This window comes from Vreelandella boliviensis LC1 (assembly GCF_000236035.1).
In the GTDB taxonomy this organism is placed as follows: Bacteria; Pseudomonadota; Gammaproteobacteria; order Pseudomonadales; family Halomonadaceae; genus Vreelandella; species Vreelandella boliviensis.
This window is the reverse complement of record NZ_JH393259.1, coordinates 198752-256422: the sequence shown is the minus strand read 5'-3', so window position 1 is coordinate 256422 and position 57671 is coordinate 198752. Positions and strand designations below refer to the sequence as shown.

The following is a 57671-nucleotide window of genomic DNA, read 5'->3' as shown; positions in this document are numbered from 1 at the left end:
GAACAGACGCCTCTCTTTTTGGCAGGCGCGCCAGCGGCCCTTCTCCCGTTACCCTATGCGATTGAGCGTGTGGATCCGGAACAGCTGGCGGTTAGCCTTAACGGTTAGGGACTCTAGGCTCTAGATAAGCCAAATAGCGTCGCGACGGTATCGCTGCTCTGGGCCGCGACCTGCTCCACTGTTTGCCCACGCAGGCTGGCCACAACGTTACATACCTCTGCTACTCGACAAGGCTCATTACGCATCCCCTGATAGCCGCTAAGCGGCATATCAGGGCTATCGGTTTCAAGCACAAAAGCATCGTCAGGCAGTGCCTTAACGGTTTGCCGTAACCGCTTGGCGCGCTCATAGGTGACTGCACCGCCCACCCCAAGCTTGAACCCCAGATCGAGAAACTTCGTCGCTTGCTCAATTGAGCCTGAAAAGGCGTGTATCAGTCCTGCCTTTGGAAGCGCAATCTGACTAAGGCGCTTAGCGACCTTATCGCTGGCGTGGACGCAGTGCACCACTACCGGCAGCGAATGCTGTTTAGCTAGTTTCAACTGGGCATCAAAGTAGTGCCACTGCGCTTCAAGTGTGTCGGTAAAGCGGCCATCAATACCACACTCGCCCACTGCTACTAACTCTGAGTGCTCGCCGAGCAAATGATCAAGCGAGTCAATATCCGACGCTTGGTGCTCATCTACAAAGTAAGGATGCAAGCCCAAGCATACTGACGTATCCGCCCGCTCGCCCAGCGCCAGCACTTGCGGCCAACGAGAACGAGTCGTGCCCGGCACCACAAAGCGTACCACGCCCACTGCCTTAGCGGAGTCAAACACCTCAGTCCGATCATGATCGAACTGGGCAAAATCGAGATGGCAGTGGGCGTCAATTAGCATGTGAACGACTAGTGTTCGCGGGTAGGCTGGAAGCGAATGTCTGGCCAGCGTTCCTGGGTCATCTGCAGATTAACCCGGGTAGGCGCGATATAGGTGAGGTAACCACCGCCATCGATAGCCAGATTGGTGCTGGCCTTACGCTTAAACTCTTCGAGCTTTTTAGCATCTTCACAGTAGACCCAGCGGGCGGTCTGTACATTAACGCCTTCGTACAAGCAGTCGACCTTGTACTCCTCTTTCAGGCGATGGGCGACCACATCGAACTGCAGCGTACCCACGGCGCCTAGAATCAGGTCGTTGTTATCCATCGGCATAAAGACCTGAGTAGCCCCTTCTTCTGAAAGCTGCTGCAAGCCCTTTTGTAGCGCTTTCATCTTTAGTGGATCTTTAAGCCGCACGCGCTTAAATAGTTCGGGAGCGAAGTGGGGTATGCCGGTAAAGCGCATATCCTCACCTACGGTAAAGGTATCGCCGATCTGAATCGTTCCGTGATTGTGTAGACCGATAATGTCGCCAGGCCAAGCTTCTTCCACTTGAGAGCGATCAGAGGCCATAAAGGTCAGGGCATCGGCAATTTTAACGTCCTTGCCTATACGCACATGGCGCATCTTCATGTTCTTTTCGTACTTGCCTGAACAGACCCGCAAAAACGCGATGCGATCACGGTGGTTGGGATCCATATTGGCCTGGATTTTAAATACGAAGCCGGTGAAGCGATCATCCTCGGAAGTGACTACCCGAGTATCGGTTTCGTGGGCCTGGGGCGGTGGCGCGTACTCGACGAAGCCATCCATCATCTCGCGCACCCCAAAGTTACCCATGGCGGTACCGAAATAGACCGGCGAAAGCTCACCCCGGCGATAAGCATCCAGATCAAACTCATGGGACGCCCCACGCACCAGCTCTACTTCCATGCGCAGCTCTTCGGCCTGCTCCTCACCAAGCACGGCATCCACTTCGGGACTATCCAAGCCTTCAATGCGCTTATCATCGGGGATTCGGCTGCCCTGCCCCTGGGTGTAAAGATGAACCACGTCGTTATAGAGGTGATAAACGCCCTTAAAGTGGCGACCCATGCCAATCGGCCAGGTCATCGGCGCACACTGAATATTCAGTACCGTTTCGACTTCATCCATCACCTCAATCGGGTCACGGATATCGCGATCCATTTTGTTAATAAAGGTGAGAATCGGCGTAGTACGCAGACGACACACTTCCATCAATTTAATGGTGCGATCCTCAACGCCTTTAGCGCCATCGATTACCATCAATGCAGAATCAACCGCTGTGAGCGTTCGGTAGGTATCTTCAGAGAAGTCTTCGTGACCCGGGGTATCCAGCAGGTTAACAATACGGCCACCGTAGGGAAACTGCATCACCGAGGTCGTTACCGAGATACCCCGCTCCTGCTCCATTTTCATCCAGTCCGAGGTAGCGTGGCGATCATTGCGCTTGCTTTTGACCGAGCCCGCCATCTGGATGGCATTGCCAAACAGCAGCATCTTTTCGGTGATCGTGGTTTTACCAGCATCGGGGTGCGAGATAATAGCGAAGGTCCTGCGAAGCTCCGCTTCACGGGCTAATTGAGTCTCTTTCATTGTGCCTCTTCAAATATTAGTACTCAGCGCAGCACTCTATCGACTGACCACCGCGCGTTGAGCAATGTCTATTGCATCAATTGTAACGCTTGGAAGCAGCTGTTGTCGCGGGTGGCGTCAAACGTGACGCTCTTGAAGACGTCCTTGAAAAGGTCACAAAAAAACGCTGACTAGGTCAGCGTTTTATCGTACTAAACGGCACAAGTCCGATGCTAGTCACTAAATACTGGGCTCTAGGCGTAGGTATTAACCTGCGTACCTACACTGCCCTCTTTGGCTAAATCTGGCTGAGCGCCAGTGTCAGCAGAGGCCATGATTTCGGTCACTTGTTGTGCCTGAGTATCTAGCGCTTCTTTAAACACCTGCATTTGAGCCTGTTCAGGAGTTTGCGCTTGATTCATATAAAGCGACGCACTCACTGAACTGCTGATGCCTACATCCATATATCCACCTCATGGTGTGCAAATGTGCTTATAAACTAGCAAAGCATTAGGTTACGCGCAAAGATATCGTTCCTATTTGCGATGCTAGTATCTACTGTTATCGGCTTAAATCGCCTAATCATTAATGTATATAGTGCTAGCTAGAACCTGTCAGCACGAAATGGTGCCATATCAATTGACGTTGGCTGCCCTTCCATCATATCCGCGAGCAACTGCCCTGTCGCAGGCCCTAACGTAAAGCCCTGATGACCATGACCAAAGGCAAGCCATAGCCCAGGATGCCTTGGTGCTGGCCCAATCACCGGCTTCATATCGGGCAAGCAGGGCCGCGCGCCTTTCCAAGGGGCTTCATCTCGGCGCTCGCCTAGCGGGAATACGCTGCGCGCGACTTTCTCAGCTGCTGCTAATTGATTAACGTCCGCAGGCGCATCCAAGCGATCCAACTCAGCACCAGTGGTCAAGCGAACGCCAGCGTTCATCGGCGCCAGCAGGTAGCCGACCTCTGCATCCATGACCCAGAAATGTAGCTTGGCTGGCGTTTTAGGTGCGTAGTGCATGTGGTAGCCACGCTTAACAAAAGTAGGAAAGTGATAGCCCAGCTCTTTTAACCAGCTTCCCGCCCAGGGGCCTAGCGCCACCACGACGTCATCTACTTCTAATGTTTCAGATTCTAACGTTTCAGAGGCGGTATTAACCTGCCAGCGCTCTCCCACCTGCTTAACTGACTGAATGTCCGCCTGCAAAATGCGCCCGCCATCATTACTAAACGCTTGAGCGTAAGCCGCGACCAACCCGCCTGGGTCAGCAACGGTCCAAGGGTCAAGCCAGTGAATCGCACCGATAATAGTGTCACTCAGAGAAGGCTCTTTCTCCGCAAGTGCCGCCCTATCCAGTTGCTCAAACTGTACGCCATAAAGGCGTTGTGCTTCTTCGGCTTCTTTTACCCGTGCGGCAAGTTTTTCAGGAGTGCGATAAAGCTCAAGCCACCCCTGACGGCGCACCAAGTGATTGGCGTCTGCAGCATCAATCATCGGGCCATGGGTTTTGAGCGAAAGCTGAATCAGTGAGGCGTACTCCGGCACAATTTTCTGGTAAGCCTTCGGCGCTGAATTCATCCAATAGCGCAATAGCGGGGAGGCGGCATTGACCATACCTGCCGGCCGATAACGAATATCCACCCGACGATTAGGTAAGACGCTGAGCAGCGTTTTGACGTCACGGGGAAAAGGGTACGGCCTTACCGCTTCACGCTGAATGATTCCCGCATTGCCAAACGAAGTTTCGCGGCCAGGTTGAAGGCGATCCACCAGGGTGACCTCATGTCCTCGCTGGCGAAGATGCCAGGCGATGCTGACGCCGACCATGCCTGCTCCCAACACTACCGTTTGACGCGCCATTTTGATGCACTCCCTTTCGCCGATTAATAACCACTATTGAAGAACGATAACTATTTGAAAAATATCACCAATTCATACGCATTTATATAGAGAAAAACACTCTTTTAATTAAAATAATCAGCAATTAATGCTGCTATGAGCGTTAAAAAGGATGACTCCACTATTAGCGGCATAACAATTGCTTAGTTTCTATTAGGAAACCTTAATGGCATTCGATTAGCCCCGATGCAACGGTCTCTCCTCCTTCTGCGCAAAACAAACAAAGCACCAAAAAGAAGCGCACTTGCACCAAAAGCTGCTGAGGAACACACCATGCCTGCCACGCTAGATTTGCATAGCTCGCTGCTCGACACACTCTGGGTACTGTGGGCCGCTGTCTTGGTATTTGTGATGCAAGCTGGCTTTCTCTGCCTGGAAGCTGGCACTACGCGCACCAAGAACGCTATCAACGTCGCTATGAAAAACGTAGCGGACTTTGCCATTGCCGTCAGTGTTTTTTGGTTAGTCGGTTTTGGCATCATGTTTGGCGACTCTCACCACGGCTTAATCGGCACGACGCTGTTTGGTTGGCAGTTAGAAGCTTCCAGTAGCTGGGTGATTACCATTTTTATTTTCCAGGCAATGTTTTGCGCCACCGCCGCTACCATTGTGTCGGGGGCGGTGGCAGAACGTATGCCCTTTTTAGCCTATACCTGGACGGCCCTCTGGATAGCCTTGCTTATCTACCCGGTATTTGGCCACTGGACATGGGGTGGGCTTTTGGGTGGCTCGGAAGGCTGGCTAGGGTCGCTTGGGTTTGTCGATTTTGCCGGCTCAACGGTCGTGCATAGTGTGGGCGGCTGGGTAGCGCTGGCAGCGGTACTCTGTATCGGCCCACGCAGCGGGCGCTTCAATCATGGCAAACCACCTACCGCCTTCCCTTCGGGCAACCTCCCCCTCGCTATGCTAGGCGCGCTGTTTATGATCCTAGGCTGGTTTGGCTTTAACGGCGGCAGCACCCTGGCCGTTACCGCACAAATACCCGGCATAATAGCCAATACTGTTTTGGGCGCCGTCGGCGGGATCCTTTCGGGCATGCTGATGGGGCTGCGTACGCGGCGCTACGCCGACGTGATGTACGCAATTAATGGCGCCATTGCGGGCTTGGTCGCCGTAACCGCCAGCGCTCATGTGATCTCTTTATCGGCAGCCTTTGGACTGGGTGCGGTTAGCGGCGTACTGATGGTGCTGACCAGCGAATGGCTGCTAAGTAAGCATATTGATGATGCAGTCAGTGCCATACCCTCGCACCTCGTCGCGGGCATATGGGGGACGCTAGCACTACCCTGGGTCGCAGACTTAACGCTGTTGGATAGCGGCCTGTCTAGATCCGCTCAGTTTGGTGTCCAGTTGATGGGCGTAGTGGTGTGCGGCATTTGGAGCTTTGGCAGCGCCTGGCTGCTGTTCCGCATCACCCGGCGTTTCCTACCCATTCGTGTCTCCCCTCAAGCAGAAAAGATCGGCCTCAACCTCGCCGAGCATGGCGCCAATAATGAGCTGAACCAACTGCTTGAGCATATGCGCCAGCACGAACAACAAGGCGATATGCGCCAGCGAATTGACGCCGATCCGTTTACCGAAGTAGGTGAAATAGCAGCAAGCTATAATCGCGTAACTACCGCTCTTGAACGCGCTGTTGGGCATACCCGCGTGATGCTTCGCAACCTGCGCGATGGGGTGATTACCTGGCAGGCAGACGGTACCCTGACAAGCCTTAACCCCGGGGCAGAGCAACTCTTCGAAGTAGAAGCCTTACAGTTTATTGGGCAACCTGTTTCACAGCTATTGCCGGGGCATACCCTTACTCCTGGGGCGCGCCACGAAATTAAACGCCGTTGCGCAGATATGCAGGTGCGCTACCTGGAAATACAAGTCAGCGAGGGGGCCACAGGCTCCGTGTCAGAGCGCTCGGGTATGGTGCGTGACATTACCGAACGCAAACAGCTCCAGGAGCAGCTGAACCGTGAACGCGACCTTGCCCGCACCACACTGGCATCCATCGGTGATGGCGTTATTACCTGTGACGCCAGTGGTAACGTGACGTTTATCAATGCGGAAGCTAAGCGCCTGACCGGATGGACACTCGAAGAGGCCATTAATAAGCCCATCTACGCGGTGTATCAATTACTTGAGGAAGCCAGCGGGGAACCGCTTAGCAACCCAGCCCGTCAAGTGCTCACCCAGCTAACCCCAGTACACTCCACCGAGCACTGCCTGCTGGCTAATCGAGATCACACGCACACTCCCATCCAACACAGCGCTTCACCAATACGGTCGCGCAGCGGCATTACCTTAGGAGCAGTGGTCGTTTTTCAGGATGTCAGCCTCACTCGCCAGCTTACCGAACAGCTCAACTATCAGGTCAGCCACGACAACCTAACTGACCTGCTCAACCGCCGCGCCTTCGAATCCGCGCTCAGTGCGCTACTCAATCGAGACGATGGCCACCACGTGCTGTGCTACCTGGATCTTGATCAGTTCAAAATCGTCAATGACACTTGCGGCCATCTTGCGGGAGACGAACTACTGCGCCAATTAGCGTTAAAATTGAAAGACCATGTGCGCAGCAGCGATATCGCCGCCCGCCTGGGTGGCGATGAGTTCGCTTTGTTGCTACCTGATTGCGGTATAGAGCGTGCATTGACGATTGCCGAAGCGTTGCGCTGCGATATCGAACAGTACCGTTTTGTTTGGCAGGGGCATAACTTTGGCATCGGCGTGAGCATTGGCTTGGTTGAACTCAATGCCGCTCATCCCATGCAACTGAGCCAGGCTCTCCACGCCTCCGACGCGGCGTGCTACGCCGCGAAAGAGGCAGGCCGCAATCGCATTCACCACTATCAGCCTGACGATCATTCATTACTGGAGAAACACGGCGAGTTGCAGTGGGTTCAACGCTTGCAATATGGTTTAGATAACGACACCTTCCGTCTTTTCGCCCAACCAATTACAGCCGTTTGTGCCGCTGGCCCTGGCTACCGCGAAATTCTGCTCCGACTTGAAGAGCATGGCCAGGTCATCACGCCAGGTAGTTTTCTACCCGCCGCCGAGCGTTATCACTTTATGGAACGCATTGACCGCTGGGTAATTCGTAACACCCTAGCCTGGCTAGGGGATCAAAACCGCCACGCGACATTGCCGTCTCATAGCTTGTGGGGGATCAATCTTTCGGGAGCGTCGCTTTCCGATGCTGATTTTTGTCACGATCTTATTACTCAAGTCGCCATGGCTGGCCTGCCCCACGGCACGCTGTGCTTTGAAATCACCGAGAGCACCGCCATTGCCCAACTCTCACACGTGAGTGAATTAATTGTTACCCTGAAAGATTACGGCTGCCGCTTTGCACTGGATGACTTTGGCACCGGCCTATCCTCTTTTAGTTATCTGAAGCAGTTGCCCGTCGATTATTTAAAAATAGACGGCAACTTTATCCGCAATGTGGATATGGACCCGATTGACCGGGCTATGGTTGAGGCGATTCATGCCGTTGGCAAAGCGCTAGGGATTGAGACCATTGCTGAATTTGTGGAAACGCAAGCAACGTTGGACACGCTTTACCACATGGGTATTGACTACGCTCAGGGGAATTTACTTGGCAGGCCTGAACCGCTCACCCATATGGCGGGCCACCGCATTAAGGTGATGCCGCGTTAGATAGAGCATGGGGAGCCTAAAAGCCAGAAACGCAAAAGATCCCTGCTAAGGGCATAATTTCAAAAAAGAATTTAGTAGCTATACAAATTAGATAAAGAACAGAAGGGAAGGGAAGGGAAGGGAAAATATGCTGGGGTAATGGGGTGGATGATGGGACTTGAACCCACGACCACCGGAGTCACAATCCGGGGCTCTACCACTGAGCTACACCCACCACAACCTAAAACTGGAAACGCAGCTATTGTCACTTACGCAAACATTGTCACTGGGGTGGATGATGGGATTTGAACCCACGACCACCGGAGTCACAATCCGGGGCTCTACCCCTGAGCTACACCCACCATAGACAATCTTACGTAGAAACCATTTGCTTGAAGATATGTGCTTGAAGATATGATTCTGACAGGTTGATACCACTGAATTAGGTGGCACGCCCAGCAGGAATCGAACCCGCAACCTACGGCTTAGAAGGCCGTTGCTCTATCCGGTTGAGCTATGGGCGCACATTTAGCATTCATGAGAAATGAATACTGATGAGCACTAGACCACAACTGCAGCTTGGAAAAGCAAACTACTACCTTTCTTGCTAAGTGAATGGTCGGGATGGAGGGATTCGAACCCCCGACATCCTGCTCCCAAAGCAGGCGCGCTACCAGGCTGCGCTACATCCCGACTTTAATCACTTTAGACGCTACCGTGCTGCCCGTCTCAAGCGAGGCATATATTACTATTTTTAATTTTAAAGTCAACCATTAAAGTGATTGTTAATGAAGACGCTTTGCCTGGATGCTCCAGCGTGCGAAAATTACCATCTCTAAAGCGCTGTTGCGTGAGCTCTTTAGCGCCTAGGCCATTTTTAACATCCACAGGGATTCCATTACATGACCGCCCAACTAATCGATGGCAAAGCCATCGCTGCTACTGTCCGCCAACAGGTTGCTGAAAAGATCGCCGCACGCCGTCAAGCAGGCGGGCGGGCACCGGGACTAGCCGTGGTTGTGGTCGGGAACGATCCCGCCTCTCAAGTGTATGTCAGTAATAAGCACCGCGCCTGCGAACAGGCGGGTATTCTCTCCTTTCAGCACGCCCTGCCCGCCACTACCTCGCAGCATGAGCTGGAAGCGCTAGTTGACCAGCTCAATAGCGACCCTGCCGTTGATGGCATCTTGGTTCAATTGCCGCTGCCTAATCATTTGGATGCCGAGCCTATTTTAGAGCGTATTCGTCCGGACAAGGATGTCGATGGCTTCCACCCCTACAACATTGGCCGCTTAGCGCAGCGTATGCCCTCCCTGCGCCCCTGCACGCCAAAAGGCATCATGACCCTACTGGCGCAGAGCGACATTGCACTGCGCGGCTTAGATGCCACCGTGGTGGGCGCCTCTAATATAGTAGGCCGCCCAATGGCGCTCGAGCTGATGCTTGCGGGCTGCACCACCACCGTATGTCACCGTTTTACCCAAAATCTTGAAGATCACGTTAGCCGTGCCGATATTTTAATAGTGGCTGTCGGCAAGCCGGGTATCGTCAAAGGAGAATGGATTAAGCCGGGCGCTATCGTGATCGACGTGGGTATCAATCGCCAGGAGGATGGCACGTTAAAAGGCGATCTTGATTTTGCTGCCGCTGCCGAACGCGCTAGCTTTATTACCCCCGTACCCGGTGGCGTTGGGCCAATGACCGTCGCAACACTGCTGGAAAATACATTGGAAGCCGCTGAGCAACACGACTTAGCACTCGATCACGCCTGAGTTAATCATCACCCTTTTTATTTAGGAGCATGGCGCAGTGAAGCGTATTGGTATTATTGGCGCAATGGCGCAGGAAGTGAGCACGTTGGTGGGCCAGTTGGACAACTCCCAGCGCTATGAGCACGCCGGGTTTGTATTCCATACCGGCACGCGTTACGGCCTTGAGGTCATTGTGCTGCAATCAGGGATAGGTAAAGTCAACGCCGCGGTGGGCACAGCTATTTTATTAGAGCGCCATCAGCCGGATGCCATAATCAACACCGGTTCCGCCGGTGGCTTTGCCACCGATCTAGAAATTGGCGATGTGATCATTTCAGACGAAGTACGCCATCACGACGTTGACGCCGTAGTGTTTGGCTATGAGATAGGCCAAGTGCCGGGAATGCCCGCCGCCTACTTAGCCGACACAGCGCTACGAGAAGTAGCGCGTAACGCCATCACCTCTTTAGGTGAAGTCCAGGTGCGCGAAGGCTTGATCGCCACCGGAGATGCCTTTATGGCCGATCCTGCCCGAGTAGATGCCACCCGCGCCCAGTTCCCCAGCATGCTTGCGGTAGAGATGGAGGGTGCCGCCATTGCCCAAACGTGCCACCTCTACCAGTGCCCTTTCGTGGTTATACGTGCGCTCTCTGATATTCCCGGCAGTGGCGACAACCACCTCTCCTTCGATGAGTTTCTGGAAGTGGCTGCCGACCACTCATCACGTATGGTTGATCAAATGCTGAAGCAGCTTGGTAACGCCTAACAGGGTTTGCTAAGTGCTCAATGCCGTCGACCGTTAAACCGTCGACGGCGCTTGTTAAGACTTAATCGCCCAGCTAAGCGACTCCCCCGCCAGCAGCGGAATAATTTTCTCCCCCTGGGCGTATGCGTAGCTTTCCGGCAGCGTCCACTCGCGTCGCTCTAGCGTAATGGTGTCTGGGTTTGGCGATAGCCCATAAAAACGCGGCCCATTAAGGCTGGCGAAGGCCTCCAACTTGTCCAGGGCATCCATTTCGTCGAAGGCGGTTGCGTAAAGCTCAATAGCCGCAGGAGCGGTATAGGCACCGGCACAGCCGCAGCTCGACTCTTTAGCGCCCTGGGAGTGGGGCGCACTATCGGTGCCCAAAAAGAACTTATGGCTACCGCTGGTGGCTGCTTTTAGCAACGCTTGGCGGTGCTGCTCACGCTTAAGGATGGGCAGGCAGTAGTAGTGAGGGCGAATGCCACCCACCAGCATCTTATTGCGGTTAAACAGCAGATGATGGGCGGTAATGGTAGCGGCCACGTTATCCGGCGCCTGGGCAACAAACTCAGCTGCCTGCTGGGTGGTAATATGCTCACACACCACTTTCAGCGATGGATGGCGTTCCATCAGTGGCTTCATTACTGTTTCAATGAATACCGCTTCGCGATCAAAAATATCGATCTCTGCATCGGTAACTTCACCATGCACCAAAAGTGGCATGCCGACCTTCGCCATCATCTCGATAGTTGCGTCACAATGGGCTAAATCGGTAACCCCTGAGTCGGAGTTAGTCGTGGCACCCGCAGGGTAAAGCTTCACTGCTTTAACAATGCCACTTTGCACCGCGCGCTCGATCTCTTCAGGCGGCGTTGTATCGGTGAGATAGAGCACCATTAAGGGCTCGAAGGAACTGCCCGCTGGCAAGGCAGCGAGAATATCCTGACGGTATTCATGCGCCTGGGCCGTGGTTGTAACTGGCGGGGTGAGATTGGGCATAATGATCGCCCGCCCCATTTGCGCGGCGGTATGACCTACTACCGCTTTGAGTGCCTCATCGTCACGCAAGTGAAGGTGCCAATCGTCGGGGCGGGTCAGTGTCACAGTATCCACGGCAAGTCCTGTAGTGGTGTTAGGTCGGATAAAATGCGGTGTACACAGTATACGCAATTGCGCGCCGGGATAAATCCGCACTTCAAGCGCCCACACCCCCGTCCAAGTGTCGTATCATGGCGCTGTTTTTAAGACCCATACCTAAGGTTAGTTTTTCACAGTCGTTTATAACAGTTAGTTTTTTACGCTAAGGATTTGGTCGTTTATGCAGAACGTGCGGCGCTATGCGGATATTATTGCCAGCCTGGAAGGATTGATGTGGCTAAGCCTCGCTTGGTCGATTTCACTCTCCGTCCATATCGGCAGCACGGAACCCACTCTCGCCAGCTTATTGGTGATTGGCGCTCTAGTGGTTTTCTGCTGGGCTCATCGGCCACTACGTTATTTGCTACGCCGCTACCATATCCGCAAGCGGCGCACAGATATGTGGATCCATACTCTGGCGCTGCCGCTGCTGCTGGCTATGTTTTTCCACATCATGCTTGAAGCTTTACTGGGTAGCGCCTGGTTACCGCCTAAAATGTTGCTATTCAATATATTGGCATCTGCAGGTTGGACAACCTACGTCATGACCCTGCTGATTAAATTTGTCATTCATGGCATTAAATCCAAGGCGAAGTAAGTCCAACATGACAACAGCCCTACCTCTTCCGCTTTCTACGCCCAACCTCAACCTAGTACGGCTGACGATTGTGCGCGGTATCACCTGGACCGGTTTTTTATTGGCCATTGTTGTCGGTGTTGAGCTGCTCGCCTTTGATTTACCGGTGACTGCCGTGGTGAGCGTGGTCATTTCCATGGGCGTACTCAATATCGCCACCTGGTGGCGGCTAGGGCGGCCACGCGCGGTGACACATCTAGAGTACTTGCTGCATTTACTCGCCGATATCACCGGCTTAACGCTGCTGTTCTACTTCTCGGGCGGATCTACCAACCCTTTTATCACCTACTACTTGGTCCCGGTTACCATTGCCGCCGCCACCCTGCCCTGGCGCCACGCCTGGATCATCGCCGCCTGTTCCATGACGGGTTACACCTTTTTAATGTTCTCTTACTACCCTATCCCTCAGTTGGGCCATATCAATAGTGATAGCCCCTTGAGCCTGCACATATTAGGCATGTGGCTTAACTTTGGTCTCTCTGCGGGTTTAGTGACGTTTTTTATCTATAAAATGGCTCACGCGCTGCGTAGCCGTGATCAAGCGCTCTCATCCACTCGGGAAGCCGCCCTGCGGAATGAGCAGGTGTTGGCGGTCGCTACCCAAGCTGCGGGCACTGCCCACGAACTGGGCACACCACTCTCTACAATGGCAGTCCTCCTCAAAGAGATGCAGGCCGACGCCCCCGCCGATTCCGCGCTTGGTCAGGACATTAATTTACTTCGCCAGCAGGTAGACGTATGCAAATCACGTCTTCAAAATTTGGTCTCTAATGCTGATCGGCGACGCATGGCAGAACCCGAAGTGCTCGACGCTGAAGTCTGGCTGGCGGGAGTTGTGCAGCGCTGGTTGGTGCTTCGTCCAGATGTAAGCCATCAATTCGATGTAGCGGAAAAACGCGGCAGGCCTTGGCTGGCAGTCGATGCCACGCTCGACCAAGCGTTAACCAATTTACTGAATAACGCCGCTGACGCCAACCCAGAACACATTGCCATACGCTTAGACTGGCAGAGTGAGAGCGTGGTGATCGATATTCGTGACCATGGCCCGGGTGTGGCCATGTCGATTGCCGACCAGTTGGGTGAGACGTTTATTTCGACTAAAAGCAAGGGCATGGGCATCGGCTTGTTTTTAACGCATGCCACCATCAATCGCTTTGGTGGCGGCGTAAGCCTGTATAATCACCCTGAAGGGGGTACGCTAACGGAAGTTACGCTGCCTCGCTGCGCGGCGCCAAACTAAACGCGTCCGCCCCAAGCACCGCCAGTAATGGATTGAGGACAACATGCAAACGCGAGAGCAACGCCTGCTGATCATTGATGACGATGAGATGTTTTGTCATGTGCTGAATCGCGCTCTAACGCGCCGCGGTTACGACGTCATCGTTGCCCACGATGCAGAGCAGGCCCTGACCATGGCCGCACAGCATTCACCTACCATGGCAACGCTTGATTTAAAACTGGAAAACAGCTCAGGCTTAAAACTGCTTCCCGAGCTGCTTGCAACCGTACCCCTGTGTCGCATTGTGGTGCTGACAGGCTACTCGAGCATTGCCACAGCGGTGGAGGCAATGAAACTTGGCGCGGTTAATTATCTCTGTAAACCAGTGGATGCCGACGATGTATTAATCGCTTTTGAGCGCCAAACTGGCGACCCGGATATTGAGCTTGCTGATAACCCTCCTTCGATTAACCGCATCACCTGGGAGCATATTCAGAAAGTGCTGCAGGAGCATGACGGCAATATATCCGCCACCGCCCGGGCGCTGGGTATGCATCGCCGTACCCTGCAGCGCAAATTACAAAAACGTCCAGTGCGTCGTTAGACCCTGTACTTCCCTGGTCCAGCCCCACTCGATTACGATACGTTAATGCCTGGGGCCGGAGATCTTACTTAATGCGCCGTCCAGCCTAGATCAATATTAAAGCTTGAGCCGGTCACGGCACCTGCAGCGTCGGATGCCAAGTAAGCGATTAATTGCGCCACCTCTTCAGGCTCAATCAAGCGCTTAATCGCCGCCTCTTTGAGCATGACTTTTTCGATGACTTCCTGCTCATCCATACCGTGTAATTTAGCCTGGTCGGCGATTTGATTATCCACCAGCGGGGTTTTTACATAGGCAGGACATACCGCATTAGCGGTGATGCCTTGTTCGCCGCCCTCTAACGCTGCCGTTTTGGTCAAACCGATCATACCGTGCTTGGCACTGATGTACGCCGCTTTACCCGGTGAAGCCACCTGGGCGTGTATCGAGGCCACGTTAACGATGCGTCCCCAGCCCTTTTCACGCATATGCGGCCACGCCGCCTGAGTCAGCAAGAAAGGCGCCGTCAGCATCAGATCCATAATTTGACGCCACTTTTCTTCGGGGAATGTCTCAATCGAGGCAACATGTTGAATTCCGGCATTATTGACCAATATATCAACACCGCCAAAACGCTTAACCGCATCGGCCACCGCCGCACGGCAGGCATCAGGGTCGGTGAGGTCAGCTTCAAAGAAAGCCGCGCCAGCTTTTTCAGCGGTCGCTTTACCCGCTGGATTAAAATCGACGGCAAGTACTTGATGGCCTAATTCGCAAAAGTGCTTAACCACAGCGGCACCGATGCCGCTGCTAGTGCCGGTTACCAGTGCAACTCGAGGCGTTGTAACGGTTTGGGAAGTCATAGGCAATTTCCTTTTTCACTACTTGGATGGGAAGGCACTATCAGTATAAATAGCGTCAGTATAAATAGTGTCAGTATAGCTATCCGCGCCTAGGCGTTGGGCTCATCAGCAGGTTGCATTAAACGCGCCATCATTTGCTGTGCCAGCCTTGCGGCTTCCTGCATATTTTCAAGCTCGCCCAAATCACGCAAAATGGCGCGCTTATAGAGTTCATAGCCGTCTGGTAAGCGCTCAAGGGATAGCTGATAGGCGCCTGAGGGCAGTGAGAGCGTAAGCGTATCCGCCAAATGCTCAGTAAGCAGGGAATGGCCAGGCACTACGACCAACCACAACTCACAGGGCGTAATCAACGCACCCACCAGGTACTCATCGCCATGATGCTGAAAGCATAGCGCATCCACCCCTAAACGCGGGTTCCAGTCACTCTTTTGTTTAATCGAAGGCAAGTGGAGGTCTCGGTACGCCTTCGCCAGTTCAGCAAGGAAGGTGTATTTGTCAGCGGTGAGCGTTTGCATAGGCTTGTTCGTGTTCCAAGATGATAACGGGCATTAATGGTTCGTGTAGTGAGTTGCTATTGGCGTAACGTCCTCTGCTCAGCCACAATAGGCGCGAATTTATCGTTTAGCCAACGGCTATTTTCCATTCGGTTACTGTCTACTTGGTAACTTACTCTGCTTATCGTAAAGGAGCGCCACCTATGTTTGTGGTTATTTTTGGTCGGATGTCATGCCCCTTCTGTGTGCGCGCAAAACAGCTTGCCGAGCACTTGGAAAAAGTCGGCAAAATTGAAGGTTATCGCTATGTGGATATGCCTACCGAAGGCGTAACTAAAGAAGATATCGCCAAAACAGCAGGTAAACCCATTCACACCGTACCGCAGGTGTTTGTCGATCAAGCCCATGTGGGCGGCTTTACTGAATTTGACCAGTTGGTCCGCGACCAACAGTTGCTTGCCGTTTAACCGCTCGTTAATACCCGTTGAACCCTTGCTTACCTCGCTTGCCTATACTGGCAGTTATTTAATGGCTCACGCTAGTTTGTGCCACTTTAGGCAAGGAGTTCACCATGCAGCGTCAGGAGTTTGCTCAGCAGCTATGGCTTGACTATGTACATACTCACCCCGATATCGGCGCCCTTAGGCTATGGCCGTTATCAACGGCGGCCGAATATTTAACGCTAGTAACGCTTAATTACGGCCCTTTTACCGCTGCCGCGCTTACTGGCAACTTAGCTCATATGGGCTATCGCCCGATGGGCCACTACGCCATGGCTGATAAAGGGCTGCTAGTGCATCTACTTGCCCCAAGCGACGACAGTAGCTGGTTGGTGCTGGCAGAATTGCAAATGGGTACATTATCTAAGGCGCCACGGGAAGCCATTGAAGGGCTGGTGCAACAATCCCACCCCCAGGACTGCAAGGGGCATAATTTACTCTGCCGCGGACGGCCCTGGCCGATGCCTAGCTGGGCGCTTTATCAACAACTGCAGCAAGCGCACCCCTTGGCTGCCTGGATAGCGGTCATGGGCCCCCGCCTGCATCACGCTGGCTTTGATTGTGGGCAGCTTGGGGAGCCCATGGATACGCTGGATCAACGCCTAAACGAAGTGGGCATGCCAAGCCTGCAGGGGCAGCAAAACGGTGTATTCACAGTGTCATCACTACTGGATCACCGTTTTTACCCCACCACACCGCAAAAAACAGTCTTCGCCGATGGAGATGAGCATCGCCTCTGCTTAGGCGGTCTAGCGTTAGTCCAAAAGCACGTTGAAGATAATCACGAGCGTATTGCCGATTTACTGCTGCCCCACCATACGCGCTGTGAAATGGCCTGAGACGCTAGCGAAATGTGGCGCTAACGTCTCACTGCGCTCTCTATCTATCCTTATTAACCTTCGGGCTGTTTATCACTCGGGGAATGTAAGCGGTACTTACTCGGCATCAAACGTCATCTCGGGAACATGGTCCGGCACAATCAGCTTACCCGCCGTTTTCTCGATGATCTCCTCAACACTTACCCCCGGCGCGCGCTCCTTGAGAATAAAGGCACCGTCTTTGATTTCAAGGTAAGCGAGATCCGTCAACACGCGGTTAATACATCCAGCACCGGTCAGCGGCAGTTCACATTTTTCCAATAGTTTGGATTCACCATGCTTAGACGCATGCGTCATGGTGCAAATGATGTTATCAGCACCGGCGACGAGATCCATGGCACCGCCCATGCCTTTGATCAGCTTTCCAGGAATCATCCAGGAAGCAATATTGCCTTGCTGATCCACTTCAAAAGCACCCAGCACGGTGAGATCAACGTGGCCACCGCGAATCATCGCAAACGATTCTGCTGAAGAAAAAATCGCGGCGCCTGGGCGGGCCGTCACCGTCTCTTTACCCGCATTAATCATATCTGGATCAAGCTCGTCTTCAGTGGGGTAGCGGCCCATCCCCAGCAGTCCGTTTTCAGATTGCAGCATGACATCGATGCCATCCGGGATGTAGTTGGCAACCAGGGTAGGAATACCAATGCCCAAGTTGACGTAAAAACCATCTTGAAGTTCGCGGGCGACACGCTGAGCCATCTGTTCTCGTGTTAAAGCCATGGTGACTTCCTCTTGTTGAATCGTTAAATGAGAAGCAAGTATTACGTTTGAAGGCATAGCGCGTTAGCTGCGCACCGTGCGTTTCTCTATCCGCTTTTCAAACGTGCCTTGAATAATCCGATCCACATAAATACCCGGTGTATGGATCTGGCTAGGCTCAAGCTCACCCGGCTCAACGATTTCCTCAACTTCCACCACGGTAATTTTCCCCGCCGTGGCGGCCATGGGGTTAAAATTTTGCGCCGTATGGCGATACATCACATTGCCGTAGCGGTCAGCCTTCCAGCCTTTTACAATGGCAAAATCACCGATAATGGCTTCTTCTAAAATACAGTGGCGTCCATTAAATTCGCGCACCTCTTTGCCGTCACCAATCGGCGTACCATAGCCAGTGGCGGTGTAAAAAGCGGGAATGCCCGCGCCTCCCGCGCGCATTTTTTCCGCCAACGTGCCTTGAGGCGTTAATACCACCTCTATTTCATCGTTGAGCATTTGCTTCTCAAACAAAGCATTTTCACCTACATAAGAGGCCAGAATTTTACTGATTTGGCGGTCTTCAAGCAGTATACCCAAACCAAAACCGTCTACACCGCAGTTATTGGACACCACGGTGAGATCATTGACGCCGCGGCGTTTGATTTCGGCAATCAGGTTCTCGGGAATACCGCAGAGCCCGAAGCCACCGGCGATCACGGTCATTCCGCTCTCGATGCCTTCCATTGCCTCTTCGTAGGAAGCTACACGCTTATCGAATCCTGCCATTGTTGTGCCTCACATTGTTGTTGGTAATAAGAGTTGACGATGATAAGTGCTGTCGATGATAAGTGCTGTGTCGATGATAGGTGACTGCATCTTACGATAGTGCCAGTGTTGTGCGAGATGATATATTTGTTAAGTTTGTTTTTCTTATCAATTTATTTTTAAAACTTATAAAAGGCACTTTATGACTGTCAAACAGCTACGCGCCTTTCTGGCGGTCGCCCAAACGCTCAGTTTTACTCAAGCCTGCGAGCGGCTGCACCTATCTCAACCGGCGCTAAGTTTGGCGATTAAAGGCCTGGAGGAGTCCCTGGGTGGCAAACTGCTGATTCGCAGCACACGTAGCGTCAGATTAACCCCAGAAGGTGAGTCGCTGCTACCGCTAGCCAAACATCTGCTGGCCCAGTGGGACAATACCGAGGAGCGCTTGCGCCAGCGATTCACTCTTCAATTGGGGCGGCTCAGCGTCGCGGCGATGCCCGCGTTTGCCTGTAACTTGCTCCCTGCAGCGCTGGTTAAATTTCGCCAGCAGTACCCCAAGATCAACATTACCGTACACGATGTCATCAACGAGGAGGTCACCGCCATGGTGCGCTCCCGTCAGGTAGAGATGGGTATCGCTTTTTCTCCTGAAGGTACCGGCAGCCTGCTGTTCACGCCGCTGTTTGAAGACCATTTTGTGGCTGTCGTGCCGCCTGACTCTGAGTTAACCCAGGCCACCCAGATCGCCTGGTCGACTCTGCTCAGCCACGATTTCATTACTCTTCAGCGCCCCTCCATGGTGCGTCGTTTATTGGAACAGGAGCTGAGTAAGCAGCATATGGAGCTCACCGTGGCCTTTGAAAGCCACCAGCTTTCCACCGTGGGGAGAATGGTTGCCGACGGCTTGGGCGTCAGCGCAGTGCCTTCCATGTGCATTCGTCAAATGCATGAATTGGGTGCCCGCTGCATCCCACTGACAGCGCCCCCTATTTCCTGCCGAGTCGGCATTTTGACCCACCAAGAGCTTTCCGTAGCCGCCCATGCACTGCGCACCGTACTCCTTAACACCGTTCAAGCGCCCTCACTCCCTCCCGGCTAAACCCACACTAAGTTGATGAGATACGTTGGGGTTCTGCTGGGCAGCGTGGCTAGGATCATTTAGCATTCAGTATTACGCAATTGGTCTGACGGTAAGGAAATGCGGTATGCCTATTTTAAAGGGGGTGGTTAGCGCTCTGCTGCTAACGCTCAACACACTGTTCTGGGGCGTACCTCTCATTCTGCTAACGCTACTCAAAGTCATTGCCCCAGGGCAACGACTACAGCACTTAGTATTGCAGGGGCTGAATGGCGTCGCGCTTAACTGGATAGGCGTAAACCTCTGGTGGATGCGGCACTGGCTTAAGCCAGTGCTTTACGCCAGCGTACCCGATAATTTGAGCACGCAGCAGTGGTGGCTAGTGATATCCAACCATCGCAGCTGGACCGATATTTTTATGCTGTTAATGGCGTTGCATCGGCGTATCCCCATGCCACGCTTCTTTCTAAAGCGTCAATTAATCTGGATCCCCATTGTAGGGCTGGCTTTTTGGGCGCTAGAGTTTCCCTTTATGCGCCGCTTTAGCCGTGAACAAGTCGCTAAAAATCCTAAACTTGCCTCTATTGATCGTGCCGCTACTGAACGGATGTGTCAGCAGGCGCGTCTGTCGCCCATTGCGATTTTTAATTTTGTCGAGGGCACCCGATTCTCTGTTGCCAAACGCGACGCCCAGCAGAGCCCCTACCGCCACTTATTAAGGCCCAAAGCGGGCGGCATTGCCCAGGTACTTAGTCTGCTAGGCAACCAATTGGATGGTATCCTGGATGTGACGATCAGCTACACCAACGCCTCGCCGACGTTTTGGGGCTTTTTGTGCGGCAAGGAGGCGCCCGTTACCTTGCAAGCACGGCAAATCGGCATTCCTGAGTGGATGTACGCATCAGATAACCACGAAGAAAAGCAGCATAAGGAACGCTTCCACACATGGATCAACTCACTCTGGTTGGAAAAAGATGGCATGCTGGACAGCCGAACAACGGATCACGACTAACTAGCTGGCTCACTGCCTGGCTGTTAGCGGGGCTACTGACCGGCTGCTCCAGCGCTCCTCCATCGTCATCCCAGCGAGCGGCCGCTCCTAGCGCCAGCCAGATTAGCGGCGACTGGGTGCAAGTACAGCGTGGCGACACGCTGGGTAAGCTGGCGTCCCGGGCTAATGTGCCACTAGAACGCTTGCAGCGTTTTAACCCTGGCGTCGATGCTCGCCGCCTTGAAGTCGGGCAGCGCCTGCTAATTCCCACCCAGCAAGAGCGCGCACCTTCCGGCGGCCCCTACCGCTATCAAATCCGTCCTGGCGATACGTTCTCAAGTATCGCCCGGCATTTTGGTACTACAAGTGGCCGTATTCAGAGCGCCAACCCCAGTGCCTCGCCCACTAGCTTGAGAATCGGCCAAGTGGTCAGCCTGCCCCTTGGTGGTTCAACGCCGCGAAGCTCATCGCAACTGTCGGCAAGCAGCAGTGGCTCTTCAAGCGCTAACAAACCTGCCGCTGCGCCCACCAGTAGCGCGCCCAGTCAGGCACTGCCCTCTTCAGCCAGGGGCTGGCCTTGGCCGCTGGAGGATTATCGTGTGGTTCGACGTTTCGGGCCGGACAGCCGTGGCACATTGCAGCCTATGCTACTGGCTACTCAAGCCGGCGCTCAAGCTAAGTCCGTTGCTCCTGGCGAAGTGCGCTTTGCCGACAGTATGCGCCAGCTAGGCGAAGTGGTGATTGTGCACCATGCCAATAACCTCCAGACCGTGTACGCGCTTTGTGAGCGCATTTTGGTCGAGGTAGGCAAACAGGTTAGCGCGGGAGACGCGCTTTGCGAGGTCGGTCAAAGCAGTGCCACCCAGCGCTATGATCTACTCTTTGATCTGCGCCAAGGCGGCAAACCCATCGATCCAAAGCAGGTGCTGCGCTAAAACTCTGTACTTGAAAGCAACCATCTCTAATCTAGTGCCAAGGCAGGTTGAAGCGAGGGTCTTTTTCCATGGCGGTCAGATGGAAAAGTAGCGCCCAGGGATGGGTTCACAACACCCTCGCGGAAACCTGCACTTGGCTCCGCCACATGCAGACCAGCGAAGGCCTTTAGCCTAGCCTCGATAGTAGCCAGGTTTTACAAACGGCATAGGGGTCACCGCCATGGGTAACTGCTTACCGCGAACTACCGCGAACACGGCACTTTGTGGCGCTTCCAGTTCACGAGTGACATAACCCATCGCCACCGGCTTACCTACACTTGGACCAAAACTACCGGAGGTTACGATCCCTACCTCGTTACCCGCCTTATCAACCAGCGGCGCGCCCTCGCGTACTGGCGCCCGGCCTTCAGCTAATAGCCCAACGCGCTTGCGGGTGTGATCTTTGGCATCGACTTGATGAAGAATCACATCAGCGCCTGGAAAACCACCGGCGCGCTCGCCGCCATGACGACGCGGCTTACCAATCGCCCAGATCAATCCGGCTTCTACCGGGGTGGTTTGCTCATCCATATCGTGACCGTAGAGGCATAAACCGGCCTCTAAACGCAGCGAGTCCCGCGCGCCCAGGCCAATCGCCTCGACTTCGGGCTCAGCGAGAAGCTGCTCGGCGAAATCTTCACAGGCATCGGCGGCGACGGAAATCTCAAAACCATCTTCACCGGTATAGCCGCTGCGGCTTACCCATACCTCCTGCCCTGCAATGGTGAAACGGCCATGCTGCATAAAGACAAGTTCGCAGGCTTCAGGGCAAAGCCGCTGCATGACATCCCGCGCCTGAGGCCCTTGCAGCGCCAGTAAGCCACGATCCAAGGGTTCAATTGTATGGGTTGACGCCAAATTTAGCCGCAGGTGAGCCAAGTCCTGATCTTTACAGGCCGCGTTGACCACTAAATAGAAGTGATCGCCTGCGTTGACCACCATTAAGTCGTCAATAATGCCGCCTTCGGTGCTGGTGAAAAGACCGTAACGCTGTGCGCCCTTCTCGAGGCCCACCAAATCTGCGGGAATCAAGGTTTCCAGGGCCTCGGCAACGGTGTCGCCGGATACGCTAATCTGTCCCATATGGGAGACATCAAACAGGCCGCACTTTTGGCGGGTATGCTCATGCTCTTTTTTGACCCCCAGCGGATACTGCACCGGCATATCGTAGCCCGCAAAAGGTACCATCTTGGCGCCTAGCTTGAGGTGCAGCGCGTGCAGCGGCGTTTGCTTTAATTCAGACATGGGGGCTTTCCTCACTTAAAAATGCTTACTTAAAAATTGTTCGCTCTAAAAGAGAACGGGAAGCCACCGATTAAGTGTCTTCCCGACTCTACTGATATTCACGTCTTGACTTCACTTACAACGTCTATTAACGCGCTGCAGGCATTATTGGTCGTGATCCAGTTCTTCACCCGGCAACACATCTTTGCCGTCGAAATAGTCCTTGGTTAGCTTAAAGACTACCGGCGAAAGCAGTGCCAAGGCAATTAGGTTCGGAATCGCCATCATGGCGTTGAAGGTATCTGCCATGAGCCAGATAAAGCCCAGCTGAGCGATAGCGCCCAGCGGGATGGCCAGTACGAATAGCACCCGATAGATCATAATAGAGCGGGTGCCAAACAGGAACTGGCAGCACTTCTCGCCGTAAAATGACCAGCCAAGGATGGTCGTAAAGGCAAAAATCGCCAACGCAACCGCCACGATCTGATTACCAAAGCCAGGCAGTGCAGCGTCAAACGAGAGCGCGGTAAGCGACGCCCCGGCTTCGCCTTCGATCCATACCGTGGAGGTCAAAATCACCAGTGCGGTAATCGTGCACACAACGATGGTATCGATAAAGGTACCCAGCATCGCGATTAGGCCCTGGCGCACCGGGTTTTTGGTTTTGGCCGCCGCGTGCGCGATAGGCGCGCTACCCAAACCCGCTTCGTTGGAGAAGATGCCGCGTGCTACACCAAAACGAATCGCCGCCATTACCGCCGCCCCGGCAAAACCACCAGCGGCTGCCATGGGGTTAAAGGCGTAGTAAAAGATTAGGCTAAAGGCTTCGCCAATTTGCCCGGCATTGATGATCAAGACCAACAGGCCAGCCACTACATAGGCAATGCCCATAATCGGCACCAGCTTGCCCGCCACCTTAGCGATACGCTTGATGCCGCCCAGAATCACCGCACCTGCCAACACCATAATAACCACACCCGTGAGCCAATGCGGCACGCCGAAGGTGGCATCCATGGCATCAGCTACGGAGTTGGACTGGACGGTATTGCCGATCCCGAAGGCAGCGACAGCGCCAAAGAAAGCGAACAAACCGCCTAACCATAGCCATTTTTTGCCTAGGCCATTTTTGATGTAGAACATCGGCCCACCCACATGGAAGCCGGTGCTATCGGTTTCACGATAGCGAACAGCCAACACGGCCTCGGCAAACTTGGTCGCCATCCCCACCAGCGCGGTAATCCACATCCAGAACACAGCGCCGGGGCCACCTAACGCAATGGCCGTGGCGACACCGGCAATATTACCGGTTCCTATGGTCGCAGAGAGCGCGGTCATCAAGGCGTCAAAGGGGGATATTTCCCCTTCGTCGCCCTCTTTGGCCGGCGCTGCTTTACCCACACCAGGTTTTGCATCACGCCCCGCCCACATTAGCTTGAAACCCATGCCGAGCTTTCTAATCGGCATCAGTTTCAAGCCAAGCTGCAGGTAAATCCCCACACCGAGTAGCAGAACCAACATGACGGGCCCCCAGACCACGCCGTTGATCGCCCCTAACAGGCTAGTTAATGCTTCCATGATCATCTCCTCGCTTTGTTGGTATATAAGGTTGGTGTGTATTGTTGGTTGGCTGCCATTATTGGTTATATCTGACGTCATTATTGCTGGTTAGCATACGATGTAAGTGTTTTACACCATAAACTTAGCAAGCATCTAGGGTGATGTCGCTTGTGCATAGAGGATACTGCTTTTTTCATAACCCGATACCCTGTGCAAACCCTACGCAAAAGTACCTAAACAAATTACGATATTAGACAATCCATGGAGCAAAGAAGAAATTTGTTTCCAATTGGAAACACGTTAGCATGCTTGCTTATTCGCTTAGCCAGCGCCAGCCACTAGTCGCCAAGGCGAGCGACAACCGGTAGTATGCTCGGGTCCAGAAAACTGTTTCATATAGGAAAACATCATGAGCAATCTTCCTGCCAATCTTCGTTACGCTGAAAGCCACGAGTGGGTGCTGGATAATCAAGACGGCACTGTCACCGTGGGCATTACTGATCACGCCCAGCAGGCGCTGGGTGATGTCGTGTTTGTTGAACTGCCCGAAGTGGGTACAGCGCTGAGCAAAGGTCAAGAGTTTGGCGTTATCGAATCGGTCAAAGCCGCTTCTGATCTTTACTCGCCGGTTGTTGGCGAAGTCATCGAAGTGAATGACGCCCTTGAAGACTCCCCCGAAACGGTCAACGAAGCACCTTATGAAGGTGGCTGGATTATGAAAGTGCGCTTAGACAGCGACTCCCTTGATGGCCTGCTAGATGCAGATGCCTATCAAGCAACGCTAAGCGCTGACGACTAAAGGCGCTAACTAAATCATATGTGAGAGCCTGCCCTTTATGGTGGGCTCTTAGCCTAACGCCCTGCACGGTTCTTTCTTAACGTCCGGAATCTTCTTCATGTCTCTTGAAACACGCCGTCTGGCCGAGTTGGCCGATCACGATGCTTTTATCAAACGTCATAATGGTCCACGTCAAGAGGATGTGGCCACCATGTTAAAAGCGCTCAACATGCAGCACATGGAAGATCTGATTGAACAGACCGTGCCGAGCGATATTCGTCTTGGCCGCGAGCTAGCGCTTGATGAACCGCGCAGCGAAGCAGAAGCACTAGAGTACCTAGCCCAACTAGCGCGGCAGAACCGCGTGGCTAAGAGCTATATTGGCCAGGGCTATTACGGCACCCATATGCCCGCGGTGATTCAGCGCAACGTATTGGAAAACCCTGGCTGGTACACGGCCTACACCCCCTACCAACCTGAGATTTCTCAAGGCCGCCTGGAAGGCTTGCTTAACTTCCAGCAAGTGGTGATGGATTTAACCGGCATGGAGCTGGCGAATGCATCGCTGCTCGACGAAGCCACCGCCGCCGCCGAAGCCATGGCGCTGTGTAAGCGTGGTAATAAGAAAAGCAAATCCAACGTTTTCTTCGTCGCCGAAGACGTTTTTCCGCAAACGATGGACGTGGTCAAAACCCGCGCCGAGTTTTTTGGGTTCGAACTGATCACCGGCCCGGTAGAAGAGCTGGCCAACCACGATGTGTTTGGGGCCCTGGTCCAGTACCCCTCCGCCAGTGGTGAAGTGCGCGACCTGGCACCGCTATTAAGCGCCGCGGCTGAGCGCAATATAATGACCTGCGTGGCCAGCGATCTTTTGAGCCTGGTACTGCTTAAGGAACCCGGTCAGCTGGGTGCGGATATTGTGGTGGGAAACTCCCAGCGCTTTGGCGTACCCATGGGCTTTGGCGGCCCCCACGCAGCTTTCTTTGCGACTTCCGACAAGCTCAAGCGTTCGATCCCTGGGCGTATCATCGGCGTGTCCAAAGATAGCCGCGGCAATACCGCCCTGCGCATGGCGATGCAAACCCGCGAGCAGCATATCCGCCGCGAGAAAGCGACCTCCAACATCTGTACCGCTCAAGCATTGCTAGCCAACATCGCCGGTTTTTACGCTACCTACCACGGCGCTGAAGGGCTGCGCAAAATTGCTGGCCGCGTTCACCGCCTGGCAACCCTGCTCGCCGAAGGCCTCAAGCAGGCAGGCGTAACGCTGGCACATGACAGCTGGTTCGATACGCTGCGCTTGACCAACGTCGACGCAGGCAAAATTCATGGGCGCGCCATGACCCATGATATTAATTTGCACTACTTCGCCAATGGCGATGTGGGCATCAGCCTGGATGAAACCACCACCGCCCACGATGTAACAACGCTGTTTGACGTGCTGCTCGGCGATGAGCACGGCCTTTCCGTTGCTGTTCTAGACGAGCAAGTGGTAGCTAACGGCGCTTCAGGCATTCCCGCTGCCTGCCAGCGTGAAAGCGACTTTTTAAGCCACCCCACCTTTAGTCGTTACCGCAGCGAAACCGAAATGCTGCGCTACTTGAAACGTCTAGAGAATAAGGATCTGTCGCTTGCCCATGCGATGATCCCGCTCGGCTCCTGCACCATGAAGCTCAACGCCACCAGCGAGATGATCCCCGTGTCCTGGCCCTCGTTTGCGCATCTGCACCCGTTCGCACCCCGCGACCAAGTGGCCGGCTATCACCAAATGATCGATGAGCTATCGGCCTTCCTGGTCGAAGTCACCGGTTACGATCACCTCTCGATGCAGCCCAACTCCGGCGCTCAGGGTGAATACGCAGGCTTAGTGGCAATTCGCCGCTATCAAGCGGCCCAGGGTGAGGGTCACCGCGATGTCTGCTTGATTCCAAGCTCCGCCCACGGCACCAACCCTGCCTCGGCAGCCATGGTGCAGATGAAGGTGGTGGTAGTCGAGTGCGATCAAAACGGCAATATCGACATGGCGGATTTGCGCGCTAAAGCCGAGCAGCACCGCGATCATCTCTCCGCCATCATGCTGACTTATCCTTCCACCCATGGTGTGTTTGAAACCAGCGTGCGCGAAGCGTGCAAGGTCGTTCACGACAACGGTGGTCAGGTGTATATCGATGGCGCCAATATGAACGCCCAGGTCGGCTTAACCCGCCCCGGTGATTTTGGCGGTGATGTGTCTCACCTGAACTTGCATAAAACGTTCTGCATCCCCCACGGTGGCGGCGGCCCGGGCATGGGCCCTATCGGCGTTAAAGCTCATCTTGCGCCCTACGTTTCCAACCACGTGGTAACGTCGATCAAAGGCGTTAACGCTGAAAGCGGCGCGGTCTCTGCCGCGGCCTTCGGCAGCGCTTCTATCCTGCCGATCTCCTGGGCCTACATTAAGATGATGGGCGCCCGCGGTCTGCGTGAAGCCACCGAGCTTGCCATCCTGAATGCCAACTATATTGCCAAGCGTTTGGAAGCGTCATTTCCGATTCTTTATCGCGGCCAGAACGGCACCGTCGCCCACGAATGCATTATCGATATTCGTCCGCTCAAAGCGGCCTCTGGGATTAGCGAGGAGGATATCGCCAAACGCTTAATGGACTACGGCTTCCACGCACCGACCATGTCGTTCCCGGTGCCGGGTACGCTGATGATCGAACCGACCGAGTCAGAGTCATTGTATGAAATTGATCGCTTCTGCGATGCGATGATTGCTATCCGGGCAGAGATAGCGCGGGTAGAGAGTGGTGAGTGGCCATTGGATAACAATCCGCTGGTCAATGCGCCGCATACCCAGGCGGATCTGATGGATAATGACTGGCCGCGGCCTTATGACCGCCAGTTGGCCGCTTTCCCGACCGCCGCTGTCCAAGCGGCTAAATACTGGCCCGCCGTTAACCGCGTTGATAACGTGTTTGGCGACCGTCAGTTAATCTGTTCCTGCCCTAGCATTGATGAATACCGCAACTAACGGTAAAGCTGACAAGATGTGAAGCGATAGCGCTTCAAGTAACAAGAACGCTCTTGGTGCCTTATCAATTAGACGGCACCAGGGGCGTTTTTTCTTGTAGACGCTGAGCGTGAAAACCGTCTAACAGCTTCTCGTAGCGCTTGGGCAGCACCGAGTCGCGGCGACGCAGCAAATAGAGCTCCTCATTGACCGCATTGGGCAGGTTTAGCGCTTTTACCTGGCGCTGCCAGGGTGAGGTTTCCAATACCAGTCGCGATACCACGGTAAAGCCTAACCCCCTGGCCACCGCATCCAGCACCATGCTGACTTCATTGGTAAAGCCTTGATGGCGGAAATGGGTCATTGAGCGAAACTCATCGGGGTAATTGGCCCGCAGCAACGCATTGGCGTGGTTAATCCCGTCGTAATAATTGAGAAAACCAATACCCATTAAATCGGACAGCGTACTGCCCGCAAAATCAGCTGGCACCACCAAGCAGAGCGGCTCTTGATGCCAAATCGTGCAATTAAGTTCAGGGTGGCGCATTGCCTCGGTAACAATACCAATGTCATAACGACCTTCGAGCAGGTCATTAACGATTTCGTGGTTGAACGCAAAGCTATAGTTGACCGTTAAATTAGGGTGCATCTGCTGCTGCCCCAATATATACGGATAGAACATCAGGCCAACGCTGCCCGGCGAGGCAATACGGCAGTCACCGCTATCCAAAGAGTCATCGTCTAGCCCGTGACGGAACTGCTCATGCTCAGCAAATAGCTTTAAAGCGTAATCATAAGCACGCCGCCCCGATTCGGTTAATGTAAAGCTGCGCCCCTTGCGCTCTAGCAGCTCTTTATTTAAATAGTCTTCTAACTTGCGAACATGCTGGCTTACGCCCGGCTGGGTCATTTCTAAATGTTGCGCCGTACGGGTAAAGCTGCCTGTTTCAACAAGCGTAATAAAGGTACGAAAATAGTGGGCATTGAACATAGTGAAGCGCCATGGTCTTTGATAACAGTCTTTAGCAGCTCTCTTTGAGAACATGCTTTAGGCAACAGTTTAGTAACTAATAAAAAGTACCAAAAAGCGCTATTGCCGCCGTTCTATAAAATATACCTAATAATAGCACAGTCAGGTGAGCCAGCCGCGGCGCTGTACCGGCCACTTGGGCGTGGTAGTATGCCAAGAGACATCAAACGATTAGGGACAGCCCCGCTAATGACCGAAAACGTTCAACCTCGCGCCACCCTTTCAAGTATCATTTCCCCCGAGGGAAGCCTCGAAGTACTCTCTCAGCATGAAGTTAATCGGCTGCACAAAACGTCTCAAAGCGGTCTACACGACCTGCTTCGGCGCTGTGCGTTGGCAGTACTCAATTGCGGCAATCCCAGCGACGATAGCCTGGCTATTTTAGAAGCCTATAAAGACTTTGACATTGAAGTGCTGCAGCAAGACCGCGGCATTCGCTTAAAGCTGACTAACGCGCCCGCTGAAGCGTTTGTTGATGGCCGCATGATTCGCGGTATCCGTGAGCATCTATCCTCGATCATTCGCGATATTGTTTACGTCTACAACGAGATTCAACATCACAATCGTTTCGACCTTAGCACGGGTGAAGGCACCACCAATGCGGTTTTCCACATTCTGCGCAAAGCGGGAACGCTAAAACCCGGCCGCGACCCTAGCCTGGTGGTGTGCTGGGGTGGTCACTCTATCTCCCGGGAAGAGTACGAATATACCAAAGATGTAGGCTACCACTTAGGCCTGCGCGATTTAGATATTTGTACCGGCTGTGGCCCTGGCGCAATGAAAGGCCCCATGAAAGGCGCTAACGTTGCCCATGCCAAGCAGCGCCGCAAGGAAGGTCGCTATTTAGGTATTTCAGAGCCCGGCATTATCGCTGCTGAAGCACCTAACCCCATCGTCAATGAACTGGTTGTCATGCCAGACATTGAAAAACGCCTAGAAGCTTTTGTGCGTCTAGGTCATGGCATTATCGTGTTCCCCGGCGGGGTTGGCACTGCGGAAGAGATTCTCTATTTGCTGGGCATTTTGCTGCACCCCAGCAACAAGGATATTCCCTTCCCGTTAATTTTCACCGGCCCCGCCGATTCTGCGGCCTACTTTCAGAAAATTGATGAATTCCTGGTCTATACCCTCGGTGAGGATATCCGCCGCTACTACACCATTATTACCGGCGACCCCGTCTCGGTTGCGCGCACCATGCGCCACGGCATCGATGAGATCGCGGAATTCCGCCGCACCCATCAGGATGCTTTCTACTACAATTGGCGATTGACCATTGCGCGTGGTTTCCAGGCTACCTTTGAGCCGACTCACGACGCCATGCGAGCCTTAGCGCTACACCGCCAGCAGCCCACCCACGAACTCGCTGCCAACCTGCGTCGCGCTTTCTCGGGGATCGTCGCGGGCAACGTCAAAGAGGCCGGTATTCGTGCCATCGAAGCTCACGGCCCCTTTGTACTGACCGCAGAGCCCGAACTGATGCAACGTCTTGACGAGCTGCTCACCTCGTTTGTAGCTCAAGGGCGCATGAAACTCGACGGCCAACACTATGTGCCCTGCTATGTGCTGAAATAACGGGAACTATTCCAGGAGTATGGAGCCTGATTAGCTACACTTGGTGGGCAACCTCCCACTATTGACCTTGAAAGGAACTCAACATGTCGATGATTAACCAGCTAAGTGATGTAAAAACGAAAGATTTCGCCAAGCACTGCTATGAAAGCAGCAGCGTCGATAAACTGCGCGAGGCGTCGGAAGGCAGCGCTGACCAGGCAGAAATGGAGCATTGGGGTATAACCGAAGGACAGTGGGAAGAGGCAATTGTTGCTGCCCTTGCCGACCATGAAGCCAAAGAGTAAGTAACATAGCTGATTTAACGCAGCCTAAAAATGAAGCTATCTTAACGACGCGTACGCCCTATCGGATAACCGATAGGGCGTTTTAGATTTTACAGCGCTTACTCAACACTCGATAGTGCAACGCCACCATACTCCTCCCGCAATCGCTCAAGCCTAGCCAGTTCATGCTCCGTTAGCTCTGACGAGTCCCATAATGGCTGTTCATCAAGCCCCTTCAGCCCTTTCAAGGTGACCGTCAATTCTGCATCACTGGGTATTTGAGTATCTCCCCACGGGCCAAAGCGATTAGGCGCTAGGCTCCACTCCAGCGTTTCTCCCGGCTCAATGCCACCAGGCACGACGTAATAGAAAGACTCATCCACCCACGGCACCGCGCGATCAGGACTAGTCACAACGCCCCTCAACAGAAGCTCTGAAATGACCTGATCCGTGCTATTGGTTACTTCAAGATCAATCACGGGCTCCGGGGCGCCATAAGGGCTTGCGCCAATGTAATAGCGAGCGCTATCAATGGTAAACCGCGCTAACTGCTGCTGGTCACTTGCGGCTTTTGCGCGCTTCTCTTCCAGCCGCTTCAAGGTGCGAATTGCATGCTCGCGTTCGCGTGACCGGCGCTCACGCAGAATTTGATCGGCACGCTGGATCACCTGATCCCCTGTTAACCCATGCATTTGCGCATTGGCTGTTTCGGCGATCTCAGCAGCATTCATTCGGTGAGGGTTGAGAATATCGATACCACTAAACGACGTCGATGTGGCAATGATAATCAACCCTTGATCAAACTCATCGCGTTTGTAGGTGGGCAAGGAGTTACGCACTTCCTCCACAGAGACAACCGACGCAGGCATGGAGCTAGTATCAATTTTGGGATCTGAGCAACCAGCTATCATGAGTACTGATAGTGATATTGCAGACACCTTTAGCAGGCTCCACATACAATCACCTCAAAGCAGGCAGATAAAAATTGCTGATGAGCTTAACGGAAAGCGCTTTTCACCACTACCCCCCCGGGCTTTTTTGAGAGAGTTTCAAAGACTTAAAAAAGCACTCGATTGGAAGTAGGTCAGGGAAAGAGGGGTGTAAAACATACGCCGAATCGTATTATCCACCTGTTGCATTCATAAACCTTACGATCTGAACCTCACCATCAGTCGTGAAGTGATGACGCGCGGGTTTTTTCATCATTGCAGCCATAATGCTCGTTTTAAGCCGCTGGTTATCACCAGGATAACGTCGCATTACGGCGCGTAAATCCACCGAGTGCTCATTGCCCAAACAAAGGAGTAGCCGCCCTTCAGCCGTCACCCGAACACGATTACAAGCGCCACAGAAATTGTGACTATGAGGAGAGATGAAGCCAATGCGTGATTGGCTGTCCGCCATACGGTAATAACGGGATGGCCCCAAGGTGGTCTCGGTGGTGGGTAAGAGTTGATGATGGTTTTCTATGGTCTCGCGCACCGTATCGGTGGAAAGAAAAGTTTCGCCACGGTTATGTTCGCTGATAGCACCCAGCGGCATCTCCTCGATAAAGCTAATATCTACTTGCTCATCTCGGGCAAAGTTTACCAAGTCGAGGATTTCATCGTCATTACGCCCCTTAAGCAATACGGCGTTGAGTTTGATCGACTGAAAGCCAGCGCGGCGTGCTGCGCGGATACCCGCGATCACTTGGCCAAGGTCACCTGTCCGGGTTAATACTTTAAACCGCTCGGGCTTGAGTGAGTCGAGACTGATATTGAGTCGATCAAGCCCACCTTGGCGCAATGCGTCGGCATGTTTGACTAGACCAGAGCCGTTAGTGGTCATAGCCAGCTCGCGCAGGCCTTCCAATTTACCGAGTTTTTCTACTAGCGTGAGTACGCCCTGGCGTACCAACGGCTCCCCTCCGGTTAGACGAATTTTCTCCACGCCCAACTCGACGAATGCCTGCGATAGCGTGGCGATCTCCTCAAGGGTAAGCAGCTTGGCCCGCGGCAGAAAGGTCATCTCCTCAGCCATGCAATAAACACAGCGAAAATCACAACGATCAGTCACCGATATACGCAGGTAACGCACCGTTCGGCCAAACCCATCGACTAGTGAACTCATTCTGCGGGCTCCTCTACTTCGGAACTGGCATTAATGGGTAGCCGAGCAATGAGTCCTTTCACTTCTGCGGTGACAGCGGTGATTATTTGCTCATCATAAAATTGACCTCGGCGCTTGCGTAGTCCGTTTTCATACAGTTTTACGTGCTCTGTGGGTATTACACCTGCTTTGGAGAGACAGTGGTTAGCGCAGTGCATCTGACACCCATCAATGGCCACGATAGGACGCCCGGAACGTGCAATGCGCACCAGACCTGGCACGCCGCCACCTACACCAGCAATACAGGACATTTCTGCCTCTCCTGCATGGTCAAGGCGAAGGGCAATACTATTGGCAAGTTGCGCAACATCAGAGCAGCCGGAGCAGGCATATATCAGTGCGCGGGGTTTATGATGTGAAGACATACCCTCTCCTATAAAAACCAACGACATTAGTGGCCACGACTGAAAAAGTGATTCAAGCGGCGAACTGATTGATGGGGTAGTAGTGGTAGGAGCTCCCTTCAATTACCTCCGTGGCGGGGTTAATCATCAAATAGCCATGGGCCTGGCTAGCCGCGCTGAGCATATGCGAGCCCTGCCCGCCCGCTAGCTGCGCCACGGGAGTACCCTTTGACCAATCCAGTACCACCCGTAATAGTTCGCAGCGCCCCTGGGGCCCACGCTGAGAAAAGCCGGCTTTTACTGGATAACACTGTAAATCAGCTACGCTTCTGCCTTGCATAGCGTGAATAAACGGCAACGCCAAAAGCTGCCAACCCACCAGGGATGCCACGGGATTACCCGGCAGCGCAATTAACGGAGTGGATGAGGAAGATACTGGGCCAAGATAACCGAACGCAAAGGGTTTTCCCGGCTTCATCGCAACACCATGAAAATGTAACCCGCCACGCTGCTCAATCACTGGGCGAACGTGATCCTCCTCGCCTACCGAAACGCCCCCGGTGCACACCACAACATCCGCAACGGTTTCTGCGTGGTCAAAGGCCTGATGCAATAACTGCGGCGAATCATCAATGACGCCCAGATCCAGCACATCGCACTGAGCTTGCGCTAGCAGTACGTTAAGCATGACGCGATTGCTGTCGTATACCTGACCCGGTGACCGCGCTGCCCCCGGGGAAATTAGCTCATCGCCCGTTGAGAGCAGCGCCACCCGCAGGCGCCGTTTGACAGTAACCGTGTTGATACCATGACTTGCCAGCAGTGCAATCGACGCGGCATCAAGAAACTCACCCGCAGCAAGTAGCGGGGTTCCCATACGGGTCTCCTCGCCTTGACGACGAATATTAGCGCCTCCCACCAAGTTACCCTCGATGTGTATATGCCCACGCTGATCAAGTGTTACCCGCTCTTGAGGCACAACAGTATCGGCCCCCATGGGTACCGGCGCGCCGGTAAAAATACGCGCGCAGCCTCCTTTCGGTAGCAACATGACGCCTGAGCCAGCCGGCACACGTTGGAGAATGGGTAAACCTGCGTCCGCTTGGTAATCAGTCAGACACAGCGCGTAACCATCCATAGCGCTGTTGTCCACCCCCGGCATATCGTGGGGTGAGGACACCGCTTCTGCCATCACTCGCCCCGCAGATTGATCAAGGGTAATTTTTTCTACTGCATTAATTGGCGTGGCTGCTTTGATAAGCTGTTGGCGTGCATCAAACAGATTTAACAACCCGGGGGTGACTATTTCTGCGCATTGACAGTTCATAAACGCTCCCCATCATTGGAAGAGGTCGCTGTGTGACGTCCACTGCACGGGGTCGCTGAAGGCAGTACCATGGCTGCGAAGTTGCAGGGCCGAGTACGGGAGTCCAGCTGCAAAGCGATGATCTTGTCCCACGCCAACGCGCACGCTTTGGGCGAGCCAGGCATCGCAAAAAGCAGCGTTTTATTGGCCACCCCCGCTACGGCTCGAGACTGGATCGTCGCTGTGCCGATTGTCTTCAGGGAGTAGTGCCGGAACAGCTCGCCATACCCCTCAATCGCTTTGTCGAACAGAGGTATTAACGCCTCGGGAGTAGTATCCCGGGTGGTAAAGCCAGTGCCTCCATTAACCAAAATCACGTGGATATCTGTTCGCGCGACCCACTCCGAGACCACGGCGCGTACCTGGTAGATATCATCAGGAACGATGCGTCGCTCCACCAGAATATGGCCGCTTTCGCTCAGATGCTTAACCAGCAGGTCACCGCTGCCATCTTCATCAAACCCACGCGTATCGGAAACCGTTAGCACCACGATGCCAAGCGGAGTGAAAAGTGCACCTACAGAAACATGGGACATCAAGCCTCTCCTGTTAGCTTTCCTATTGCATCAAGCTGCCGCCAGCATCGTCATCCAGAACAATCCCTTCGACGCCTATATCGCTCTCTAGCGCCAGCAAATAGTGACGCAACGCCCGTCGGGTCGCCTGTTCCCGCAGGCTATGGCGCACCCGGTCGACAACCTGATCAAAAGGTAACGCCCTCCCTTCTCGCCGTTCGTCAATACTCACCACATGCCAGCCATAGCGAGAGGCTAAGGGACGCTCGTGTAGTCCTTCAGGCAGGTGCTGCAAAGCACGATCCAGCTCTGGAACGGTCTGCCCCGGCACCAGCCAGCCCAAATCACCATCCACCTCTTTTGAAGGGCACGCGGAGTGGTGTTGAGCAAATTCGGTAAACCGTTCGGGTATCTGATTGAGACTTTCGAGCAGCTTTTCGCCAAGCTGGTACGCTTCGTCGCGACCCAGGGAGTCATCCGGTGCGGCCGCAAGCAGGATATGCCGAACGCGTAACTGGGTCGGTTCGCTGAAGCGCTCACGGTGGGTGTCAAAAAATCGCTGGCAATCGGCTTCCCCCGGTTCGGGCACCTCAAGCTCCTGTTCAAGCAGGGCAGCGATCGCTGCGTCCTCCTGTGCTTCGCTGGCTTCCTGCACCGACAGTAGGCCAAGCATGCTAGCCCGCTGGCGCAGCAGCTCCCTGACCACCAGCGCACGAGCCGCCTGCAGCTGGGCCTCCCCCGCCGTTTCGGCAGGGTGATACTGCATCTCTAGCGCAATCGTTTCCTCATCGACACTGACGTCGCCGACACGTACCGGAGGCGCAGCGACGCCCCCAGGTAGCTGTTCGATATCAATCATCTGCATGTTATTTCTCCTCTAGGCCTGGGCGAGCACAAGCCAGTTTTTTAGCCACGACGACGGACAAGCTGATAGCGACGAGTCACATAGCCGAAAGGTACGCTCCACACATGCACCAGGCGCGAGAACGGGAACAGCAGGATGATGGTCAGGCCGATAAAGATATGCAGTTTGAAGATCCATGACACTTCCTGCATGTAATCCGCCGCGCCGCCGCTGAAGAAGACAATCGACTGTGCCCAGCTGGAGAGCGTCAACATCATCTCGCCGTCCATATGCCCCAGTGAGAAGATGATGGTCACCATGCCAAGACACGCCTGCAAGACGATCAAACCCAGGATCAAGGTATCCATCATGCTCGACGACGCCTTTACGCGAGGATTAACCAATCGGCGATAAAGCAACATGGCGCCGCCCACCACGCACATGGCACCGGCGATACCGCCAACCACGATGGCAATCAGCTGCTTGGTTCCGGCATGCAGGAAAGGAGCGTAGACCCAGTGCGGCGTGAGCATGCCCACCAAATGACCGAAGAAAATGACGATAATCCCGATATGGAACAGGTTGCTGGCCAGTCGCATGTTTTTTGAGGACAGCATTTGGCTAGAGCCGGTCTTCCAGGTGAACTGGCCTTGGTCGTAGCGCATGAGGCTGCCGACGAGGAACACCGTACCGGCCAGGTAGGGGTAATAGCCGTAGATAAGATGTTGCAAGTATTCTATGAACATGGCGATTCTCCTTTTAGCGATCGGCCACGGTTGAGGAAGGGGACGCGCTCCAGGCGGACGGCATGATTTTGACGGGGTCGCTGTGCACTGCATTCTTGTGCTCGGCAAGCCGCCGACCTTCCGCCGACTGCAGCGCGCAATCTTCGTCAGAGGTTGCCGAGAAGCGCACCGCTTCTTCTTCCCATACGGCGTCCAATGCTTCGGGGGTGTTGTCAGGTACTTCTTTTTTGACCTGGGGCCGATGCTCCTCCACATCACCCTCGGCGCCGATTAACGCCAATAGTGATAGCGGCACCAGGGCGTGATCCGCTCCCCGCTCCTCCAGCCGTGCCGTCAGCAACGCCAGGATATGGCGTATTTCGCCCAGCCAGCGGCCGATCTCGGCTTCGTCGCACAGCGAAAGGTACTCAAGAAACACCGGCAGATGATCGGGCAGCTCACGGGCATCCAGCTCGAACCCGGCCGCGCTGTACTCGGCCATAAGATCCACCATGGCCTGACCACGATCACGGGACTCGCCGTGAACGTGCTCGAATAGCAGCAGCGACGTAGCGCGTCCTTTGTCGAACATGGCGACATACTCGGCCTGCAGCTCAAGCAAGTCGCCATCTTGGAGACGCTGACACCACTCCATTAGCGACGACTTGAGAGCCGCTCCCAGGCGGCGCTCGGCGTTGAGGATTTCGATTAGCTCGCCACAAGCGTCCTGCAGTTCCTGGGTCGGATAATCGAGCAAACGCGCCAGTACCCGTAGGCTGCGCATGCCTTGTAGCGTCTCAGACGACAGCTCTACCGCGGTCGATGTAACAGGCGATTGGGTAGCGGCTTCAGTCATGACGAGACTCCTCAAGTTGTGGCTGCGGGTCGAAGACCTCTACCGGTTTTACCAAAACACTGGTCTGCTTACGGCCATTGAACAGGCTGGGCTGGCTCTCACCGTGGCAACCATCACCAAAGGTAAAACCGCATCCCCCGCGTTCGGGAAAGGCTTCGGTGGCCATTTCACGATGGCTGGTGGGGATCACGAAACGATCCTCGTAGTTGGCAATCGCCAGGTAGCGGTACATCTCCTCTACCTGGGCGACGCTCAGCCCCACGGCATCAAGCACTTCGACGTTGGGGGCACCCTCCACGTGCTTGCCGCGCATATAGACCCGCATTGCCATCAAGCGCTTGAGTGCCAGCACCACGGGTTCCTCTTCGCCGGCTGTCAACAAGTTAGCCAGGTACTTCACCGGGATACGCAACGACTCGATCTTGGGTAGGATGCCGTCAAACTCGACATGCCCCGCCTCAGCGGCGGATTGAATCGGCGACAGCGGCGGCACGTACCACACCATCGGCAGCGTGCGGTATTCCGGGTGCAGCGGCAGCGCTAATCCCCAGTCGATAGCCATCTTGTAGACTGGAGAGGCCTGGGCAGCTTTGATGACGTTATCCTGGATGCCATCCCGCTTGGCTTGGGCAATCACTTCCGGATCGTTGGGATCAAGGAATATCTCGCGTTGGCGATGGTATAGGTCGCGCTCGTCCGGCGAGCTTGCCACTTCTTCAATGCGGTCGGCGTCATACAGCAGCACGCCTAGGTAACGAATCCGGCCCACGCAGGTCTCGGAGCAGATGGTCGGCTGACCGGCCTCAATACGCGGGTAACAGAAGATGCACTTCTCGGACTTACCGCTTTTCCAGTTGTAGTAAATCTTCTTGTAGGGGCAGCCGGAGATACACATCCGCCAGCCACGGCACTTGTCCTGGTCGATTAGAACGATGCCATCCTCTTCCCGCTTGTAAATCGCACCGCTAGGGCAGGACGCCACACAGGTAGGGTTCAGGCAGTGCTCGCACAGGCGCGGCAGATACATCATGAAGGTGTTTTCGAACTGGCCGTAAATATCTGCCTGCACCTTGTCAAAGTTGGCATCTTTGCGCCGCTTGGCGAACTCGGTGCCCAGTATCTCTTCCCAGTTAGGGCCCCATTCGATCTTTTTCATGCGCTGGCCGGAGATCAGCGAACGTGGGCGTGCCACCGGCTGGTGCTCACCGATTTTGGCGGTATGCAGGTGCTGGTAGTCGAAAGTGAACGGCTCATAGTAGTCGTCCATTTCGGGCAGGTCGGGGTTGGCGAAGATATTCGCCAGCACTCGCCATTTGCCACCAATACGCGGTTCAATCCGGCCGTCGGTACGGCGCATCCAGCCGCCCTTCCACTTAGCCTGGTTCTCCCACTCTTTGGGATAGCCGATGCCAGGCTTGGTCTCGACATTGTTGAACCAGGCGTACTCCATGCCTTCACGACTAGTCCAAACATTTTTGCAGGTCACCGAACAGGTGTGGCAACCGATACACTTATCAAGGTTGAGAACCATGCCTACCTGAGAACGAATCTTCATTTCACGGCCTCCTGAACGCTGTCATTGCCTTCACCATCCAGCCAGTCAACGTGTTTCATCTTGCGTACCAACACAAACTCATCGCGGTTTGAGCCGACGGTGCCGTAGTAATTAAAACTGTAAGAGAGCTGCGCGTAGCCGCCGATCATATGGGTTGGCTTGGGGCAGACACGGGTGACCGAGTTATGAATACCGCCCCGGGTGCCGGTGACCTCAGAGCCAGGTACGTTCACATTGCGCTCCTGGGCGTGGTACATCATCACCATGCCAGCCTTAACTCGCTGGCTGACCACAGCCCGTGCGGCAATCGAGCCGTTGGCGTTGTAGACTTCGATCCAGTCGTTGTCCTCGATATCGATCTCTGCGGCATCCGCCTCGGAAAGCCACACCACCGGGCCGCCGCGATTGAGCGTCAGCATCAGCAGGTTGTCCGAGTAAGTGGAGTGAATGCCCCACTTCTGGTGCGGCGTGAGGAAGTTCAGCGCCTTGCTCTTGAAGCCGTTATCAGCGGGCAGCGTGAAGCCTTTGGCCGCCTTGGTATCGATGGGCGGGCGATAGACCAGCAGGCTTTCGCCGAAAGCGCGCATCCAGGCGTGATCTTGATAGAACTGCTGGCGGCCACTCACGGTGCGCCAGGGAATCAGCTCGTGAACGTTGGTATAACCGGCGTTATAAGAGACATGCTCATCTTCAAGGCCGGACCAGGTCGGGCTAGAAATAATCTTGCGCGGCTGGGCGACGACATCGCGAAAGCGGATTTTTTCGTCATGTTTGGGCCTTGCCAGGTGGGTATGGTCTCGCCCGGTAATTTTGGAGAGCGCATCCCACGCTTTTACCGCCACGGCGCCGTTGGTTTCCGGTGCCAGGGTCAGAATCATCTCGGCGGCATCGATAGCGCTGTCGATCAACGGGCGGCCTTTATGCGGGCCATCCAGCTTGCGATGGTTGAGTTTACCCAGCAGCTCGACTTCAGCATCTGTATTCCAGGCGATGCCTTTGCCGCCGTTACCGATGCTTTCCAGCAGCGGTCCTACGGAGGTGAAGCGCTCATAGGTTTCGGGATAGTTGCGCTTAACCTCGATCAGCGATGGCATGGTCTTGCCGGGAATCGGCGCACATTCGCCCTTTTTCCAATCCATCACCGCCGGCTGGGCCAACTCCCCTGGGGAGTCGTGCTGCATCGGCAGCGTGACCAGGTCGGTCTCTTCGCCCAGGTGGCCTACGCACACCTTGGAGAAAGCCTTGGCAATGCCCTTGTAAATATCCCAGTCGCTGCGCGACTCCCAAGCCGGATCGGTGGCGGCAGTCAACGGGTGAATAAAGGGGTGCATGTCAGAAGTGTTAAGGTCGTCCTTCTCATACCAGGTCGCCGTAGGCAGCACGATATCCGAGTAGAGGCAGGTGGTGGACATGCGAAAATCCAGCGTCACCAGCAGGTCGAGCTTGCCTTCCGGCGCCTCGTCATGCCACACGACTTCTTCGGGCTTCTGGCCGCCGAAGTCGCCCAGGTCTTTGCCCTGAATACCGTGGCGGGTACCCAGCAGGTACTTGAGCATGTACTCATGGCCCTTACCGGAGCTACCCAGCAGGTTGGAGCGCCAGATGAACATATTGCGCGGGAAGTTCTCAGGCGCGTCCGGGTCTTCCGCGGCGAAGCGCAGTTCACCGCTCTTGAGCTGTTGAACCGCATAGTCGGCGGTGGACATGCCCGCGGCTTCAGCTTTTTGGGCTAGTCGAAGTGGGTTGGTATCCAGTTGAGGCGCTGACGGCAGCCAGCCCATACGCTCGGCACGCACGTTAAAGTCGATCAGGCTGCCGGGGTAATCCTCAGCCTTGGCCAACGGCGAGAGGATCTCCTTGATTTCCAGCTTCTCGTAGCGCCACTGAGAGGAGTGGTTATAGAAGAACGAGGTAGAGTTCATATGACGCGGCGGGCGCTGCCAATCAAGGCCGAAGGCCAGCGGCGTCCAACCAGTCTGTGGGCGCAGTTTTTCCTGCCCGACATAGTGGGCCCAGCCGCCACCGCTTTGACCGATACAACCGCACATGACCAGCATGTTGATCAGGCCGCGGTAGTTCATGTCCATGTGGTACCAGTGGTTCATACCGGCACCCACGATGATCATGCTACGCCCGTTGGTTTTATTGGCGTTGTCGGCGAACTCCCGGGCAATGCGGGTGCACTGCTCTGCTGAGACACCGGTGATTTTCTCCTGCCACGCGGGGGTATAGGGGCGAATCTGATCAAAAGAGGTCGCGCCGTCGTCTTCGCCGTCACCGGCAAAGCCACGGTCGATACCGTAGTTGGCACACATCAGATCAAAAACGGTGACCGCCAGCATTTCGCTGCCATCGGCTCTCTTCAAGCGTTTGGCGGGCAAATTGTGGAACAGTAGATCATCGGCGGCGCCAACACCGGCCCCTTTGACGTGCTCAAAGTGCTCGTGTTCGATGCCACCGAAATAAGGGAATGCCACACGCGCGACACTATCGTGGTGGTTGACCAAGCTTAGTAACGGCTTGATTTCCGTTCCTGCAGCGTCCAGTGATTCCAGGTTCCACTTGCCCACTTCGTTGCCGGTTTCGCCCCAGCGGAAACCGATGGAACCGCGCGGCACCACCAACTGGTCGCGGGTTTCATCCCAGGCGACGGTTTTCCACTCGGGATTGTTTTCCTGCCCCAGGGCGGTATCAAAGTCGCTGGCCCGCAGTTGGCGACCGGGGGCGAAGCTGCCATCTTCTCGCACTTCTAGTTCCACCAGGAACGGCATGTCGGTATAGCGGCGCACATAGTCGGTGAAATAGGCGCTGGGCTTCTCAAGGTGGAATTCCTTGAGGATGACATGGCCCATGGCCATCGCCAGGGCGGCATCGGTGCCCTGCTTGGCGGACAGCCACTCGTCGGTGAGCTTGGAGACTTCGGCGTAATCCGGGGTAATCGAAACCGTCTTGGTGCCCTTGTAACGCACTTCGGTAAAGAAGTGGGCGTCCGGGGTGCGCGTCTGGGGCACGTTGGAGCCCCAGGCAATAATGTAGCCGGAGTTGTACCAATCCGCGGACTCGGGCACGTCGGTCTGTTCGCCCCAGGTCATCGGCGAGGCTGGCGGCAGGTCACAGTACCAGTCGTAGAAACTCATGCAGACGCCGCCAATCAACGACAGGTAGCGGCTACCTGCGGCGTAGCTCACCATCGACATGGCAGGAATCGGCGAGAAGCCAATGATCCGGTCGGGGCCGTACTGTTTGGCGGTGTAGACGTTAGAGGCCGCGACCAGCTCGTTGAGCTCGTCCCAGTCACCGCGAACGAAGCCGCCCATACCACGAGCACGCTTGTACTGTTTGGTCTTGGCGGGGTCTTCGACAATCGACGCCCAGGCGTCTACCGGATCTGGGTTAGCCTTGAGCGCTTCGCGCCATAGCGCCAGCAGGGGCTTGCGAACCAACGGATACTTGAGGCGGTTGGCGCTATACAGATACCAGGAGTAGCTCGCACCGCGTGGGCAGCCACGCGGTTCATGGTTAGGCAAGTCGGGGCGGGTACGGGGATAGTCGGTCTGCTGGGTTTCCCAGGTGACTAAACCGTTCTTAACGTAGATCTTCCAGCTACAGGAGCCGGTGCAGTTCACCCCGTGAGTGCTGCGCACAACCTTGTCATGTTGCCAGCGGGCACGATAACTATCTTCCCACTGTCGGGATTCGCTGCGTAGTTCACCATGTTCGTTGGCAAAAGGCTCGCGGGACTTACGGAAGAAATTCAGCCGATCTATGAAGTGACTCATGGTCGATCTCCAGGCTCCTCGGAAATTTACTTACCCGTCAGGCGGGTTCCATGGAGTGGATTCTGCGCGATCGACCAGCGAATTACTGCGTGATTACCTCCATATACACCCTATCTACCCCCAAGGTGATAGAGCGGCCAACGTAAAGTAATAGACGGTTGGCGCTCTCAACATCACACCGTGCGCGAGTAGCGTTTCTCAGTTGGCTTTAGGTAGGCGTCGAATGCCATCGCCAGATTGCGAATCATCAGTCGCCCCGAAGGTAGCACCTCGATTTCATGGTCGCGTAACGCAATCAGACCGTCGCCCACCATCTCTTCGAGGCTCGTCAAGGCACTCGCGAAGTAGCTGCGAAAATCAATATTGTGCCGGGCCTCGATAGCGGCAAATTCAAGACGGCCGTGACACATCAGGGTATTAATGACCTCGCGGCGCAGGCGGTCGTCATCGCTAAGGCGGTAGCCACGGAAGACCGGTAAACGCCCAGCATCCAAACGATGTTGATACTGGGCAGTTTCCTTGACGTTCTGGCTGTAGGTATCGCCCACCTTGCCAATGGAGGTAATGCCCAGCCCAATCATGTCGCAGTCCGCGTGGGTAGAGTAACCCTGAAAATTGCGCTGCAGAGTGCCGTTTTCACGGGCCAGGCTCAGCTCGTCATTCGGAAGGGCGAAGTGATCCATGCCGATGTAGACATACCCAGCGGCCGTCAGGCGGTTAATCGTTAGCTCCAGCAGTTCCAGCTTGCGCTCGGGTGGCGGCATTTCTTCGGGACGAATTAGCCGCTGAGCTTTAAACAGTTCGGGCAGATGGGCGTAACTATAAGCGGCAATGCGATCAGGTTGCAGGTCAATAATCTTGGTTAGCGTGGTATCGAAACTCGCCACCGTCTGCAGTGGTAGACCGTAGATCAGGTCAACGCTGACCGATTCAAACCCTGCCTCACGGGCGGCTTTAACCAGGGATACCACCTGCTCTTCGCTCTGGACGCGATTGACCGCTTGCTGCACGTCGTGATCGAAGTCCTGAACACCGAAGCTCAACCGATTGAACCCCAGCGAGTACAGCTCGTACACCTGTTCGGGGGTAACAGTGCGTGGGTCTACCTCCAGCGAAAACTCACGCTCTTCAGACGCGGCGAAGTGGAAGGCGTCATCCAGCGCCGTCATTAGCTCGCTCAACTGAGCATTGCTTAAGTAGGTCGGGGTGCCTCCGCCTAAGTGTAATTGGGTCATGCGTCGTGTGGTATCAAACAGTGCGCCCTGAACACGTATTTCCTGTTTTAACCACTGGAGGTATTCGGCAGCTCGTTCGGTGTTGTGAGTAATAATTTTGTTGCAGGCACAGTAATAGCACAGGCTCTTGCAGAACGGGATATGCACATAGACCGAAAGCGGTTTTGGTGCTGCGGCCCGGTTACTGAGCTGCGTGGCGCTACGGTAATCATCCTCGGCAAACGCTGCATGAAACTGCGGCGCAGTCGGGTAGGAGGTGTACCGCGGGCCCGGACGGTCATATTTCTCTACCAGGGGGCGGTTGAAGAGCAGTTCATCTTGCATGATCGGGAAAGGCCTCTAAGGAAGGTCTATGGAAGCGGGTACAGTAAGGAGCAGTTAAGATTCATACAGTATACGTTTTAAAAATCGCCTGCACCCAGCTTGCCTACTTTGCTGCGCTATCCACTTTTGAAAGCCACCCCATTATGACCTGAGTCAAAAGGCGATAAGAAATAGATGACTAGACTGCTCGGATTTTCCCCGCAAGGAGTCTCGCAATGGAGCTTGTATGTCCCGCTGGCAACCTGCCCGCCCTGAAGCGTGCCGTAGACGAAGGTGCCGACGCAGTCTATTTCGGTTTCCAGAACATCACCAATGCACGGCAGTTCGCCGGACTAAACTTTACCGACAAACGTGCCAGAGAAGGTATCGATTACGCCCACCAACGCGGCAAACGCGTTTTTTGCGCTATTAATACCTACCCCCAGCCCGATGGCTGGCAACAGTGGACGCAGGCCGTGGATCAAGCCGCCGAACTGGGCGTGGATGCCCTGATTCTCGCCGATATGGGGCTTTTGGATTACGCTACCCGACACCACCCCGAGGTCTCGCGGCACCTTTCGGTGCAGGGGTCGGCGACCAGCCATGAAGCGCTGCGCTTTTATCACGAGCATTTCGGCATCAAACGTGCCGTGCTACCACGGGTGTTATCCATCACCCAGGTTCGTGACCTGGCCAGGCAAACACCGGTAGAGCTGGAAGTATTCGCCTTCGGCAGCCTGTGCATCATGGCCGAAGGTCGCTGCTATCTCTCCTCCTACCTTACCGGCGACTCTCCCAATACCCGGGGCGTTTGCTCCCCGGCAGCCCATGTCCGCTGGGAAGAAACCCCTCAAGGCTTAGAGTCACGCCTTAACAATGTCCTTATCGACCGCTACGCCGAGGGCGAGCGCGCAGGCTACCCCACCCTGTGCAAAGGACGCTTTGAAGTCGCGGGTGAGACCTATCACGCCATCGAAGAACCCACCAGCCTCAATACCCTGGAGCTACTGCCGGAGCTGCGCGACCTGGGTATCAGTGCGGTAAAAATCGAAGGACGCCAGCGCAGCCCTGCCTATGTCTCGAAAGTATCCGGCATTTGGCGTCAGGCACTCAACCGCCTAGCGGCTGAGCCAGAGCGCTTTCATCCAGAAGCTGCCTGGATGTCCGGCCTTGCCGAACTTTCCGAAGGCGCCATCACCACCTTGGGCGCCTACGAACGGCGCTGGAAATAGGAGCTAGCAATGTTGAGCACCACACTGCCCCAACAACCGATCTCGTCCACCGATTCTCTACAGCTCTCCCTCGGGCCGGTTCTTTTTTACTGGACGCGGGAGCGCTATGAGTCGTTCTACCGTGAAGCGGCCGACTGGCCGGTAGAGATTATCACCTTGGGCGAAACCGTCTGCTCCAGGCGTCGCGACATGAAGCTGGACGACTGGTTAGGCATTGGACGCGAGCTTGCCCAGGCGGGTAAGCAGGTTGTACTCGCCAGCCAGACACTGATCGAGTCTGAGGCCGACCTGCGTGACCTGCGCAAGCTCTGCGATAACGGTGACTTTATTGTCGAGGCTAACGATCAAAGTGCCCTTCAGCGTCTCACCAGCGCCGGATTGCCGTTCATCGCTGGTGCCGCGCTCAACCTCTACAATACCGCCACCCTGGAGGTCATGGCGCGTGTCGGCATGCAACGCTGGCAAGCACCGGTGGAAATGGCGCAGAAAGAGTTAGCGCAGCTTATTAATGATTGCCATCAGGCGGGCGGGCAACACCCTTGCGAAGTATTCGCCTATGGGCATCTGCCGCTGGCCTGGTCATCACGCTGTTTTACCGCCCGACGCCATCAAACGCCTAAGGATCGCTGCAAATTCGTCTGTCAAAAATACCCCGAAGGCTTGGTGCTGCGTTCCCAGGAATCCCGCAATGTTTTCACCCTGAACGGTATTCAGACCCTTTCGAGTGCCTGTCAGGATCTCCGCCATGAGCTCACCACGATGGCAAAGATGGGCGTTTCAGTAGCGCGCCTAAGCCCTCGGGCGGAAGGCATGACCGAGGTGATAAAAGCCTTCGACCAGGCTCGGCATGGCAGGCTACCGCCACCCGATCCATTGACGCTGGTAGAGGCTGAAATCTGCGACGGCTATTGGCACGGCCGCCCGGGTATGGATAACACCCGCACCGTGCCCGCCTGATGCCATCCAGGTCGTTATATCGGCACCACCGAGCGTAAAGAGACTCAAGCCCAAATGCTATTAAAAATCATTTATATACAAGAACTAAGGAACTAAAGCTTGATACGGGACAACTCTATTTCCGACCTCAGCCCTATAGTGGAATCACAACCTTCCTACAGGGATATCGGCAATGGAAAACGAGTCTTCAAATAGCCTCTTCCACAAGGCTTTCAATCTGGATATTAGCCGCAGGGACGTATTGAAGACCGGCTCTGCCGGTACCCTGGCGCTGGCAGCAGGTTCGATCCCACTACCCTTCGTATCTACCGGGGCTTCAGCCCAGACGGCTTCGGCGACTGCCGCAGAGGAGCGCGTAGTATGGAGCGCCTGTACGGTCAACTGCGGCAGCCGCTGTCCCTTGCGCATGCATGTGCGCGACGGCGAGATCACCTGGGTGGAGACTGACAATACCGGGCTTGATGAGTATGGCAACCACCAGGTCCGCGCGTGCTTACGCGGTCGTTCGATGCGCCGTCGCGTCTATAACCCCGACCGCCTGAAGTACCCCATGAAGCGTGTCGGCGCCCGTGGCGAGGGCAAGTTCGCCCGCATCAGTTGGGACGAGGCCTATCAGCTGCTCGCCGACAACCTCAAGCGTATTATCGCCGAATACGGCAATGAGGCCGTCTATCTTAATTACGGTACCGGCACCCTGGGGGGTACCGTGACCAAGTCCTGGCCACCCGCTTCATCCCTGGTGGCGCGCTTGATGAATCTCTGCGGCGGCTACCTCAACCACTATGGCGACTACAGCACCGCGCAGATTGCCGCCGGGCTCAACTACACCTACGGTGGCTGGGCAGCGGGCAATAGCGTCTCCGACATCGCCAACACTCGCCTGCTGGTAATGTTCGGCAACAACCCCGCCGAGACACGCATGAGTGGCGGTGGAATCGTCTACCACCTCGAGGAAGCCCGCCAACGCTCGGATGCACGGATGATCGTCATCGACCCGCGCTATAGCGACACCGCCGGCGGCCGCGAGGACGAATGGGTCCCCATCCGCCCGGGTACCGACGCCGCCCTGGTGGCCGGTCTGGCCCATGTACTGATCAGCGAGAACCTGGTTGACCAGCCGTTCCTGGATCGCTACTGCGTCGGCTACGACGAGCGCACCCTGCCGGAAGGCGCTCCGGCCAACGGTCACTACAAGGCGTATATTCTCGGTGACGGGCCCGATGGTATCGCCAAGACACCTGCGTGGGCCTCACGCATCACCGGCATCCCCTCCCGGCGTATCGTTCAGCTCGCCCGGGAGATCGGTTCGACCAAACCGTGCTACATCGTTCAGGGCTGGGGGCCGCAGCGTCACGCCAACGGTGAGTTGATATCACGCGCCATCGCCATGCTGGCCATTCTCACCGGCAATGTCGGCATCAATGGCGGTAACAGCGGTGCCCGCGAGGGCGGTTATTCCATTCCCTTCGAGCGTTTTCCCACCCTGGAAAACCCTGTCGATACCAGCATCTCAATGTTCACCTGGACCGATGCCATTGCCCGTGGCCCCGAGATGACCGCCACCCGCGACGGAGTACGCGGCAAGGACAAGCTCGACGTACCGATCAAGTTCATCTGGAACTATGCCAGCAACTGCCTGGTGAACCAGCACTCCGAGATCAACCGCACCCACGAGATCCTCTCCGATGAAGATCTATGCGAAATGATCGTGGTGATCGACAACCACATGACCTCATCGGCACGCTACGCCGACCTCCTGCTGCCCGACTTAACCACCTCCGAGCAGATGGACTTCGCCATGGATGCCAACGCTGGCAACATGAACTACCTGATCTTCGCTGACCAGGTCATCGAGCCGTTGTTCGAGTGCAAGTCGGTTTACGAAATGTGCAGTGAAATCGCCGCGCGCATGGGGGTCGGCGAAGCCTTCACCGAAGGCCGCACCCAGGAGGAGTGGCTGCGTCACCTGCTGGCACAGAACCGTCGGCGTGACCCCGACCTGCCCGATTTTGAAGCGTTCCGTGAAATGGGCATCTACAAGCGCCAGAATCCCAATGGTTTCTTCGTTGCCTACCGCGACTTCCGGGCCGACCCAGAGGCAAACCCGCTCACCACGTCCTCCGGCAAGATCGAGATCTACTCCGAGGCACTGGCCAAAATCGCTGCCGAGTGGGAGCTTGAGGAGAGTGATGTCATCGACCCGTTGCCGATTCACGCCTCCACTTTCGAGGGATGGGACTCACCGGATCGTGCGCGATATCCATTGCAATTAATCGGCTTTCATTGCAAGTCGCGTACTCACTCAACCTACGGCAACGTCGCACTGCTCAAGGCCGCCGTCCGCCAGGAGATGTGGATCAACCCCATCGACGCCCAGTCAAGGGGAATCGTTAACGGTGACAGCGTGGAAATATTCAACGACCGTGGCCGGGTACACATCGCCGCCAAGGTAACCCCACGCATTCTGCCCGGCGTGGTTGCCCTCTCCGAGGGTGCCTGGTACGCCCCTAACCGCCATGGCACGGATCAGGCCGGCAGTATCAACGTGCTGACCACACAACGACCCTCGCCGCTGGCCAAGGGCAATCCTTCGCATACCAACCTGGTCGAAGTGAACAAGGCCTGAGGAGAGCATAATGACGCAATATGGTTTCTACATAGACTCCAGCAAGTGTACCGGCTGCAAAACCTGCCAGCTGTCCTGCAAGGATTACAAAGATCTCGATGTCGACATCAACTACCGGCGCATCTACGAATATGCGGGGGGCTCCTGGCAGGCCGACGGCGACACCTGGCAGCCGTCGATCTTTTCCTATTACCTGTCGATCGCCTGCAACCACTGCGCCGCACCGGCCTGCGTACCTGTCTGCCCTAGCGGCGCCATGCACAAACGCAGTGAGGATGGCTTGGTCGTAGTGGATACCGACACCTGTATCGGCTGTAAATCCTGTGCGATGGCCTGCCCCTATGGCGCGCCTCAGTACAGCGCACGTAAAGGCCACATGACCAAGTGCGATGGCTGCTACGAACGCGTCGCCGAAGGGCTAAAGCCGGTCTGCGTAGAATCCTGCCCTCTGCGGGCGCTGGATTTTGCCCCCATGGAGGAGCTACACGAACGCTACGGCAACCTCGCCGAGGTGGCGCCGCTTCCGTCAGCTTCTTTGACCGGCCCCAGCATCGTGATCAAGCCAAACCGCAATGCCCGTCCGGTGGGCGATACCACCGGTTCCCTCGCCAATCCCAAGGAGGTGTGACATGGGCTGGCACGAATTTCCCTTAGTGGTTTTCACCGTTCTGGCACAATGTGCCGTGGGCGCTTTCATTCTGCTCGGGGCGCTGATACTCACGGGGCGGCTGGAGGAGGCGTCGTTGCGCCGCCTGAATCGTCCGATGCTAATCATCTGGGTTCTGATGGGTGTGGCCTTCGCTGCTTCCACTCTCCATCTGGGTTCACCGCTGCGCGCGCCTAATGCCTTGTTGCGCCTAGGTGGTTCCTGGTTGAGCAACGAAATCTTCTTGGGCAGCCTTTTCTTTGCTCTCGGTGGGTTGTTCTGGCTGTTGACTCTGCTCGACAAGGTCTCACCACTGCTGCGCAAGGTCCTGCTCGGCATTGCCATGCTGCTGGGGGTTGCCTTCATGTATGCGACCATCCATGTCTACATGATTCCCACTGTACCAACCTGGAATACCCCCTTCACTCCGCTGGGCTTTTTCCTGACCAGCGTCATGGGAGGCGCCTTACTCGCCCAGTTACTGCTTAATTTGAGCGGCCAGGGATACCGCCTAATGGCACGCCTACTACCATGGCTGGGTGCCCTGGCGATAGTGGTGGCACTGGGCTCCAGCGTGGCCCACGCCATGAGTCTGGCGGGCATCCAAAGCGCCATCCAATCGGCGATCGACTTGGTACCCCACTACCAGAGCCTATTGATTATTCGGTTGGCGTTGCTGGCCGCCGTACTAGCGTTGTGGTTGTTTGCCCTGCGTAGCATGCGCCATCAGCCGCTGGTGTTGTGCGCCAGCTTCGTGCTGCTGCTAGCGGCGGAAATGCTGGGTCGTAATCTCTTCTACAATCTGCACATGACTGCCGGGCTGTGAAGCACTCCATGCAACCACTCGCCCACTCCGCCCGCTTGCTTGGCGCTTGGTTCTACTATCCGCCCGGCGCACCGGCACTGGAACAGCTTGACCGGTATATTGATGACGGCAGCCTGGCGGAGGCATGGCCCTACGCAGCGGGAACTCCGCTGCTCGTGACACTGAGTGAGGCACGTCAAGAACCACTGCTAGCAGACGCCTACCAGCAGTTGTTCGTCGGTCCGGATGCCCTCGCTGCACCGCCTTGGGGCTCGGTCTACCTCGACCCTGAGCAAGTGGTCTTCGGCGACTCTCACCAGGCACTCAAGCGCTTTCTGGAGCACGAGGAGGGAGTGTCCCTGGCGACCACCCAGCGCGAGCCGCTCGACCACTTCGGCCTTCTGCTACTACTCCTCGGCCAGTTGGCGTTGGAAGGACGCGAGGCCGGTGTCGACCGGCTGCTCGGCGAGTTTCTCTTGCCCTGGAGCTGGCGTTACCTTGAGCAGCTGGAGGAACACACCCCCCACCCCTTCTACCGCGCCCTGGCCCGGCTGGGCGCGGCAACCCTTGGCCAGTGGCAAATGGAGCGGAGCATCACCCCGCACCAATTGAGACTCTACCGATGAGCCGTATCGACGAACGTTATCTGAGTGCCCGCCTCAACCATACCCGTCTCAGCCGCCGGGAACTGCTGCGGGGATTGCTGCGCCCGGTCACCACATCGTTCGCAGCGACACCGCCTCTTCGCCAGCAGCGCGAGATACCCCGTCCTCCCCAGGCTCAAGAGGAGTCCCTCCTTGTCCAGTTATGCTGCGGCTGCGGTGCCTGTGCCACAGCCTGTTCCAACCAGATCATCAGTATGGAACAAGGTCTTCCGCGCCTGAACCTGGAGCACAACCACTGCGACCTATGCCTGGCGTGTACCGCCGCCTGCGAGACACGCGCCCTCATTCCTGAACTACCGGCCATGACCGGACTCGTTCCGGTATTCAACGACAATTGCGTCTTGAGTTATGGCGAGCCCTGCACGTTGTGCCAAGAGGAGTGCCCCAGCCAGGCCATCACCTTGCCTTCCGCAGGACTGCCTCAGGTGTCAATCGAAAACTGCCAGGGGTGTGCCCTATGTGTGCAGTCCTGCTACGTCTCCGGTTGTCATATGCTATCCCAGCCTTCCTAGAAGCGGCTTTTCCTGTCGAAACGTCCTATCAAAAGCCGCTGGACTAAATACCGACGTAACCAGCAACGACACCCATCCGTGCTTTTCTTGACCTGAATCACTTTTCTTTCAGGCTAAAACCACTAGCCTCTCCTTACCACATGTTGTGCAAAAATATTAAAGAACATAGCACATATAGGGAGAGCGTTATGAATACCCCCGTAAGCCACCCTCACCAGAAGCGCCAGATCGATGTCGCCTCGACGGTCAACGAGTACCTCCAACGCGCAGACTGGCGTGTTCATGCCAATGCCAACCAGGGCTATTCATTGGGCGGTTTGATCCTCAATGTCTCGGGCAAGTTGATCGCCAACTACTGGCTCGATGAGATTTACCCGCACGCCGTGGGTGAAGCCCACCGAGAAGGTGATTTGCATATTCACGACCTGGATATGTTGTGCGGCTATTGCGCTGGCTGGTCGCTGCGCACTTTGCTGCATGAAGGATTCAATGGGGTGCCAGGGCGTGCCGAAAGCCATCCACCCCGCCACCTTTCCAGTGCTTTGGGGCAGATGGTTAACTTTCTTGGCACCTTGCAGAACGAGTGGGCTGGGGCACAAGCCTTTAGCTCTTTTGATACCTATTTGGCACCCTACGTGCGCAAGGACGGGCTCACCTACACGCAAGTCAAGCAGATGCTGCAGGAGTTTATTTACAACCTCAATGTGCCGTCGCGCTGGGGTAGTCAGACCCCCTTCACCAACCTGACGTTTGACTGGGTCTGCCCCGACGACCTGCGCCAGCAGGTACCGGTTATCGGCGGCGAGGAGCAGCCGATCAGCTACGGTGAGCTGCAGGTTGAGATGGATTTAATCAACCGCGCCTACCTGGAAGTCATGGAGGCCGGGGACCGCCATGGGCGGGTGTTTACCTTCCCTATACCCACCTACAACATCACCCATGATTTCGACTGGGAAAGCGACAACGCCGAGCGGCTCTTCGCACTGACCGCCAAGTACGGCCTGCCCTACTTTCAGAACTTTCTAAATTCGGATCTGGAACCCCACATGGTGCGCTCCATGTGCTGTCGCCTACAACTTGATTTGAGTGAACTGCTCAAGCGCGGCAACGGGCTGTTCGGCAGCGCTGAGCAAACCGGCTCACTGGGGGTAGTGACGATTAACTGCGCCCGGTTGGGCTACCGCTTTGCCGGCGACCGAGCCGGGCTGTTCAGAGAGCTGGATCGCCTGCTGCGACTCGGGCGCGATAGCCTCGAGCTCAAGCGCGAATGCATTCAGCAACTAATGGATCAGGGGCTTTACCCCTTCACCCAGCGCTATTTGGGCACGCTACGCAATCATTTCTCCACCCTGGGTGTGAATGGGCTCAACGAAATGGTGCGCAACTTCAGCGAGGATCGCTTCGACATCGCCGACCCACAAGGGCTACAGCTGGGGCTTGATCTGCTTGATCACGTCCGTAAGCGGATGCGTGAATTTCAGGAACAGACCGGCCATATGTATAACCTCGAAGCCACACCGGCGGAGGGCACGACTCACCGTTTTGCGAGGGAGGATCTGGCGCGTTTTCCTGACATTCTACAGGCTGGCACGCCAGATGCGCCCTATTACACCAACTCCAGTCAATTACCGGTTGGCCATACCGATGACCCTTTTGAGGCACTGAGTCACCAGGATCCCTTACAGACGCGCTATACCGGCGGCACGGTGCTGCATCTTTATATGCGTGAGCGGATCACGTCGGCCGTCGCCTGTCGCAAACTGGTAAAAACGGCGCTCTCTCACTTTCGTTTACCCTACCTCACCGTGACCCCCACTTTTTCGATCTGCCCGGTACATGGCTACCTGTCCGGTGAACATGAGTTCTGCCCCAAGTGCGATGAAGCACTATGGGCACAAACGGCGGGCGCAACCGACGCCGCCACGGCATGAGGCATTTGCCTCACTCTTATCAACACGTTTAAGGAACTTTCTAATGCAAACCACTCGATACGCTAGCTTGCCCACTGAACAGCGCCAGCGCTGCGAAGTCTGGACCCGGGTCATGGGTTACCACCGGCCGGTAAGCCAGTTCAATATTGGTAAGCGTGCCGAACATCAGGAACGCCGACATTTTACTGAAGACGCCGCCTCTCGGTAGCTAGCCCTTATCTTTATTTCACGACCACTGGGTGCCTGACGACCGGCACCCAGTAAGGGGTTATCACAATGACTATTCTCACGGGACTTGATGACACAAGCGCTCAACCCAACTCGGTTCGGCTACCCATTGCCGGGCTTGTTCCCATGACAACCCTGGACTACCCCGACCATCTGGCGTGTGTTGTTTTTCTACAAGGGTGCCCGCTACGCTGCGGCTACTGCCACAACCCCAGCATGATCCCAACACGGCGAGGCGAGTCCCATGAGTGGCAAGCAATACTGGAATTTCTGAGCACTCGGCGAGGTTTGTTGGAAGCCGTCGTTTTCAGCGGCGGTGAGCCAACCGTGAACGCCGGTTTGCCTGCTGCGGCAAAGGAAGTGAAAGCACTGGGTTTTAAGGTAGGGCTGCATACTGCCGGCCCTTATCCTGACCGTCTCACCCAGCTATTACCGCACCTTGACTGGGTGGGGCTGGATGTAAAAGGACGAGGCCAAGAGTTTGACCGCATATGCGGCCGTTCCGGCATCTGGCAACGGCACGCCCGTAGCTTGGGAATTCTGCTCGACAGCGGACTCAATTTCGAGTGCCGCACCACCATCCACTGGAAAGATTTTCAGCTTGCCGATGTGGAACGACTGGCACTGACCCTTGCCGACTGCGGCGTACGTCACTACGCGCTGCAGGTGGCTCGCAGCGAGCAGTGCCTTGACGCCAGCCATGCTCAGCCTGTTACCCATGCACCCTCTACCGCTCGATTAAATGCGTTGGTCAAGCGCTTGGAACCACATTTTAGCCGGCTTGAGCTACGACACTAACTCTTCCCTTTTAGATCCAGGTCAGCATTATGCGCCTATGTTCTGATTGCATCTGACTGAACGTTCATACAACATACTTGTTTTATAGCCTGGTTACCATCGGAGCACAGCGCACTCCATGCATCTCACCCGATTCACCGATTATTCAATACGCGTATTGATCTTTCTTGCGGTAAAAGGAGAAGAGCGTTCTACCATCAATGAGATCGCAGAAACCTTTGATATCTCACGTAATCATCTGATGAAAGTCGTTCAAGAGCTTAGTCAGAAGCACTACGTGACCGCTATCCGGGGCAAGAATGGTGGCTTATTGCTTACACGCGACCCTGCGACTATCGTGCTGGGTAAACTCGTGCGCGAAATGGAACATGGCATGGAATTAGTGGAGTGTTTCCATAGCGATAACAACTGCATCATCACGCCCTCTTGCCGTCTCCAACCCATTCTAAACGAAGCACTGTCAGCGTTTCTGGAGGTGCTTGACCGCTATACATTGGCCGACCTGTTGGGCAATCAACAATCTCAACTGGCGCAACTTATGCGCATTCCTACCGTCAGCACTTAGCAATCAAATCACTTGCTAGAGAAAAATCGTTTCCTGCTGGGAATCGGGCTTCATGGCGCTTGCCACTGACAATAATTCGCTCATTCAGCCATCCTGCCCATCAACTCGCGCCTGCATCAGTGGCCATGTGTAGTGCATTAGAAATATGGCGTAGGCCACACACCAGAAAATGATGCTCAGCGTGTATGTCCAGTGGGTGATCTGGGGGAATACCGCCAAGACGGGCGAACGCACCAAGGCAGCTATTAGCATTAAGCCCAGCGCCACACCAATACCGGGCAAAGTACGTATGGGGCGGCCCGTATGACCTAGCGAGACCCTGGCCATCATTGCCAGCATCATGGTGCCCATGCCACCAATGGTCAGGGCGTGCACGGCAAGTTCAACGCGCATCAGCCCCATGAGTGCCAAGACCCACATTATAAGCCCTAGCGGAATGCAGGCGTAGCTGCCGTGCAACCCCCAAAGTAAAGGTTCACGCCAGCTATGCAGCCCACCCCAGCGCGCCATGCGCATACTGTTGGACAGCGCCGCCAAGAGCATTACCCCGCCCATTAATAAAGCAGGAACGGCAACCCCCAGCATAATGACCAGCTGCAGCAGCACTACGCCAGCCGTACTAGCCAGCGTCATCCCTTCGAGTAAAGGAATAGGTTCAGGTTTGGCGCGTCCCAGACGATTGGCGGTAAACATGGCAATCACGCGTCCACCCACTACCGTCATCATCAATGTGATTAACAGGACGGCTAAGTAGGCGGCTTGGCGGATCAGCTCGGCATTGCCCTTCATCACCCCCAAGTGCATCGCTAGGTTGGCAGCGGCAAACAGCAACAGCACGGGAATAAAGATCAAGTTGCGCCATCGCTTTGCGGTGATGACTAGACGCGCCATAACAATGGCGACCACCGGCAGAAACGCTAGGTCAATCGTCAGCAGCAGCCACCCCGGCAAATCCATGGGGAAAGCCATCAGCACCCTGCCTAATAGCCATAACACCACCAAACCCAGTAGCGGCCCGCCGCTTAAACTCGGCAACCCGGTCCAGTTACCCACAGCGGTAAGCAAAAATCCCCCGACCACCGCTGCGGCAAAGCCAAACAGCATTTCATGCTGATGCCAAAACACCAAGCCGCCATAGGGCCGCAGCAGAATATTGCCATGCCAAAAGGCTAACCAAACCAGCAGAGATGCAACACTGAACAGTGCGGCCAATAGGAAAAAGGGACGAAAAGCCAGACGCAACAGCGGTAGTTGCTTCAGCTTGGAGGCCGGTTGGGAGGAGGTGATGGTCGACATAGCATAATACCCCACTGAATTACTTGGATATGCATTGTGCTCTAGGCCAATAACAAAAACCATGACAAGCATCAAAAATGCATCTTATGTTCACTGCCAGACGCTTTTGCACTGTATTCAGGCCTTGTTTTTCAAGTGGCTAGCAGCCCCTCTTCATAACAAAACCCTCTTAGTGGTTGGTATTTGTAGTCTTTGGCCTTAAGATGTATATTTAATGCATCTTAAAGTCAGAGGTATTATCCGTGTTAACACATGAGCAGGAAAAACTGATCAATGCGACGGCTCCCGTCGTGGCCGAACACCTGAATGCGATTACACAGCGATTTTATCCGCTGATGTTTGCCCGCTACCCAGAGGTAAAACCGCTCTTTAATGAGGTTCATCAGCAAAGCGGCGGTCAGCCTCGTGCCCTTGCAAACGCCGTGTTGGCCTATGTTCAACTGCGCAGTGAGCCTGCTCAAGCACGCGCTACTCTGGATATCGTGGTCAGTAAACACGTTTCGTTAGGTATTCTTCCTGAGCAGTACCCCATTGTCGGTGAGTGCCTGCTGGCAGCCATTGGCGAAGTACTCGGTGATGCCGTCACACCCGAAATCGCCGATGCCTGGGGCGCTCTGTATAACGAGCTTGCCGCCCTTCTGATCGACCTCGAAGATCAGCGCTATCGCGAATTCGAACAGCGTCCCGGCGGCTGGCGGGGCACACGGCGTTTCAAGATCGCCAGCACCCAGCAGGAAAGCGCTTTGATTCGTTCGTTTATACTCGAACCCGAGGACGGGGGCCGCGTGGCTGACCATGAGCCAGGCCAGTATATCGGTGTCCGACTCACCATTGATGGTGAACCGGTCTACCGACACTACAGCCTCTCGGACACGCCGAATGGCCGAAGCTACCGAATCTCAATCAAACGCGAAGAACAGGGACGCGTCAGCCGCTATTTCCATGATGTGCTAACGCCAGGCGACACTCTGGAACTGTTACCGCCGGCAGGAGACCTCACCTTGGTTGACGGTGAC

At 55.2% G+C, this 57671-nt stretch carries 52 protein-coding genes and 4 tRNA genes (1 of these 56 cut by a window edge); 28 read left to right on the top strand and 28 right to left on the bottom strand.

All coding sequences use genetic code 11. From position 1 onward, the window contains the following. Positions 1-108: the final stretch of a CAF17-like 4Fe-4S cluster assembly/insertion protein YgfZ gene (gene ygfZ, locus KUC_RS15685; protein ID WP_007114204.1), read on the top strand. It extends 864 nt beyond the left edge of the window; the window shows 108 of its 972 coding nt (coding positions 865-972); its start codon lies beyond the left edge, outside the window; it ends in the stop codon at positions 106-108. 5 nt (positions 109-113) lie between these two features. Here ygfZ and KUC_RS15680 read toward each other — a convergent pair whose 3' ends face one another. The 4 genes from KUC_RS15680 to KUC_RS15665 form a co-directional block, all read right to left on the bottom strand. Next, on the bottom strand, positions 114-881 hold the full coding sequence (locus tag KUC_RS15680) for a TatD family hydrolase (protein ID WP_007114203.1): 768 nt from the start codon (positions 879-881) through the stop codon (positions 114-116). 8 nt (positions 882-889) lie between these two features. Then, entirely contained in the window at positions 890-2479 is a 1590-nt protein-coding gene (locus tag KUC_RS15675; protein WP_007114202.1) for a peptide chain release factor 3, read from the bottom strand. Between the two features lie 233 nt (positions 2480-2712). Beyond that, the gene (locus tag KUC_RS15670) at positions 2713-2922 is read right to left on the bottom strand and encodes a putative motility protein (RefSeq protein ID WP_007114201.1); all 210 of its coding nucleotides are present in this window, start codon (positions 2920-2922) and stop codon (positions 2713-2715) included. A 140-nt stretch (positions 2923-3062) separates the two neighbouring features. Further along, positions 3063-4319, bottom strand: coding sequence for an NAD(P)/FAD-dependent oxidoreductase (locus tag KUC_RS15665; protein WP_007114200.1), 1257 nt, complete (start codon positions 4317-4319; stop codon positions 3063-3065). Positions 4320-4631: 312 nt separating this feature from the next. Between KUC_RS15665 and amt the strand changes: the two genes are divergently transcribed. Beyond that, entirely contained in the window at positions 4632-8012 is a 3381-nt protein-coding gene (gene amt / locus KUC_RS15660; RefSeq protein ID WP_007114199.1) for an ammonium transporter, read from the top strand. A gap of 139 nt (positions 8013-8151) precedes the next feature. Here the strand turns inward: amt and KUC_RS15655 are convergent. From KUC_RS15655 to KUC_RS15640, 4 genes are all read right to left on the bottom strand, one after another. Then, positions 8152-8226, bottom strand: a tRNA-His gene (locus KUC_RS15655). A gap of 52 nt (positions 8227-8278) precedes the next feature. Then, positions 8279-8353: transfer RNA gene (locus tag KUC_RS15650), tRNA-His, on the bottom strand. Positions 8354-8438: 85 nt separating this feature from the next. Next, positions 8439-8515, bottom strand: a tRNA-Arg gene (locus KUC_RS15645). A 92-nt stretch (positions 8516-8607) separates the two neighbouring features. Continuing rightward, positions 8608-8684 (bottom strand) — tRNA-Pro (locus KUC_RS15640). 209 nt (positions 8685-8893) lie between these two features. On the opposite strand from KUC_RS15640, the gene folD reads away from it, so the two are divergent. Further along, positions 8894-9763 (top strand): bifunctional methylenetetrahydrofolate dehydrogenase/methenyltetrahydrofolate cyclohydrolase FolD, encoded by an 870-nt coding sequence (folD, locus tag KUC_RS15635; protein WP_007114197.1) that lies wholly within the window; start codon positions 8894-8896, stop codon positions 9761-9763. A gap of 37 nt (positions 9764-9800) precedes the next feature. After that, positions 9801-10508: a 5'-methylthioadenosine/S-adenosylhomocysteine nucleosidase gene (gene mtnN / locus KUC_RS15630; RefSeq protein WP_007114196.1), complete on the top strand. Its 708-nt coding sequence runs from the start codon at positions 9801-9803 to the stop codon at positions 10506-10508. Positions 10509-10562: 54 nt separating this feature from the next. Here the strand turns inward: mtnN and pyrC are convergent, their stop codons facing one another. Next, the gene (gene pyrC, locus KUC_RS15625; protein ID WP_007114195.1) at positions 10563-11600 is read right to left on the bottom strand and encodes a dihydroorotase; all 1038 of its coding nucleotides are present in this window, start codon (positions 11598-11600) and stop codon (positions 10563-10565) included. A gap of 205 nt (positions 11601-11805) precedes the next feature. Here pyrC and KUC_RS15620 point away from each other — a divergent pair, with 205 nt between their 5' ends. From KUC_RS15620 to KUC_RS15610, 3 genes are read left to right on the top strand one after another with little or no spacing between them, the layout of a single operon-like run. Continuing rightward, positions 11806-12222 carry a hypothetical protein gene (locus KUC_RS15620; protein WP_007114194.1) on the top strand — a complete coding sequence of 139 codons (417 nt, stop codon included), beginning with the start codon at positions 11806-11808 and terminating at the stop codon, positions 12220-12222. A 7-nt stretch (positions 12223-12229) separates the two neighbouring features. Continuing rightward, positions 12230-13501 (top strand): ATP-binding protein, encoded by a 1272-nt coding sequence (locus KUC_RS15615; RefSeq protein WP_007114193.1) that lies wholly within the window; start codon positions 12230-12232, stop codon positions 13499-13501. A 43-nt stretch (positions 13502-13544) separates the two neighbouring features. Beyond that, positions 13545-14084: a response regulator transcription factor gene (locus KUC_RS15610; RefSeq protein WP_007114192.1), complete on the top strand. Its 540-nt coding sequence runs from the start codon at positions 13545-13547 to the stop codon at positions 14082-14084. A 68-nt stretch (positions 14085-14152) separates the two neighbouring features. Here the strand turns inward: KUC_RS15610 and KUC_RS15605 are convergent, their stop codons facing one another. Both KUC_RS15605 and hybE read right to left on the bottom strand, forming a co-directional pair. After that, positions 14153-14926, bottom strand: coding sequence for a 3-hydroxybutyrate dehydrogenase (locus KUC_RS15605; protein ID WP_007114191.1), 774 nt, complete (start codon positions 14924-14926; stop codon positions 14153-14155). An 89-nt stretch (positions 14927-15015) separates the two neighbouring features. Continuing rightward, positions 15016-15441 (bottom strand): [NiFe]-hydrogenase assembly chaperone HybE, encoded by a 426-nt coding sequence (gene hybE / locus KUC_RS15600; protein ID WP_007114190.1) that lies wholly within the window; start codon positions 15439-15441, stop codon positions 15016-15018. Between the two features lie 182 nt (positions 15442-15623). Between hybE and KUC_RS15595 the strand changes: the two genes are divergently transcribed. Further along, a complete protein-coding gene (locus KUC_RS15595) occupies positions 15624-15887 on the top strand; it encodes a GrxA family glutaredoxin (RefSeq protein WP_007114189.1) in 264 nt (87 codons plus the stop codon). A gap of 104 nt (positions 15888-15991) precedes the next feature. Further along, positions 15992-16759: a VOC family protein gene (locus KUC_RS15590; protein WP_007114188.1), complete on the top strand. Its 768-nt coding sequence runs from the start codon at positions 15992-15994 to the stop codon at positions 16757-16759. 96 nt (positions 16760-16855) lie between these two features. On the opposite strand, the gene KUC_RS15585 is transcribed toward KUC_RS15590, so the two are convergent. Together KUC_RS15585 and KUC_RS15580 are read right to left on the bottom strand one after the other, a co-directional pair. Further along, complete coding sequence (locus KUC_RS15585) at positions 16856-17521, bottom strand: CoA transferase subunit B (RefSeq protein ID WP_040481228.1); 666 nt, start codon at positions 17519-17521, stop codon at positions 16856-16858. A 63-nt stretch (positions 17522-17584) separates the two neighbouring features. Beyond that, the gene (locus KUC_RS15580; protein WP_007114186.1) at positions 17585-18283 is read right to left on the bottom strand and encodes a CoA transferase subunit A; all 699 of its coding nucleotides are present in this window, start codon (positions 18281-18283) and stop codon (positions 17585-17587) included. Between the two features lie 181 nt (positions 18284-18464). Here KUC_RS15580 and KUC_RS15575 point away from each other — a divergent pair, with 181 nt between their 5' ends. The 3 genes from KUC_RS15575 to KUC_RS15565 all read left to right on the top strand — a co-directional run bounded on the left by KUC_RS15575 (position 18465) and on the right by KUC_RS15565 (position 21266). Continuing rightward, entirely contained in the window at positions 18465-19361 is an 897-nt protein-coding gene (locus tag KUC_RS15575) for a LysR family transcriptional regulator (protein ID WP_007114185.1), read from the top strand. 106 nt (positions 19362-19467) lie between these two features. Then, a complete protein-coding gene (gene yihG / locus KUC_RS15570) occupies positions 19468-20352 on the top strand; it encodes a 1-acylglycerol-3-phosphate O-acyltransferase, YihG family (protein WP_007114184.1) in 885 nt (294 codons plus the stop codon). A 116-nt stretch (positions 20353-20468) separates the two neighbouring features. Next, complete coding sequence (locus KUC_RS15565) at positions 20469-21266, top strand: LysM peptidoglycan-binding domain-containing protein (RefSeq protein WP_007114183.1); 798 nt, start codon at positions 20469-20471, stop codon at positions 21264-21266. A gap of 171 nt (positions 21267-21437) precedes the next feature. Here the strand turns inward: KUC_RS15565 and gcvT are convergent, their stop codons facing one another. Continuing rightward, positions 21438-22550 (bottom strand): glycine cleavage system aminomethyltransferase GcvT, encoded by a 1113-nt coding sequence (gcvT, locus tag KUC_RS15560; RefSeq protein WP_007114182.1) that lies wholly within the window; start codon positions 22548-22550, stop codon positions 21438-21440. Between the two features lie 144 nt (positions 22551-22694). Continuing rightward, positions 22695-24104 carry an alanine/glycine:cation symporter family protein gene (locus tag KUC_RS15555; protein WP_040481226.1) on the bottom strand — a complete coding sequence of 470 codons (1410 nt, stop codon included), beginning with the start codon at positions 24102-24104 and terminating at the stop codon, positions 22695-22697. A gap of 391 nt (positions 24105-24495) precedes the next feature. On the opposite strand from KUC_RS15555, the gene gcvH reads away from it, so the two are divergent. Together gcvH and gcvP are read left to right on the top strand one after the other, a co-directional pair. Then, entirely contained in the window at positions 24496-24885 is a 390-nt protein-coding gene (gene gcvH, locus KUC_RS15550) for a glycine cleavage system protein GcvH (RefSeq protein WP_007114180.1), read from the top strand. A gap of 97 nt (positions 24886-24982) precedes the next feature. Continuing rightward, positions 24983-27877, top strand: coding sequence for an aminomethyl-transferring glycine dehydrogenase (gcvP, locus tag KUC_RS15545; RefSeq protein WP_007114179.1), 2895 nt, complete (start codon positions 24983-24985; stop codon positions 27875-27877). 64 nt (positions 27878-27941) lie between these two features. Here gcvP and KUC_RS15540 read toward each other — a convergent pair whose 3' ends face one another. After that, positions 27942-28847 carry a LysR family transcriptional regulator gene (locus KUC_RS15540; protein ID WP_007114178.1) on the bottom strand — a complete coding sequence of 302 codons (906 nt, stop codon included), beginning with the start codon at positions 28845-28847 and terminating at the stop codon, positions 27942-27944. Between the two features lie 228 nt (positions 28848-29075). Between KUC_RS15540 and ppnN the strand changes: the two genes are divergently transcribed. Together ppnN and KUC_RS15530 are read left to right on the top strand one after the other, a co-directional pair. Next, complete coding sequence (gene ppnN, locus KUC_RS15535) at positions 29076-30458, top strand: nucleotide 5'-monophosphate nucleosidase PpnN (RefSeq protein ID WP_007114177.1); 1383 nt, start codon at positions 29076-29078, stop codon at positions 30456-30458. An 83-nt stretch (positions 30459-30541) separates the two neighbouring features. Further along, positions 30542-30742, top strand: coding sequence for a hypothetical protein (locus tag KUC_RS15530; protein WP_007114176.1), 201 nt, complete (start codon positions 30542-30544; stop codon positions 30740-30742). 98 nt (positions 30743-30840) lie between these two features. Here the strand turns inward: KUC_RS15530 and KUC_RS15525 are convergent, their stop codons facing one another. The 11 genes from KUC_RS15525 to hemN all read right to left on the bottom strand — a co-directional run bounded on the left by KUC_RS15525 (position 30841) and on the right by hemN (position 44415). After that, on the bottom strand, positions 30841-31632 hold the full coding sequence (locus tag KUC_RS15525) for a DUF6694 family lipoprotein (RefSeq protein ID WP_371827740.1): 792 nt from the start codon (positions 31630-31632) through the stop codon (positions 30841-30843). Between the two features lie 211 nt (positions 31633-31843). Further along, a complete protein-coding gene (gene moaA, locus KUC_RS15520; RefSeq protein ID WP_007114174.1) occupies positions 31844-32833 on the bottom strand; it encodes a GTP 3',8-cyclase MoaA in 990 nt (329 codons plus the stop codon). Continuing rightward, complete coding sequence (locus KUC_RS15515) at positions 32830-33237, bottom strand: putative zinc-binding protein (protein ID WP_040481225.1); 408 nt, start codon at positions 33235-33237, stop codon at positions 32830-32832. Before KUC_RS15515 ends, moaA begins: the two co-directional genes overlap by 4 nt. 52 nt (positions 33238-33289) lie before the next feature. After that, positions 33290-34543, bottom strand: coding sequence for a molybdopterin molybdotransferase MoeA (locus tag KUC_RS15510; protein ID WP_040481224.1), 1254 nt, complete (start codon positions 34541-34543; stop codon positions 33290-33292). Further along, on the bottom strand, positions 34540-35118 hold the full coding sequence (gene moaB / locus KUC_RS15505; RefSeq protein WP_007114172.1) for a molybdenum cofactor biosynthesis protein B: 579 nt from the start codon (positions 35116-35118) through the stop codon (positions 34540-34542). The genes KUC_RS15510 and moaB overlap by 4 nt, the downstream gene beginning before the upstream one ends. Positions 35119-35140: 22 nt before the next feature. After that, the gene (locus tag KUC_RS15500) at positions 35141-35962 is read right to left on the bottom strand and encodes a peptidylprolyl isomerase (protein ID WP_007114171.1); all 822 of its coding nucleotides are present in this window, start codon (positions 35960-35962) and stop codon (positions 35141-35143) included. Positions 35963-36003: 41 nt separating this feature from the next. Then, entirely contained in the window at positions 36004-36687 is a 684-nt protein-coding gene (gene narI / locus KUC_RS15495; protein ID WP_040481223.1) for a respiratory nitrate reductase subunit gamma, read from the bottom strand. A gap of 13 nt (positions 36688-36700) precedes the next feature. Beyond that, positions 36701-37522, bottom strand: a complete 822-nt coding sequence (narJ, locus tag KUC_RS15490; protein WP_040481222.1) for a nitrate reductase molybdenum cofactor assembly chaperone — start codon at positions 37520-37522, stop codon at positions 36701-36703. Further along, positions 37515-39077 carry a nitrate reductase subunit beta gene (gene narH / locus KUC_RS15485; RefSeq protein WP_007114168.1) on the bottom strand — a complete coding sequence of 521 codons (1563 nt, stop codon included), beginning with the start codon at positions 39075-39077 and terminating at the stop codon, positions 37515-37517. The genes narJ and narH overlap by 8 nt, the downstream gene beginning before the upstream one ends. Beyond that, positions 39074-42856 (bottom strand): nitrate reductase subunit alpha, encoded by a 3783-nt coding sequence (locus tag KUC_RS15480; protein WP_007114167.1) that lies wholly within the window; start codon positions 42854-42856, stop codon positions 39074-39076. The genes narH and KUC_RS15480 overlap by 4 nt, the downstream gene beginning before the upstream one ends. A gap of 173 nt (positions 42857-43029) precedes the next feature. Next, a complete protein-coding gene (gene hemN / locus KUC_RS15475; RefSeq protein WP_007114166.1) occupies positions 43030-44415 on the bottom strand; it encodes an oxygen-independent coproporphyrinogen III oxidase in 1386 nt (461 codons plus the stop codon). A gap of 215 nt (positions 44416-44630) precedes the next feature. Here hemN and ubiU point away from each other — a divergent pair, with 215 nt between their 5' ends. The 11 genes from ubiU (at position 44631) to KUC_RS15425 (ending at position 55359) form a co-directional block, all read left to right on the top strand. Then, the gene (gene ubiU / locus KUC_RS15470; RefSeq protein WP_007114165.1) at positions 44631-45626 is read left to right on the top strand and encodes a ubiquinone anaerobic biosynthesis protein UbiU; all 996 of its coding nucleotides are present in this window, start codon (positions 44631-44633) and stop codon (positions 45624-45626) included. Between the two features lie 9 nt (positions 45627-45635). Beyond that, on the top strand, positions 45636-46583 hold the full coding sequence (locus tag KUC_RS15465; protein ID WP_007114164.1) for a U32 family peptidase: 948 nt from the start codon (positions 45636-45638) through the stop codon (positions 46581-46583). A 172-nt stretch (positions 46584-46755) separates the two neighbouring features. Beyond that, on the top strand, positions 46756-49209 hold the full coding sequence (locus KUC_RS15460; protein ID WP_007114163.1) for a DmsA/YnfE/YnfF family dimethyl sulfoxide reductase: 2454 nt from the start codon (positions 46756-46758) through the stop codon (positions 49207-49209). A 10-nt stretch (positions 49210-49219) separates the two neighbouring features. Beyond that, positions 49220-49837 (top strand): DMSO/selenate family reductase complex B subunit, encoded by a 618-nt coding sequence (locus KUC_RS15455; RefSeq protein WP_007114162.1) that lies wholly within the window; start codon positions 49220-49222, stop codon positions 49835-49837. A gap of 1 nt (position 49838) precedes the next feature. Continuing rightward, positions 49839-50681, top strand: coding sequence for a DmsC/YnfH family molybdoenzyme membrane anchor subunit (locus KUC_RS15450; RefSeq protein ID WP_007114161.1), 843 nt, complete (start codon positions 49839-49841; stop codon positions 50679-50681). An 8-nt stretch (positions 50682-50689) separates the two neighbouring features. After that, positions 50690-51286: a Tat proofreading chaperone DmsD gene (dmsD, locus tag KUC_RS15445; protein ID WP_040481218.1), complete on the top strand. Its 597-nt coding sequence runs from the start codon at positions 50690-50692 to the stop codon at positions 51284-51286. Continuing rightward, positions 51235-51837 carry a 4Fe-4S dicluster domain-containing protein gene (locus KUC_RS19620; protein WP_141243433.1) on the top strand — a complete coding sequence of 201 codons (603 nt, stop codon included), beginning with the start codon at positions 51235-51237 and terminating at the stop codon, positions 51835-51837. Before dmsD ends, KUC_RS19620 begins: the two co-directional genes overlap by 52 nt. Before the next feature lie 140 nt (positions 51838-51977). Next, positions 51978-53768, top strand: a complete 1791-nt coding sequence (locus KUC_RS15440; RefSeq protein WP_083825786.1) for a ribonucleoside triphosphate reductase — start codon at positions 51978-51980, stop codon at positions 53766-53768. A gap of 43 nt (positions 53769-53811) precedes the next feature. Next, entirely contained in the window at positions 53812-53976 is a 165-nt protein-coding gene (gene nrdD / locus KUC_RS20220; RefSeq protein ID WP_040481216.1) for an anaerobic ribonucleoside-triphosphate reductase, read from the top strand. 68 nt (positions 53977-54044) lie between these two features. Next, the gene (locus KUC_RS15430; protein ID WP_040481215.1) at positions 54045-54794 is read left to right on the top strand and encodes an anaerobic ribonucleoside-triphosphate reductase activating protein; all 750 of its coding nucleotides are present in this window, start codon (positions 54045-54047) and stop codon (positions 54792-54794) included. A 118-nt stretch (positions 54795-54912) separates the two neighbouring features. After that, the gene (locus KUC_RS15425) at positions 54913-55359 is read left to right on the top strand and encodes an Rrf2 family transcriptional regulator (protein ID WP_040481214.1); all 447 of its coding nucleotides are present in this window, start codon (positions 54913-54915) and stop codon (positions 55357-55359) included. A gap of 84 nt (positions 55360-55443) precedes the next feature. Here KUC_RS15425 and KUC_RS15420 read toward each other — a convergent pair whose 3' ends face one another. Then, a complete protein-coding gene (locus KUC_RS15420) occupies positions 55444-56655 on the bottom strand; it encodes an NnrS family protein (protein ID WP_040481387.1) in 1212 nt (403 codons plus the stop codon). Positions 56656-56897: 242 nt separating this feature from the next. Between KUC_RS15420 and KUC_RS15415 the strand changes: the two genes are divergently transcribed. After that, positions 56898-57671 (top strand): globin domain-containing protein (locus tag KUC_RS15415; protein ID WP_244264822.1); only part of this gene is annotated, 774 nt, incomplete at its 3' end.

Coding starts and splice junctions, on each gene's coding strand:
- KUC_RS15680 (WP_007114203.1), bottom strand. CDS start 881: ATGCTAATTGACGCCCACTGCCATCTCGATTTTGCCCAGTTCGATCAT.
- KUC_RS15675 (WP_007114202.1), bottom strand. CDS start 2,479: ATGAAAGAGACTCAATTAGCCCGTGAAGCGGAGCTTCGCAGGACCTTC.
- KUC_RS15670 (WP_007114201.1), bottom strand. CDS start 2,922: ATGGATGTAGGCATCAGCAGTTCAGTGAGTGCGTCGCTTTATATGAAT.
- KUC_RS15665 (WP_007114200.1), bottom strand. CDS start 4,319: ATGGCGCGTCAAACGGTAGTGTTGGGAGCAGGCATGGTCGGCGTCAGC.
- amt (WP_007114199.1), top strand. CDS start 4,632: ATGCCTGCCACGCTAGATTTGCATAGCTCGCTGCTCGACACACTCTGG.
- folD (WP_007114197.1), top strand. CDS start 8,894: ATGACCGCCCAACTAATCGATGGCAAAGCCATCGCTGCTACTGTCCGC.
- KUC_RS15620 (WP_007114194.1), top strand. CDS start 11,806: ATGCAGAACGTGCGGCGCTATGCGGATATTATTGCCAGCCTGGAAGGA.
- KUC_RS15615 (WP_007114193.1), top strand. CDS start 12,230: ATGACAACAGCCCTACCTCTTCCGCTTTCTACGCCCAACCTCAACCTA.
- KUC_RS15610 (WP_007114192.1), top strand. CDS start 13,545: ATGCAAACGCGAGAGCAACGCCTGCTGATCATTGATGACGATGAGATG.
- KUC_RS15605 (WP_007114191.1), bottom strand. CDS start 14,926: ATGACTTCCCAAACCGTTACAACGCCTCGAGTTGCACTGGTAACCGGC.
- hybE (WP_007114190.1), bottom strand. CDS start 15,441: ATGCAAACGCTCACCGCTGACAAATACACCTTCCTTGCTGAACTGGCG.
- KUC_RS15595 (WP_007114189.1), top strand. CDS start 15,624: ATGTTTGTGGTTATTTTTGGTCGGATGTCATGCCCCTTCTGTGTGCGC.
- KUC_RS15590 (WP_007114188.1), top strand. CDS start 15,992: ATGCAGCGTCAGGAGTTTGCTCAGCAGCTATGGCTTGACTATGTACAT.
- KUC_RS15585 (WP_040481228.1), bottom strand. CDS start 17,521: ATGGCTTTAACACGAGAACAGATGGCTCAGCGTGTCGCCCGCGAACTT.
- KUC_RS15580 (WP_007114186.1), bottom strand. CDS start 18,283: ATGGCAGGATTCGATAAGCGTGTAGCTTCCTACGAAGAGGCAATGGAA.
- KUC_RS15575 (WP_007114185.1), top strand. CDS start 18,465: ATGACTGTCAAACAGCTACGCGCCTTTCTGGCGGTCGCCCAAACGCTC.
- yihG (WP_007114184.1), top strand. CDS start 19,468: ATGCCTATTTTAAAGGGGGTGGTTAGCGCTCTGCTGCTAACGCTCAAC.
- gcvT (WP_007114182.1), bottom strand. CDS start 22,550: ATGTCTGAATTAAAGCAAACGCCGCTGCACGCGCTGCACCTCAAGCTA.
- KUC_RS15555 (WP_040481226.1), bottom strand. CDS start 24,104: ATGGAAGCATTAACTAGCCTGTTAGGGGCGATCAACGGCGTGGTCTGG.
- gcvH (WP_007114180.1), top strand. CDS start 24,496: ATGAGCAATCTTCCTGCCAATCTTCGTTACGCTGAAAGCCACGAGTGG.
- gcvP (WP_007114179.1), top strand. CDS start 24,983: ATGTCTCTTGAAACACGCCGTCTGGCCGAGTTGGCCGATCACGATGCT.
- KUC_RS15540 (WP_007114178.1), bottom strand. CDS start 28,847: ATGTTCAATGCCCACTATTTTCGTACCTTTATTACGCTTGTTGAAACA.
- ppnN (WP_007114177.1), top strand. CDS start 29,076: ATGACCGAAAACGTTCAACCTCGCGCCACCCTTTCAAGTATCATTTCC.
- KUC_RS15530 (WP_007114176.1), top strand. CDS start 30,542: ATGTCGATGATTAACCAGCTAAGTGATGTAAAAACGAAAGATTTCGCC.
- KUC_RS15525 (WP_371827740.1), bottom strand. CDS start 31,632: ATGATAGCTGGTTGCTCAGATCCCAAAATTGATACTAGCTCCATGCCT.
- moaA (WP_007114174.1), bottom strand. CDS start 32,833: ATGAGTTCACTAGTCGATGGGTTTGGCCGAACGGTGCGTTACCTGCGT.
- KUC_RS15515 (WP_040481225.1), bottom strand. CDS start 33,237: ATGTCTTCACATCATAAACCCCGCGCACTGATATATGCCTGCTCCGGC.
- KUC_RS15510 (WP_040481224.1), bottom strand. CDS start 34,543: ATGAACTGTCAATGCGCAGAAATAGTCACCCCCGGGTTGTTAAATCTG.
- moaB (WP_007114172.1), bottom strand. CDS start 35,118: ATGTCCCATGTTTCTGTAGGTGCACTTTTCACTCCGCTTGGCATCGTG.
- KUC_RS15500 (WP_007114171.1), bottom strand. CDS start 35,962: ATGCAGATGATTGATATCGAACAGCTACCTGGGGGCGTCGCTGCGCCT.
- narI (WP_040481223.1), bottom strand. CDS start 36,687: ATGTTCATAGAATACTTGCAACATCTTATCTACGGCTATTACCCCTAC.
- narJ (WP_040481222.1), bottom strand. CDS start 37,522: ATGACTGAAGCCGCTACCCAATCGCCTGTTACATCGACCGCGGTAGAG.
- narH (WP_007114168.1), bottom strand. CDS start 39,077: ATGAAGATTCGTTCTCAGGTAGGCATGGTTCTCAACCTTGATAAGTGT.
- KUC_RS15480 (WP_007114167.1), bottom strand. CDS start 42,856: ATGAGTCACTTCATAGATCGGCTGAATTTCTTCCGTAAGTCCCGCGAG.
- hemN (WP_007114166.1), bottom strand. CDS start 44,415: ATGCAAGATGAACTGCTCTTCAACCGCCCCCTGGTAGAGAAATATGAC.
- ubiU (WP_007114165.1), top strand. CDS start 44,631: ATGGAGCTTGTATGTCCCGCTGGCAACCTGCCCGCCCTGAAGCGTGCC.
- KUC_RS15465 (WP_007114164.1), top strand. CDS start 45,636: ATGTTGAGCACCACACTGCCCCAACAACCGATCTCGTCCACCGATTCT.
- KUC_RS15460 (WP_007114163.1), top strand. CDS start 46,756: ATGGAAAACGAGTCTTCAAATAGCCTCTTCCACAAGGCTTTCAATCTG.
- KUC_RS15455 (WP_007114162.1), top strand. CDS start 49,220: ATGACGCAATATGGTTTCTACATAGACTCCAGCAAGTGTACCGGCTGC.
- KUC_RS15450 (WP_007114161.1), top strand. CDS start 49,839: ATGGGCTGGCACGAATTTCCCTTAGTGGTTTTCACCGTTCTGGCACAA.
- dmsD (WP_040481218.1), top strand. CDS start 50,690: ATGCAACCACTCGCCCACTCCGCCCGCTTGCTTGGCGCTTGGTTCTAC.
- KUC_RS15440 (WP_083825786.1), top strand. CDS start 51,978: ATGTTGTGCAAAAATATTAAAGAACATAGCACATATAGGGAGAGCGTT.
- nrdD (WP_040481216.1), top strand. CDS start 53,812: ATGCAAACCACTCGATACGCTAGCTTGCCCACTGAACAGCGCCAGCGC.
- KUC_RS15430 (WP_040481215.1), top strand. CDS start 54,045: ATGACTATTCTCACGGGACTTGATGACACAAGCGCTCAACCCAACTCG.
- KUC_RS15425 (WP_040481214.1), top strand. CDS start 54,913: ATGCATCTCACCCGATTCACCGATTATTCAATACGCGTATTGATCTTT.
- KUC_RS15420 (WP_040481387.1), bottom strand. CDS start 56,655: ATGTCGACCATCACCTCCTCCCAACCGGCCTCCAAGCTGAAGCAACTA.